At 68.0% G+C, this 54,950-nt stretch carries 56 protein-coding genes (2 of these 56 running past the window's edge); 28 read left to right on the plus strand and 28 right to left on the minus strand.

What is annotated here, in order from left to right:
• Both HHL10_RS00295 and HHL10_RS00300 read left to right on the plus strand, forming a co-directional pair.
• Positions 1 to 379 carry the end of a DUF262 domain-containing protein gene (locus HHL10_RS00295; RefSeq protein WP_169158352.1) on the plus strand. 1,256 nt of this gene lie to the left of the window's left edge, so 379 of the gene's 1,635 nt are visible here — the last part of the coding sequence; its start codon lies off the left edge, out of view; the stop codon is at positions 377 to 379.
• Between the two features lie 2 nt (positions 380 to 381).
• Positions 382 to 1,593 (plus strand): type II toxin-antitoxin system HipA family toxin, encoded by a 1,212-nt coding sequence (locus tag HHL10_RS00300; protein ID WP_169158353.1) that lies wholly within the window; start codon positions 382 to 384, stop codon positions 1,591 to 1,593.
• A gap of 56 nt (positions 1,594 to 1,649) precedes the next feature.
• Here HHL10_RS00300 and HHL10_RS00305 read toward each other — a convergent pair whose 3' ends face one another.
• From HHL10_RS00305 to HHL10_RS00315, 3 genes are read right to left on the minus strand one after another with little or no spacing between them, the layout of a single operon-like run.
• Positions 1,650 to 2,219: a Uma2 family endonuclease gene (locus tag HHL10_RS00305; RefSeq protein WP_205832850.1), complete on the minus strand. Its 570-nt coding sequence runs from the start codon at positions 2,217 to 2,219 to the stop codon at positions 1,650 to 1,652.
• Between the two features lie 37 nt (positions 2,220 to 2,256).
• The gene (locus tag HHL10_RS00310; protein ID WP_169158354.1) at positions 2,257 to 3,318 is read right to left on the minus strand and encodes an aminopeptidase; all 1,062 of its coding nucleotides are present in this window, start codon (positions 3,316 to 3,318) and stop codon (positions 2,257 to 2,259) included.
• Positions 3,315 to 5,399, minus strand: a complete 2,085-nt coding sequence (locus HHL10_RS00315) for a molybdopterin-containing oxidoreductase family protein (RefSeq protein ID WP_169158355.1) — start codon at positions 5,397 to 5,399, stop codon at positions 3,315 to 3,317. Before HHL10_RS00315 ends, HHL10_RS00310 begins: the two co-directional genes overlap by 4 nt.
• 92 nt (positions 5,400 to 5,491) lie before the next feature.
• On the opposite strand from HHL10_RS00315, the gene HHL10_RS00320 reads away from it, so the two are divergent.
• The 11 genes from HHL10_RS00320 (at position 5,492) to HHL10_RS00370 (ending at position 13,555) form a co-directional block, all read left to right on the plus strand.
• Positions 5,492 to 6,685, plus strand: a complete 1,194-nt coding sequence (locus tag HHL10_RS00320; protein ID WP_169158356.1) for a M20 aminoacylase family protein — start codon at positions 5,492 to 5,494, stop codon at positions 6,683 to 6,685.
• A gap of 31 nt (positions 6,686 to 6,716) precedes the next feature.
• Positions 6,717 to 7,808 carry a M14 family metallopeptidase gene (locus HHL10_RS00325; RefSeq protein ID WP_205832851.1) on the plus strand — a complete coding sequence of 364 codons (1,092 nt, stop codon included), beginning with the start codon at positions 6,717 to 6,719 and terminating at the stop codon, positions 7,806 to 7,808.
• A 20-nt stretch (positions 7,809 to 7,828) separates the two neighbouring features.
• Positions 7,829 to 8,095 carry a hypothetical protein gene (locus tag HHL10_RS00330; RefSeq protein WP_169158357.1) on the plus strand — a complete coding sequence of 89 codons (267 nt, stop codon included), beginning with the start codon at positions 7,829 to 7,831 and terminating at the stop codon, positions 8,093 to 8,095.
• Positions 8,096 to 8,103: 8 nt separating this feature from the next.
• Positions 8,104 to 8,481 carry a type II toxin-antitoxin system VapC family toxin gene (locus HHL10_RS00335; protein ID WP_169158358.1) on the plus strand — a complete coding sequence of 126 codons (378 nt, stop codon included), beginning with the start codon at positions 8,104 to 8,106 and terminating at the stop codon, positions 8,479 to 8,481.
• Between the two features lie 25 nt (positions 8,482 to 8,506).
• Positions 8,507 to 9,355 carry a hypothetical protein gene (locus HHL10_RS00340; RefSeq protein ID WP_169158359.1) on the plus strand — a complete coding sequence of 283 codons (849 nt, stop codon included), beginning with the start codon at positions 8,507 to 8,509 and terminating at the stop codon, positions 9,353 to 9,355.
• Positions 9,356 to 9,924: 569 nt separating this feature from the next.
• A complete protein-coding gene (locus HHL10_RS00345) occupies positions 9,925 to 10,941 on the plus strand; it encodes an IS701 family transposase (RefSeq protein ID WP_169158360.1) in 1,017 nt (338 codons plus the stop codon).
• Between the two features lie 69 nt (positions 10,942 to 11,010).
• Complete coding sequence (locus HHL10_RS00350; RefSeq protein WP_169158361.1) at positions 11,011 to 11,523, plus strand: hypothetical protein; 513 nt, start codon at positions 11,011 to 11,013, stop codon at positions 11,521 to 11,523.
• 90 nt (positions 11,524 to 11,613) lie between these two features.
• On the plus strand, positions 11,614 to 12,036 hold the full coding sequence (locus HHL10_RS00355; RefSeq protein ID WP_510528605.1) for a DUF2778 domain-containing protein: 423 nt from the start codon (positions 11,614 to 11,616) through the stop codon (positions 12,034 to 12,036).
• Positions 12,033 to 12,299 carry a hypothetical protein gene (locus HHL10_RS00360; protein WP_169158363.1) on the plus strand — a complete coding sequence of 89 codons (267 nt, stop codon included), beginning with the start codon at positions 12,033 to 12,035 and terminating at the stop codon, positions 12,297 to 12,299. The genes HHL10_RS00355 and HHL10_RS00360 overlap by 4 nt, the downstream gene beginning before the upstream one ends.
• An 83-nt stretch (positions 12,300 to 12,382) precedes the next feature.
• A complete protein-coding gene (locus HHL10_RS00365) occupies positions 12,383 to 12,775 on the plus strand; it encodes a hypothetical protein (RefSeq protein WP_169158364.1) in 393 nt (130 codons plus the stop codon).
• A 510-nt stretch (positions 12,776 to 13,285) separates the two neighbouring features.
• A complete protein-coding gene (locus HHL10_RS00370; RefSeq protein WP_169158365.1) occupies positions 13,286 to 13,555 on the plus strand; it encodes a hypothetical protein in 270 nt (89 codons plus the stop codon).
• Between the two features lie 24 nt (positions 13,556 to 13,579).
• Here the strand turns inward: HHL10_RS00370 and HHL10_RS00375 are convergent, their stop codons facing one another.
• From HHL10_RS00375 to tal, 3 genes are read right to left on the minus strand one after another with little or no spacing between them, the layout of a single operon-like run.
• Positions 13,580 to 14,194, minus strand: coding sequence for an HAD family hydrolase (locus tag HHL10_RS00375; RefSeq protein WP_169158366.1), 615 nt, complete (start codon positions 14,192 to 14,194; stop codon positions 13,580 to 13,582).
• A complete protein-coding gene (pgi, locus tag HHL10_RS00380; RefSeq protein WP_310734494.1) occupies positions 14,191 to 15,807 on the minus strand; it encodes a glucose-6-phosphate isomerase in 1,617 nt (538 codons plus the stop codon). The genes HHL10_RS00375 and pgi overlap by 4 nt, the downstream gene beginning before the upstream one ends.
• Positions 15,804 to 16,757: a transaldolase gene (gene tal, locus HHL10_RS00385; protein WP_169158367.1), complete on the minus strand. Its 954-nt coding sequence runs from the start codon at positions 16,755 to 16,757 to the stop codon at positions 15,804 to 15,806. Before tal ends, pgi begins: the two co-directional genes overlap by 4 nt.
• 169 nt (positions 16,758 to 16,926) lie before the next feature.
• On the opposite strand from tal, the gene zwf reads away from it, so the two are divergent.
• The 3 genes from zwf to HHL10_RS00400 all read left to right on the plus strand — a co-directional run bounded on the left by zwf (position 16,927) and on the right by HHL10_RS00400 (position 20,581).
• Entirely contained in the window at positions 16,927 to 18,399 is a 1,473-nt protein-coding gene (zwf, locus tag HHL10_RS00390; protein ID WP_169158368.1) for a glucose-6-phosphate dehydrogenase, read from the plus strand.
• Between the two features lie 14 nt (positions 18,400 to 18,413).
• The gene (locus tag HHL10_RS00395; protein ID WP_169158369.1) at positions 18,414 to 19,637 is read left to right on the plus strand and encodes a right-handed parallel beta-helix repeat-containing protein; all 1,224 of its coding nucleotides are present in this window, start codon (positions 18,414 to 18,416) and stop codon (positions 19,635 to 19,637) included.
• Positions 19,638 to 19,711: 74 nt separating this feature from the next.
• Complete coding sequence (locus HHL10_RS00400; RefSeq protein WP_169158849.1) at positions 19,712 to 20,581, plus strand: MurR/RpiR family transcriptional regulator; 870 nt, start codon at positions 19,712 to 19,714, stop codon at positions 20,579 to 20,581.
• Here HHL10_RS00400 and HHL10_RS00405 read toward each other — a convergent pair.
• Positions 20,563 to 20,787 (minus strand): hypothetical protein, encoded by a 225-nt coding sequence (locus tag HHL10_RS00405; RefSeq protein ID WP_169158370.1) that lies wholly within the window; start codon positions 20,785 to 20,787, stop codon positions 20,563 to 20,565. The two genes, HHL10_RS00400 and HHL10_RS00405, sit on opposite strands and share 19 nt — an antisense overlap.
• Before the next feature lie 110 nt (positions 20,788 to 20,897).
• Here HHL10_RS00405 and HHL10_RS00410 point away from each other — a divergent pair, with 110 nt between their 5' ends.
• Positions 20,898 to 22,085, plus strand: a complete 1,188-nt coding sequence (locus HHL10_RS00410; RefSeq protein WP_169158371.1) for a right-handed parallel beta-helix repeat-containing protein — start codon at positions 20,898 to 20,900, stop codon at positions 22,083 to 22,085.
• Between the two features lie 118 nt (positions 22,086 to 22,203).
• On the opposite strand, the gene HHL10_RS00415 is transcribed toward HHL10_RS00410, so the two are convergent.
• The 17 genes from HHL10_RS00415 to pilM form a co-directional block, all read right to left on the minus strand.
• Entirely contained in the window at positions 22,204 to 22,503 is a 300-nt protein-coding gene (locus HHL10_RS00415; protein ID WP_310734495.1) for an STAS domain-containing protein, read from the minus strand.
• 2 nt (positions 22,504 to 22,505) lie between these two features.
• A complete protein-coding gene (locus tag HHL10_RS00420) occupies positions 22,506 to 23,123 on the minus strand; it encodes an MlaC/ttg2D family ABC transporter substrate-binding protein (protein WP_375138924.1) in 618 nt (205 codons plus the stop codon).
• 93 nt (positions 23,124 to 23,216) lie between these two features.
• Positions 23,217 to 24,014 carry an MlaA family lipoprotein gene (locus tag HHL10_RS00425; RefSeq protein WP_169158372.1) on the minus strand — a complete coding sequence of 266 codons (798 nt, stop codon included), beginning with the start codon at positions 24,012 to 24,014 and terminating at the stop codon, positions 23,217 to 23,219.
• Positions 24,015 to 24,046: 32 nt separating this feature from the next.
• Positions 24,047 to 24,562, minus strand: a complete 516-nt coding sequence (mlaD, locus tag HHL10_RS00430; protein ID WP_169158373.1) for an outer membrane lipid asymmetry maintenance protein MlaD — start codon at positions 24,560 to 24,562, stop codon at positions 24,047 to 24,049.
• A 32-nt stretch (positions 24,563 to 24,594) separates the two neighbouring features.
• Positions 24,595 to 25,386 carry a lipid asymmetry maintenance ABC transporter permease subunit MlaE gene (gene mlaE, locus HHL10_RS00435; protein ID WP_169158374.1) on the minus strand — a complete coding sequence of 264 codons (792 nt, stop codon included), beginning with the start codon at positions 25,384 to 25,386 and terminating at the stop codon, positions 24,595 to 24,597.
• The gene (locus HHL10_RS00440) at positions 25,383 to 26,216 is read right to left on the minus strand and encodes an ABC transporter ATP-binding protein (protein WP_375138929.1); all 834 of its coding nucleotides are present in this window, start codon (positions 26,214 to 26,216) and stop codon (positions 25,383 to 25,385) included. The genes mlaE and HHL10_RS00440 overlap by 4 nt, the downstream gene beginning before the upstream one ends.
• A 179-nt stretch (positions 26,217 to 26,395) precedes the next feature.
• Positions 26,396 to 27,862, minus strand: coding sequence for a glutamate synthase subunit beta (locus HHL10_RS00445; RefSeq protein WP_169158377.1), 1,467 nt, complete (start codon positions 27,860 to 27,862; stop codon positions 26,396 to 26,398).
• A 119-nt stretch (positions 27,863 to 27,981) separates the two neighbouring features.
• Positions 27,982 to 32,742 carry a glutamate synthase-related protein gene (locus HHL10_RS00450; RefSeq protein WP_169158378.1) on the minus strand — a complete coding sequence of 1,587 codons (4,761 nt, stop codon included), beginning with the start codon at positions 32,740 to 32,742 and terminating at the stop codon, positions 27,982 to 27,984.
• A 133-nt stretch (positions 32,743 to 32,875) separates the two neighbouring features.
• Positions 32,876 to 33,682 (minus strand): transposase, encoded by an 807-nt coding sequence (locus HHL10_RS00455; protein WP_235970958.1) that lies wholly within the window; start codon positions 33,680 to 33,682, stop codon positions 32,876 to 32,878.
• A 43-nt stretch (positions 33,683 to 33,725) separates the two neighbouring features.
• Positions 33,726 to 34,865 (minus strand): deoxyguanosinetriphosphate triphosphohydrolase, encoded by a 1,140-nt coding sequence (locus HHL10_RS00460; RefSeq protein ID WP_169158379.1) that lies wholly within the window; start codon positions 34,863 to 34,865, stop codon positions 33,726 to 33,728.
• A 245-nt stretch (positions 34,866 to 35,110) separates the two neighbouring features.
• Positions 35,111 to 36,205 carry a 3-dehydroquinate synthase gene (aroB, locus tag HHL10_RS00465; protein ID WP_169158380.1) on the minus strand — a complete coding sequence of 365 codons (1,095 nt, stop codon included), beginning with the start codon at positions 36,203 to 36,205 and terminating at the stop codon, positions 35,111 to 35,113.
• Between the two features lie 9 nt (positions 36,206 to 36,214).
• Positions 36,215 to 36,793, minus strand: a complete 579-nt coding sequence (locus HHL10_RS00470) for a shikimate kinase (RefSeq protein WP_310734496.1) — start codon at positions 36,791 to 36,793, stop codon at positions 36,215 to 36,217.
• 94 nt (positions 36,794 to 36,887) lie between these two features.
• Positions 36,888 to 38,408: a type IV pilus secretin PilQ gene (locus HHL10_RS00475; RefSeq protein ID WP_169158381.1), complete on the minus strand. Its 1,521-nt coding sequence runs from the start codon at positions 38,406 to 38,408 to the stop codon at positions 36,888 to 36,890.
• Positions 38,405 to 38,926, minus strand: coding sequence for a pilus assembly protein PilP (locus tag HHL10_RS00480; RefSeq protein WP_169158382.1), 522 nt, complete (start codon positions 38,924 to 38,926; stop codon positions 38,405 to 38,407). The genes HHL10_RS00475 and HHL10_RS00480 overlap by 4 nt, the downstream gene beginning before the upstream one ends.
• Positions 38,923 to 39,600: a type IV pilus inner membrane component PilO gene (locus HHL10_RS00485; RefSeq protein ID WP_169158383.1), complete on the minus strand. Its 678-nt coding sequence runs from the start codon at positions 39,598 to 39,600 to the stop codon at positions 38,923 to 38,925. Before HHL10_RS00485 ends, HHL10_RS00480 begins: the two co-directional genes overlap by 4 nt.
• Before the next feature lie 11 nt (positions 39,601 to 39,611).
• A complete protein-coding gene (locus HHL10_RS00490; protein ID WP_169158384.1) occupies positions 39,612 to 40,235 on the minus strand; it encodes a PilN domain-containing protein in 624 nt (207 codons plus the stop codon).
• Entirely contained in the window at positions 40,235 to 41,380 is a 1,146-nt protein-coding gene (gene pilM, locus HHL10_RS00495) for a type IV pilus assembly protein PilM (protein ID WP_310734497.1), read from the minus strand. The genes HHL10_RS00490 and pilM overlap by 1 nt, the downstream gene beginning before the upstream one ends.
• A 186-nt stretch (positions 41,381 to 41,566) precedes the next feature.
• Between pilM and HHL10_RS00500 the strand changes: the two genes are divergently transcribed.
• Positions 41,567 to 43,954 (plus strand): penicillin-binding protein 1A, encoded by a 2,388-nt coding sequence (locus HHL10_RS00500; protein WP_169158385.1) that lies wholly within the window; start codon positions 41,567 to 41,569, stop codon positions 43,952 to 43,954.
• 68 nt (positions 43,955 to 44,022) lie between these two features.
• Here HHL10_RS00500 and cyaY read toward each other — a convergent pair whose 3' ends face one another.
• A complete protein-coding gene (cyaY, locus tag HHL10_RS00505) occupies positions 44,023 to 44,373 on the minus strand; it encodes an iron donor protein CyaY (protein ID WP_169158386.1) in 351 nt (116 codons plus the stop codon).
• A gap of 21 nt (positions 44,374 to 44,394) precedes the next feature.
• On the opposite strand from cyaY, the gene lptM reads away from it, so the two are divergent.
• A complete protein-coding gene (gene lptM / locus HHL10_RS00510) occupies positions 44,395 to 44,598 on the plus strand; it encodes an LPS translocon maturation chaperone LptM (protein WP_169158387.1) in 204 nt (67 codons plus the stop codon).
• The gene (lysA, locus tag HHL10_RS00515; RefSeq protein WP_169158388.1) at positions 44,595 to 45,878 is read left to right on the plus strand and encodes a diaminopimelate decarboxylase; all 1,284 of its coding nucleotides are present in this window, start codon (positions 44,595 to 44,597) and stop codon (positions 45,876 to 45,878) included. Before lptM ends, lysA begins: the two co-directional genes overlap by 4 nt.
• Positions 45,879 to 46,040: 162 nt before the next feature.
• Here the strand turns inward: lysA and HHL10_RS00520 are convergent, their stop codons facing one another.
• Positions 46,041 to 47,132, minus strand: a complete 1,092-nt coding sequence (locus HHL10_RS00520) for a porin (RefSeq protein ID WP_169158389.1) — start codon at positions 47,130 to 47,132, stop codon at positions 46,041 to 46,043.
• Positions 47,133 to 47,370: 238 nt separating this feature from the next.
• On the opposite strand from HHL10_RS00520, the gene coq7 reads away from it, so the two are divergent.
• Positions 47,371 to 48,021 (plus strand): 2-polyprenyl-3-methyl-6-methoxy-1,4-benzoquinone monooxygenase, encoded by a 651-nt coding sequence (gene coq7 / locus HHL10_RS00525; RefSeq protein WP_169158390.1) that lies wholly within the window; start codon positions 47,371 to 47,373, stop codon positions 48,019 to 48,021.
• 121 nt (positions 48,022 to 48,142) lie between these two features.
• Here the strand turns inward: coq7 and HHL10_RS00530 are convergent, their stop codons facing one another.
• Positions 48,143 to 48,565, minus strand: a complete 423-nt coding sequence (locus HHL10_RS00530; RefSeq protein WP_169158854.1) for an OsmC family protein — start codon at positions 48,563 to 48,565, stop codon at positions 48,143 to 48,145.
• A 404-nt stretch (positions 48,566 to 48,969) separates the two neighbouring features.
• Between HHL10_RS00530 and ilvA the strand changes: the two genes are divergently transcribed.
• On the plus strand, positions 48,970 to 50,538 hold the full coding sequence (ilvA, locus tag HHL10_RS00535; RefSeq protein WP_169158391.1) for a threonine ammonia-lyase, biosynthetic: 1,569 nt from the start codon (positions 48,970 to 48,972) through the stop codon (positions 50,536 to 50,538).
• Between the two features lie 73 nt (positions 50,539 to 50,611).
• Here ilvA and HHL10_RS00540 read toward each other — a convergent pair whose 3' ends face one another.
• Complete coding sequence (locus tag HHL10_RS00540; protein WP_169158392.1) at positions 50,612 to 51,295, minus strand: type II secretion system protein N; 684 nt, start codon at positions 51,293 to 51,295, stop codon at positions 50,612 to 50,614.
• Positions 51,296 to 51,335: 40 nt separating this feature from the next.
• Between HHL10_RS00540 and gspG the strand changes: the two genes are divergently transcribed.
• The 6 genes from gspG to gspL form a co-directional block, all read left to right on the plus strand.
• Entirely contained in the window at positions 51,336 to 51,770 is a 435-nt protein-coding gene (gene gspG / locus HHL10_RS00545) for a type II secretion system major pseudopilin GspG (RefSeq protein WP_169158393.1), read from the plus strand.
• A gap of 50 nt (positions 51,771 to 51,820) precedes the next feature.
• Positions 51,821 to 52,267 carry a prepilin-type N-terminal cleavage/methylation domain-containing protein gene (locus tag HHL10_RS00550; RefSeq protein ID WP_169158394.1) on the plus strand — a complete coding sequence of 149 codons (447 nt, stop codon included), beginning with the start codon at positions 51,821 to 51,823 and terminating at the stop codon, positions 52,265 to 52,267.
• Positions 52,264 to 52,626, plus strand: coding sequence for a type II secretion system minor pseudopilin GspI (gene gspI / locus HHL10_RS00555; RefSeq protein ID WP_169158395.1), 363 nt, complete (start codon positions 52,264 to 52,266; stop codon positions 52,624 to 52,626). Before HHL10_RS00550 ends, gspI begins: the two co-directional genes overlap by 4 nt.
• Positions 52,627 to 52,629: 3 nt before the next feature.
• The gene (locus HHL10_RS00560; protein ID WP_169158396.1) at positions 52,630 to 53,265 is read left to right on the plus strand and encodes a type II secretion system protein GspJ; all 636 of its coding nucleotides are present in this window, start codon (positions 52,630 to 52,632) and stop codon (positions 53,263 to 53,265) included.
• Positions 53,262 to 54,290 carry a type II secretion system minor pseudopilin GspK gene (gspK, locus tag HHL10_RS00565; protein WP_169158397.1) on the plus strand — a complete coding sequence of 343 codons (1,029 nt, stop codon included), beginning with the start codon at positions 53,262 to 53,264 and terminating at the stop codon, positions 54,288 to 54,290. The genes HHL10_RS00560 and gspK overlap by 4 nt, the downstream gene beginning before the upstream one ends.
• A gap of 98 nt (positions 54,291 to 54,388) precedes the next feature.
• Positions 54,389 to 54,950, plus strand: the 5' portion of a protein-coding gene (gspL, locus tag HHL10_RS00570) for a type II secretion system protein GspL (RefSeq protein ID WP_169158398.1). 671 nt of this gene lie beyond the right edge of the window; the window shows 562 of its 1,233 coding nt (coding positions 1-562); its start codon is at positions 54,389 to 54,391; its stop codon lies off the right edge, out of view.

Below are 54,950 nucleotides of genomic sequence, written 5' to 3' on the forward strand. Positions count from 1 at the left end.
GGATTTGGAAAATGGCACACCGCTAGCTATTCCCAAGCTCTTTGAGCGCACAGAAAGAGAGGAAGAAGCACCAGTCCCCGAAATCACGTTCAGTGCTTCCGAGGGATTAGAGCGATCAACTGCAAATCGTCTCTTGCACCCGAGAAAAATCGGGATGCGTCAATTGCTTTCCAACTGCTCCGATGAATCTACGCTGAAGTCTCATGCTGTAACACCTGAAGCTCACGAAGCGCTCAGGAAAGGAGACGTCCAAGCTTTTCTACAGTTGCGTGCCTCGACGCTGGACAAGCATTTCAATAATTTCTTTGCCCAGCGTGCGCGCTGGGAGGATACCGATCGACCCTCTGTCAGCTCCTTAGCTATTACGGAGGAGGACTGACCGTGCCAACTAATGTCCTCCATGTTTTCCTCAACGATGTTCAGGTTGGCATCCTGAGTCGAAACACTGACGACAGTTGCGAATTCAAGCTACTGGACTCTTATAAAACTCTTTATCCACGGCCTGTACTGGGCCAACGCTTTCTTGACGACTTGGACCGCGTATGGAGGGTTCGCAGCCGCGTTCCAGACTGGTTTTCCAATCTACTACCTGAAGGAGCCCTTAGGGCATTGGTTGCCCGACAGGCCGAAGTTCGGCCTGAGCGAGAGTTCTTCCTGCTGTGCCATCTGGGCCAGGACCTTCCGGGGGCAGTACGCCTTTTCCCTGAGCAGGCCGAGTTGCAGTTGGCAGACGAGGGAGCGACAGACGAATCCACAATGACTGAGGGCGACACCGATTGGCACTTTTCCCTGGCAGGCGTTCAGCTGAAATTTTCCGCCCAACAGGGCGGGCGTGGGCTGACCATCCCGGTGACTGGCCAAGGTGGCGACTGGATTATCAAATTGCCCGACAGTCGTTATGCCGGCGTTCCGGAAAATGAATTTGCCACGATGCAATGGGCACATGAAAGCGGCATCGAAGTACCGGAAACCAAGCTCCTGAGCATCGACGACATCAGCGGCCTGCCGCCACAAGCCTTGGCTTTGCGTGAGCGCCAGGTCTACGCCATTCGACGCTTCGACCGGCAGGACGATGGCCGGCGCGTGCACATGGAAGATTTTGCGCAGATCCTAGGTCTGTACCCGGAAGCTAAGTACAAGCAATTCAATTACGAGACCATTGCCAACGTCGTCAAGGTGCTCACGGGCGAAGACGGCTTGCGGGACTTCATCAGGCGCCTCGTCTTCGTGATTGCCAGCGGCAACGGCGACGCGCATCACAAGAACTGGAGCCTCATTTATCCCGACGGCGTTTCAACCCGACTGTCACCGGCCTATGACCTCGTTTCGACCATCCAGTACATGGAAGGCGACCAGCTGGCTTTGAACCTGGGCGGTTCCAAGCGCTGGCAGGATGTTTCCATGGCCACTTTCACCAGGATGGCGCGCAAGCTGAAACTGCCTGAAAACCTGATCGAACCCTGGGTCGAAGAAGCCGTGGAGGCCATCCTGAGCACTTGGTCCTGCTCAAAGGTCGAATATGGCTATCCGTCCGCTGCCGTGGAGCGGATCGAGCGGCATATCGCTCAGGTACCGCTTTTCAAACGGCCTTGAATCTGACTACGCGCAAGGCGGCTTCACGCAGCAGAACCTGCGCGCCTCGACCAGCTTCAGGCGCTTGAGCCTTGGGGAGCACCCGGCGTCACGTCCTCCCACAGCACCTGCGCCTCCAGCGCCAGCCCCACGCTGTCCAGCCGCACTGCCTCGCCGGTGCCAAATGGGTGCAGCACCCAAAGCCCATCGTTTCCCTGGCGGTAGAGGTCGCCGCGGCGCTTGTCCGGATCGAGCAGCAGGTACTCGCGCAGCGAGGGCAGCAGCCGGTAGTCGGCGAACTTGTCGCCGCGGTCGAAGGCCGCCGTCAAGGGCGACAGCACCTCCACCACCAGCACCGCTTCGCGCTTGACCAGCGGGTCGGTGTCGGCCGCGCTGCAGGTGACCAGCACGTCGGGGTAGTAGAAGCAGTCGGCCGCCTCGACGCGCAGCTTCATGTCCAGCATGAGGACGCGGCACGGCGTACCGCGCAGCTGGGCACGCAGCGCCATCACGACATTGCCGACCACTGTGTTGTGCCGCTCGTCGGCACCGGCCATCGGGAACACCTCGCCGCGCACGAACTCGCGCTTCACGGTCTCGTGCGCATCCCAGGCCAGGAACTCCTGAGCAGTCATGCGTTGCGTCATCGCGGTTCGCTCCTTCCAAGACGCCTTTGGGTGCGCCTCAGGACCCCGCTCCCTCCAGCGCCCTCCTCCGCTCCGCCTTCGACATCTCCGCCAGCCGCTTGGCCTCAGCGTGGAACCGCTCCCAATCCCCGCCCACGCGCTCGAACAGCCGGATGAAGGCCGGCACCAGGTCGCCGTAGGCGCCCTGCACTGCCAGCGCGGCGTTGTTGGCGCGGGCCACCCAGCGGTCGTAGCCGTCGTAGCCGCCCCACTCCTGCCGCTTGACGCGCTCGTACTCGTCGCGGAACTGCGCCATCAGCGCCGCCTTGCGTGAGCGCTTCTCCTCATCGGGTGCGTCGCCGCGGTACAGCGCGTCCAGCCGCTCGCGCAGGCCACGCGTGAGCGCCCGGAATTGCGCGCGCCGCGCCTCGATGGCCTCGTGCTCCTCGCGCAGCCGCGGGTTGCCGCGCTGCTGCATCCAGCGCTCCAGGCCGAGCCGTTCCACGGCCGTGGCGTAGGACTCGTTGAACGCGGTGTCGTCGTCGGCGTAAGCCTTCTGGTGCGCCAGTTCATGGAACAGCAAGCGCGCCAGCTCCGTCTCCGGGCCGAGGGCGAAGGTGTTGAGCAGCGGGTCGCCGCCGAGCCAGTTGCTCCAGCCCAGCGTCGAGTAGGCCGGCACGCCGTAGACCAGCACCTCCCAGCCCGCCCCTTTCAGCTCGTCGCCCAGCGCCTGCGCCTGAGTGCGCTCGAAGTAGCCGCGGTAGCCCACGCAGCCCAGCACCGGGAAGCACCAGGTCTTCAATTGCAGCGACAGCTCCGGCGCCGCCACCACGTTCCACACCGCGGCGTCGCGCTGCAGGTCGGCATAGCGGCGGTAGCTGGCGTTGTCGGGCAGCTTCAGCTCGGTGACGGCGAACTCGCGCATCTCCTGGCTCAGGCGCAGGCGCTCGCGCAGCGCGACGGGCGTGTGCTCGTCCCGCACCCAGTCCTTCACCGGCCGCGCCCGCGCCAGCAGGTCGAAATGGCCGTGCAGCGACTGGGCGTAGTAGCCGACGCTGGAGCAGCCGCCCAGCACCGGCAGCAGTGAGGCAAGGAGCAGGGATCGCAGCCCCGCCCTCACGCCGCCTGCACCTCCACCAGGCAGTCGTAGAAGCTCGGCCCCTGCCCCAGGTCGGTCAGCCGCTGGTGCGTCAGCTCGTTGACGTTGCGCCCGTCCAGCCCCAGCTTGCGCCACCAGATGCCCAGGCCGTTGACCACGCCCGGCCGCGCCCGGGTGCTCACCCGCGCGCGCAGCCGGATCTCGCCGCGATCGTTGAACACCCGCACCAGGCCGCCATCGACCACGCCGCGCGCCATCGCGTCGTCCGGCGCGATCTCCAGCACCGGCTCCCCTTCGATGTCGCGCAGGCTCTTCACGTTCACGAAGGTGGAATTGAGGAAGTGCCTCGCCGGCGGGGAAATCATGGCCAGCGGGTAGCGCCGCGCCAGCTCGGGCGTCGTTTCGGTGCTCTCGTAATTCGGCACGAAGTCCGGCACGCCCAGCCCCGGCGCATCCACGATCACCTTGCCGTCCGGCGTCGGGAAGCCGCCCTCGGCGAAAGGCGCGTCCGGAATGGGCAGCCGCACCCAGCCGCGCGCACGCAGATCGTCGAAATCGACACCCTTGAGCGCATGGCGCGCCAGCGTCTCGTCGTCGTCCTGGAAACACGGCTCGTCGAAGCCCATGCGCGCCGCCAGCAATCTGAAGATTTCCGTGTTCGGCTTGGCCTCGCCCAGCGGCGCAATGGCGGGCTCGTTGAGGAGCACGTCGGTGTGGCCGTAGGAGGTGTGGACGTCCAGGTGCTCCAGCTGCGTGGTGGCGGGCAGCACGATGTCGGCGTGGTCGGCGGTGTCGGTCTGGAACTGCTCCAGCACCACGGTGAACAGGTCTTCCCGTGCGAAGCCGGCCGCCACCTGCGCCGATTGCGGCGCCACCGCCACCGGGTTGCTGTTGTAGACCAGCACCGCCTCGACGCGCGGGCCGAAGCCGGGCGCGGCCTCGCGCAGCAGGTCCTGCCCGATGGTGCTCATGTTGATGACGCGCGGCCGGCGCTCGCCCAGCAGGTCCGGGCGCTGCAGGCCGGCGTCGTTGCGCACGTTGGCGAACCAGCCCGAGGCCGACAGCAGCAGCCCGCCGGCGCGATGGCGCCAGGCGCCGGTCAGGCAAGGCAGCAGCGCAATCAAGCGCACCGCATTGCCGCCGCCGCGCACGCGCTGCATGCCGTAGTTCAGGCGGATGGCGGCCGGTTTCACGGTCGCGTAGTCCTGCGCCAGCTCGCGGATCAGCCCGGCCTCAACGCCGCAGACCTCAGCCGCGCGCTCGGGCGTCCAGGCCAGGGCGCGTTCCTTGAGCTGGTTGAAGCCATTGACGTGGCGGGCGATGTAGTCGTGGTCCAGCGCCTCCAGGCGGATCAGCTCGTGCATCAGCGCCAGCGCCAGCGCGCCGTCGGTGCCCGGGCGCAGCGCCAGGTGGCGGTGGCACTTGTCGGCGCTGTCAGTGCGGCGCGGGTCGATGCACCACAGCTTGGCGCCGGCGCGCTTGGCCTGCTGCGCCAGGGTCCAGAAGTGCACGCTGGAGGTGATCGGGTTGCTGCCCCAGATCAGGATCAGCCTGCTCTCGGCGAAGAACTGCACCTTCATGCCGACCTTGCCGCCGTAGGTCGCCCCCAGCGCCGCGCCGCCGGCGGAGGCGCAGATGGTGCGGTCCAGGCGCGAGGCGCCGAGGCGGTGGAAGAAGCGCCCGGCCATGGCCTCGCCCTGCAGCAGGCCCATGGTGCCGGCGTAGCTGTAGGGCAGGATCGCCTCGGGGTCGCGCGCGGCGATCTCCTTGAGGCGCGCCGCGATGGTGTCCAGCGCCTCGCCCCAGGAGATGCGCTGGAACTGCCCGCTGCCCTTGGGGCCGACGCGCTTCATCGGGTACAGCAGCCGCTCGGGGTGGTACGTGCGCTCGGTGTAGCGGCTGACCTTGGTGCACAGCGCGCCCAGCGTGCGCTCGTGCTCCGGGTCAGCCTGCACGCGCAGGGCCCGCCCGTCCTGCACCGTGACGCGCAGCGCGCAGGTGTCGGGGCAGTCGTGCGGGCAGGCACCATGCACGTGCTTCACGGGGGACGGCGCGGCGTCGGCGGGGTCGGAAGAAGGGGGATTCGGGGCCTGGACATCCATCGCCGCACTATTGCACAGCGCCTTCAGGGGTGCCCCGAAGGGGGGATGACGGCGGCTAAGATTCCTGGCAACCGCCTGAGCAGGAGCCCTTGATGCAGTTGATCGAATCCATCCTGGCCGAAGCGGCTGGCCTTGCCGAGCTGCGCCGGGACATCCATGCCCACCCCGAGCTGTGTTTCGAGGAAGTGCGCACCGCCGACCTGGTGGCGCAGAAGCTGGAGAGCTGGGGCATTGAAGTGCACCGCGGCCTGGGCCGCACCGGGCTGGTGGGCGTGATCCGCAACGGCTCCTCGCCGCGCGGCATCGGCCTGCGCGCCGACATGGACGCGCTGCCCGTCACCGAGCACAACCACTTCCCGCACGCCAGCCGCCACCCCGGGAAGATGCACGCCTGCGGCCACGACGGCCACACCGCCATGCTGCTGGCCGCGGCCCAGCACCTGGCCAAGACGCGCAACTTCGACGGCTCGGTGTACCTCGTGTTCCAGCCGGCCGAGGAAGGCGGCGGCGGGGCGCGCGAGATGATGCGCGACGGCCTGTTCGAGCGCTTCCCGATGGAAGCGATCTTCGGCGCCCACAACTGGCCGGGGCTGCCGGTGGGCAGCATCGCCGTCAAGACCGGCCCCTGCTTCGCCTCCAGCAACGAGTTCAAGATCGTGCTCAACGGCAAGGGCTGCCACGGCGCCATGCCGCACATGGGCACCGACCCGGTGCCCGCAGCCTGCCAGATGGTGCAGGCCTTCCAGACCATCCTGACGCGCAACATGCGCCCCATCGACACCGGCGTGATCTCGGTGACGATGATCCACACCGGCGAGGCCACCAACGTCATCCCGGAGAGCGTGGTGATGGAAGGCACGGTGCGCACCTTCTCCACGGCGGTGCTGGACCTGATCGAGCGCCGCATGCGCCAGATCGCGCAGGCCACGGCCGAGGCCTTCGAGCTGGAGTGCGAGTTCAGCTTCGACCGCAACTACCCGCCCACCGTGAATCACGACGCCGAGACCGCCTTCCTGCGCCAGGTCGCGGCCGAGGTGCTGGGGCCGCAGGGCGTGCGCGAGTTCGACGCCACCATGGGCGCGGAAGACTTCAGCTACTTCCTGCAGGAGAAGCCGGGCTGCTACTTCGTGATCGGCAACGGCGACGGCGCGCACCGCCATGGCGGCCACGGCTTGGGGCCCTGCACGCTGCACAACCCGAGCTACGACTTCAACGACGAGCTGATCCCCATCGGCGCCTCGCTGTGGGTGCGGGTGGCCGAACGCTGGTTGCAAATGCCGCGCTGAACTGCTGCTGACAAACCTCGTGGAGGCTGTGATGAGCGAATCGGACTTCTTCTCCCGCAGCTATCCCGAGGCCCGGACGAAATTCCTGGCCGCGGCCGAGGCCGCGGAGCTGGACGTGCATTCCGAAATCCACCCGCTGCTGGGCCGCGACGGCGAGACGCTGGCGCTGGACGTGACGCGCAGCGGGCCGATGGAGGCCGAAAAGCTGCTGATTGTCAGCAGCGGCTGCCACGGCGTGGAGGGCTACGCCGGCGCCGGGGTGCAGATCGCCCTGCTGCGCGACCCCGACTTCCTGGCCGAGGCGCGGCGCGCGGGCGTGGCGGTGCTCTTCTTGCACGCGCTGAACCCGTGGGGCATGTCGTGGTGGCGCCGCGTCACGCACGAGAACATCGACCTGAACCGCAACTTCATCGACTTCCACCAGCCGCTGCCCCAGAACCCCGGCTACGACGCGCTGCACCCGCTGCTGGTGCCCGCCACCTGGCCGCCCCCGGCGGAGAACGAGGCGAAATTGCAGGCCGAGCTGGCGCGCCAGGGTATGGCGGCGCTTCAGCAGGCGATCAGCGGCGGGCAGTACTCGGAGCCGGAAGGTTTGTTTTTCGGCGGCCATGCCCCGAGCTGGAGCCAGCAGGCGCTGCGCCACGTGCTGCGCGACCACGCCACGCGCTGCGCGAAACTGGCCTGGATCGACCTGCACAGCGGCCTGGGCCCTACCGGCGTGGCCGAACCCATCCTGGCTGGCGACGGCCGCGACGCGGCGTTGCTGCAGCGGGCGCAGGCCTGGTGGCCGGCGCTCAAATCCACGCACGACCACAGTTCCAGCTCGGCTGCCATTTCCGGCTCGATGTGGAACGTGGTGGCGCAGGAATGCCCGCAGGCGGAATACACGGGGATCGTCCTGGAATTCGGCACCGTGCCGTTGTTGCACGTGCTGCAGGCGTTGAGGGCGGATCAGTGGCTGGAGAATCATCCGGAAAAGCCGCTGCGGACGCCGCAGGCGGAGGGGATTCGGGAGGGTTTGTTCGGGGCATTCTTTATTAATGTGCCCAGCTGGAAAGAGGCTTTATTGCGACAGGGTCGCGAGGCAACACAGGCGGCGGTCCAAGGCTTGCTGGCGCATTGAGCCGATCCAGGAGAACGTCAATGAATGCCATCGTGATCGAGCATGTTTCCGTCTCGGAATTGCCAGAGGCTTGGCGGGAGAAGCTGGGCCAAGCGGCCGATGCCACGGTGACGGTGTGTATTGAGCCTGAAGCTCCTGCGCAACCGGAAGGGGATGTGGCTCAATTTGCCGACGATCCGCTGTTTGGGATGTGGCGGGATCGGGAGGATATGGCAGATGTGGACGGCTATATCCGGCACATCCGTGCGCCGCGTTTCAACGATGAAGGCATGAGCGGTAAATCCTGAGAGCCGCCATGCTGATCGACTCGGACGTACTGATCTGGTTAACACGAGGCCACGTTGGTGCGGCACAGCGATTGAGCACTCTGTTGCCTTGGCGCATCTCGGTGGTGACCTATATCGAACTGATGCAAGGTTGCCGCGACAAAGTTGAACTGACAAGACTGAAAAAGGGACTGGCTGCGCGAAATACAGAGGTATTGCAAATCACACCGGCCATTTCCCAACGCGCGGCAGAATTGGTCGAAGATCTGGCGCTGTCGCATGGCATGCGGCTGGCTGATGCGCTCATTGGCGCCACGGCGGGCGAGCACGGCATTTCGCTACTGACAGCCAATGCCAAACACTTTGGCGTCATCACTGGTTCACAAATAGATGTATTCGCTCCTTGACCATTAACTTAGCGTTCAAGCTCGCATGACATCTTCCCGAGACAATTTCACAAAAGAGGTTGCTCGGGCACTGCAAGAACGAGCCGGCAACCACTGCTCCAACCCGCAATGCCGTTGCCTCACCTCTGGCCCAAACGAATTCCCAACGAAATCCTCACGAATTGGAATCGCGGCTCACATTACGGCTGCCGCGCCAGGAGGGCCACGCTATGACTCTTCAATAACGGCAGAGGAAAGGAGTTCAATCAAAAATGGCATCTGGCTTTGCCAGTCATGCTCGCGCCTTATAGACACAGATCCCAGCCATTATCCAATCGAACTACTCTCGCAATGGCGCACCAATGCTGAACAGTGGGCGCGGGAACACATAGAAAGCGGAACCCGGTTTTCTGTTTTGAACAACAGCACAGACACTGACCCATCCAAAAACAGAGAAGCAAAAGAACCAATTTACATCGAATATTCCATCGATGAGAACTCCATCAAACGCCTACCCAAAAAAGAGGTATACAAGTATGCACTGATATTTTATGCATCATTTCCTCCCCCTATCCTGGTAATTCTTGCACATTACTACAACATCCTTTCATCCTTAGGCACAGGGACAGGAATGGCTTTAACCATCGCCGCGACCATTACCATAGCCAGCGCAGTACTTACCAACACACACCGAAAAATCGCAACTACAACGTTTAGATCAAACACAGCATCGTTCATTGATGGATACTGGTTCGAACAAGAACCAGATGGCAACTATATTCGATACATAAAACAGCGCAGTGCATTTACCCAAAATGCACAGGAACCGTATTCATACGCTTCGCCCCCGTTCGAGAGCAAGCAAATCACACGCTTATCGGAATGTGCAACATAGGCGGCCAGCGGCACACCTATACAGTTGACTTCAATGGCATTGGACTTCGCCAACAATTCGACTGGAGAGATCCAGAAAAGCAGGCGCCGTATAAATACAATATTCATCAGACAACCTTACCCCCCAAATTCCCTCGACTCCCTGCCAGAGCCTACTTCAGCGACACAAAAATCGAGCGCTCAACCGTTCAACTGCACAGCGGCGACCCGCAGCACAAGGCACTTTCGTCACTTGCAGGGCAACAATGGTGGCATCAGTATTTTCAGCAACCTCAACCTGAGGACAGTTTTCGATCCGATTTCTCGTGCATGCATGGCATACCGCAGCATTGGTGCGCGTAAGCCATACTCTGGCGCTGAAGCATGTATCTTGGAAGGAGATGTTCTTGGACTACGATCTGCTCCTCAAGATTGGCACACTGATGGTCGGGGCCATCGGCACCTGGAAACTCATCATTGACAGGACTTACGCAAAAGATTGGCATAAAATCATGGAAGCCGCCTGAATTAATTTCGACTTGAACTTTTTGAAAGCGTCGATCATAGTTTCGTCTTTCACCAGGTGGCGACATGAATCCATCCCGCGTGGACTACTGCCAGTTCCTGCTATCGAGCCAAGTCAACTTCACGTTGACGCACTATGCCGAGCATCATGCCCACTTCAGTCATGACGCCCTCAATCGGTATTTGAACGGTGAACGCATCACATCGCGCATCATCTGGGAAAACATCCGACCTCATGTGATTCCCAGCGCTCATGGCTATTTGATTTTTGACGACACCGTACTCGACAAGTCTTATTCCCATCGTATCGAATTGGTAAGAAGCCAGTACAGCGGCAATGCGCATCGTGTGATCAAAGGCATTGGCGTAGTGACATGCGTGTACGTCAATCCAGAATTGCAGCAGTATTGGATTATCGACTATCGCATTTTTGCGCCGGATCAGGATGGCAAGAGCAAGCTCGACCATGTACAGGACATGCTCGACAGCTTGTTGCTGCACAAGGGCTTACCCGTACGCACGGTGCTCATGGACAGCTGGTACGCCACCAGTGCCCTCATGGCCTACATCGCTTCCAAGAAGCTCATCTATTACTGCCCTCTCAAGGACAATCGTTATGTGGACGACTCCAAAGAGGGGCGTCCTTATCAACGTGTGGACAGTCTGCAGTGGAATGATCTTGAACTGCACCAAGGCAAGCTCGTCAAGGTCAAAGGTTTTCCGCCCGAGCATCGGGTGAAGCTATTTCGTGTGCCGGTGTCCACCCACCGCATCGATTGGATCGTGACCAACGATCTATCTCAGGATTCCACGGATGCAACACAAGAGGCGTGCGGCATGCGCTGGAAGATCGAGCAGTTTCACCGCGAATTCAAGCAGCTCACTGGAGCGGAAAAATGCCAGTGCCGGCGCGGCCGGATGCAGCGGAACCATATTGCTTGTGCCGTGCTAGTTTGGGATTGCTTAGCAGCTCAGGCGCGACAGCTCGGGAAAACACTCTATCAGCTCAAACGCGAGATGCTGTCCAACTATCTAAGAGCCGAGCTGCGCAGCCCGTTGGTGCGGATGGTGCTCGCTGCGTAAGTCCTAATTGATTTCATGCGTGGCCGCCACGGACACTTACGGGATGAATACAAGTTCGCTCGTGAGTTCATGACAGATCTGCATGCAAACCCAAGAATGCATCCATTCTTAAAGCAAAAGGGTTACCAAGCCATTGCAGGGGACACACGACTTTCAGCAACTGAAATAGAGTACCTCCTCACACTCCAGAACTCATCTCAGGCGTTGAAAGACTTTGTGCTGGGTCGCCAGTATGTAGACCACTTGGCCACCGCAGCGGGATCGCAGTTGGTTTTCAAAAGCAAGTATCGACCCGTATGGCGACGCAGGTTGCTCAAGACTTGGTACCTTTTTCTCTATTGTGTCTTCTACACACTCGGATTCTCGCCGCTATTGTTTCCCATATTTGGCATATCCACCCCATCAAAGATGCCTCTCACCTTTATTTTTACTGCCGCCCTCTTTTTTCCAGCCGGTTTCTTTATGCTCAAGGCGGGCGTGCGCATCGCCCGAGCAGAGGCCTTGGTGAAAAACCAGCACCACCATACCCAAGCCGTCGTGCTCGCCCACTCGCCGCTCCAGCGAGGGACAACCACGAGTTGATGGTTGGCATCCCCAGCGTATCCTGGCTTTTCTTTCAGATCGGAGGGAAGCGAAATGCATCGATGCACCTTCGTCCTCAACGACAAGCCGATGAGCAGTTTCACCATTGGCGCCACCTCGTTCCCTGCATTCTCTGGTCTAGGCGATTTCGTTAATCAGCGCAGCCGCGCATGCACAGCCGGCAAGGGTGCGATACCACCCGGCAGCTACTATATTTTTGACCGGCAATCCGGCGGCCTGCTCGGTCCGCTACGCGACCTGTTTTCCGACCATAGCAACTGGTTTGCGCTGCATGCCATTGACGAAAAAATCGACGATGAAACTTGGTGCAATCAGGTCAAGCGCGGTGCTTTCCGGCTCCACCCCAAAGGCACGTTCGGCATCAGCCAAGGTTGTATCGTTATTGACCAGTCCGCTGATTATCAATTGCTGAGGGCCATGCTCAGGAGCAGTTCGCCCACGGCGGTGCCAGGAAGCAGCTTGAAAGCCTACGGCACGGTGGTGGTCCGATGAAAAAAGGCCTTCGTCTTGGCCTTGCCATTCTTTGGGTATTGTCTGCCACCATTCTTCTCACCCGCCTCTGGCTCGCAAACCCCGGCGCATTTCCTCAGGTTCCCCAGCCCTTCGCCCTCTGGCTGGTCGAGCTCTACGGCTCCCAGAACGGTGAAGAGCTGGCCGATCTGGAAATGTGGTTCAGCCTGGCTGTTTCATTCAGCATCGTCACGCTGGCGACCTTGCTGGGAGGGTTCATATGGCACCGCATCCGGCGCGGATAATTTCCCTGCCTGATCCAGGCCTTCCACCAATGGGCACGATCTCTTGAGCAGCACGGGTTCTCATTTATCTTAAAACTGCGACGATGAATTCATTATTTCTGTTCACCGACAGCGAAATTGCGGCAGCCGTGCCAACGCCCGAAGGCGTCCATATCCGGCTGTCTGCCGCCCATGTCGTGCAAAGCAACCCTGCGATTTCAGAGAAATCGATTGAGGGCTTCTCCCAAGGTGTGGAGCTCGTTCTTCCAGGCGTTCAGCTTGATAAACCAGCAACCGACCTCATCGGCCGCCTCTCCCAAGGCCGAATAAGAATCAACGGCCAATGGTCCCCCTCCATTCCCCTGCCTCACACCCACAGCGGCCCCACCAAGCTGGAATTGAGCTTCGCCAACCAGTCGTTTCTGGCGCTGGAGGCGGAGGGGATGGAATGCCGGTTCGAAGGGGAGCCGAATTTTCATGAGTCAATGGTTTGCTGATTTCTTCAGCAGGCGCATGGAGCGACTTCGGCCGGATTGGGGGCCGCCTGGATTCCCGCCTTCGCGCACTGCTGTCCGGGGAAACTTGGAAACCGGTTTGCAGCGCTGGCTGCGACGCAGGCCGCCAGCCCACCCAGTCGTCATCCCGGCGAAAGTCGGGATCCACGCCTGCCGTGGTGTTGGCATGGCCCACGTTGGCACACTCCAATGCATGCCAAGGCAGCGTTTGCAGCGTTCGTGGATCCCGGCTTTCGCCGGGATGACGACGCTTTTTCTGCGGCCTGCGCTTCGACAAGCCTTGGAAACCGCGCAACAACTTTCCCCGGACAGCAGTGCGCCTTCGCGGGCATGACGGAGTAGTAAGTGCGGCACATCAGCTCACGGCAAACAAAAAACCAGAAACTCCATTTGAAAATCAGCTTTTCTGCCGAATGGGTGATTTTCAGCAAGCGATGACTTGAGCTGTCTGCCACCTTAAATTCGCCCACGAAACCACCGCACGGAGCAGCCATGGCCACCATAGAAATCACCTTGCCCGACGACCTGGCCCAGCAGGCCGCCGACGCCGGGCTGTTGGCGCCCGAGGCCATCGAGCACCTGCTGCGCGAAGCGCTGCGCCGCCACGGCAGCGGTGAGCCGCAGTCGCAGCGACAACCGTGGCGCCGGCATCCGGCGGAACTGATCACGCCGCCAGCGGGCGACGGCAGTTCGACAGCGGCGCGCACGGTGCAGGAGGAACTGGACCGGCGCGCTGCCGGTGGCGGGCCGGCCGCGGACTGACACCGCGGCCCGCCCCGCGCGGGCTCAAGCCGGCAAGCCCAGCGCCTTCAGCTCCCCCGCCACCTGCGGGGCATCGCGGAACAGCACCGCCTCCCACCCGAAGGCCCGCGCCGCCTGCACGTTCTCCGGGTGGTCGTCGATGAACACCACCGACTGGCCCTCCAGGCCGAAGCGTTCGTGCGCCAGCTCGTAGAAGCCGCGCTCGGGCTTCATGCGCTTCACGCGCCCGGAGAACAGGCCGCCATCGAAGTGCTGAAGGAAAGCGTGATGCCGCTCGATGTGGTCGGCGTAGGACGCCGGCATGTTGGAGAAGTAGTGCTGGCGCAGCCCCTGCTTCTGGAAGCGCTGCAGCAGCGCCACGCTCTCGGGCAGCGGCTGCAGCTCCTCGTACACCGCCACGATCACGGCCTGCACCTCGGCCTCGCTCAGCCCCGTGCGGCGCGCGATGCGGTGCGCCAGCGCCGGCTCGTCCAGGTCGCCGCGGTCGAAGGCGCCCCACTCGCCGCCCTCCACGAAGAAGCGCCGGCGCCAGGCCGTGGCGCTGGCTTCGTCCGTGACGTGGCGCGGCAGCACCTGGCGCAGCAGCAGCGCCGGGCGCCAGCGCAGCAGCACGGCGCCCAGGTCCCAGATCAGCCTCATGCGCGCAACCTCTTCAGCAAGCCGGCCGTGGAGCCGTCCAGCCCGGCCACGTCGCCGGACTCGAAGCGCGGCAGCAGCGCGTTGCACAGCGCCTTGCCCAGCTCCACGCCCCACTGGTCGTAGCTGTTGATGCCCCACACCACGCCGCTGGTGAAGACGCGGTGCTCGTACAGCGCCACCAGCGCGCCCAGGCTGCGCGGCGTCAGCCGCTCCAGCAGCAGCGTCGTGCTCGGCCGGTTGCCGGGGAAGCTGCGGTGCCGCGCCAGCACGGCCGGGTCGATGTCGGACGCGGCGGTCGGCGCCTTCTCGCTGCTCGCCTCGTCGGCCGTCTTGCCCAGCATCAGCGCCTGCGACTGCGCCAGGCAGTTGGCCAGCAGTTTCACCTGCAGGTCCGCATGCGGATGCGCCGGCTCGCGCACGGCGATGAACTCCACCGGGATCACGTCCGTGCCCTGGTGCAGCATCTGGAAGAAGGCGTGCTGGCCGTTGGTGCCGGGCTCGCCCCACACCAGCGGGCTGGTCTCGAAAGGCACCGGGTCGCCATTGAAATCCACGCGCTTGCCGTTGGACTCCATCTCCAGCTGCTGCAGGTAGGCCGGCAGCCGCGCCAGGCCCTGGTGATACGGCGCCACGCAGCGGCTGGTGTAGTGGTGGAAGTCGCGGTTCCACACCTCCAGCAGGCCCATCAGCGCCGGCAGGTTGCGCTCCAGCGGCGCTTCGGCGAAATGCCGGTCCATGGCATGCGCGCCGGCCAGCAGCTCGCGGAAATTGTCGGCGCCGATGGCGATGGCGATGGGCAGCCCGATCGCGCTCCACAGCGAGTAGCGCCCGCCCACCCAGTCCCAGAAGCCGAAAGTCTTGTCGATGCCGAAGGCCGCCGCCGCCGGCACGTTGGTCGTGGTCGCAGCGAAGTGGCGGGCGATGTCGGTGCCGCCCTTCTCCAGGAACCAGGCCCGCGCCACCTGCGCGTTGGCCATGGTCTCCTGCGTGGTGAACGTCTTGCTGGCGACGATGAACAGCGTGGTGGCCGGGTCGAGCTGCGCCAGCAGCGGGGCGATGTCGTGGCCGTCCACGTTCGACACGAAATGGCTGCGCAGCCCCGGCCGGGTGTAGGGCTGCAGCGCCTTGACCACCATCAGCGGGCCCAGGTCCGAGCCGCCGATGCCGATGTTGACCACGTCCGTGTAGCCACCGGCACGCACTTCCTCGGCATAGGCCAGCATGCGCTCCAGCACCGCGTGCACCTCGTCGCTGAAGGGGCCCTGGCCCTTGGGCGCGCGCAGCGCGGTGTGCAGCACGGCGCGGCCCTCGGTGGTGTTGACGGTGGCGCCGGAGAGCAGCGCGTCGCGCCGGGCTTCCAGCCCCACTTCGCGCGCCAGCTCCAGCAGCAGGCGCCGCGTCGCCTCGTCCCAGCGCTGCTTGGACAGGTCGGCGAAGACTTCGGGCGCCTGCAGGCCGAAGCGCTCGAAGCGCTGGGGGTCGTTGTTGAAGGCCTGGCGCAGGTCCAGGTCGCGGCCGTGGGCCTGCCAGTGGCCGCGCAGGCCGCTCCAGGCCACGGTCCAGTCGCCGCGCACGAAGCCGGCGACGGAGACTTCGGGCGCGGCGCGGCTCACTTGCGCAGCTCCTCGATCATCCGATCGAGCTTGGCGGCGTCGGCCGCGAAGGCCCGGATGCCCTCGGCGAGCTTGTCGCTCGCCATCGCGTCCTCGTTGAGCGCGTAGCGGAACTGCGGCTCGTTGTAGGTGTGGGCGTGGATGGGCAGGGCCTTGGCGGCCTGCGCGTCCAGGCGCTTGCTCACCGGGGCGTCGCTGCCCTGCAGCGCGGCCAGCAGGTCGGGGCTGATGGTGAGCAGGTCGCAGCCGGCCAGGGCCAGGATCTGCCCGGCGTTGCGGAAGCTCGCGCCCATCACCTCGGTGTCGATGTCGAAGTGCTTGTAGTAGTTGTAGATGGCGCTGACGCTCTTGACGCCGGGGTCGTTCTCGCCGGCGTTGGCGGCCTCGTCCCAGGCCGCGCCGGCCTGCTTCTTGTACCAGTCGTAGATGCGGCCCACGAAGGGCGAAATGAGCGTCACGCCGGCGTCGCCGCAGGCCACGGCCTGGCAGAAGGAGAACAGCAGCGTCAGGTTGCAGTGGATGCCCTCGTGCTCCAGCGCCTTGGCGGCCTGGATGCCCTCCCAGGTGGCGGCGACCTTGATCAGCACCCGCTCGCGCGAGATGCCCGCGCGCTCGTACAGGCCGATGAGGTGGTGCGCGCGCGCGATGGTGCAGGCGGTGTCGAAGCTCAGCCGCGCATCGACCTCGGTGCTCACGCGCCCGGGCACGACCTTCAGGATCTCCAGGCCGAAGCGCACCAGCACCTCGTCCACCACGCGCTCCAGCGGCGCCCGGCCCTGGGCCTTCACCACCTCCTGCAGCAGCGGCGCGTACTCGCTCTGCTGCACGGCCTTCAGGATCAGCGATGGGTTGGTGGTGGCGTCGCGCGGCGCGAACTGCGCCAACTGTTTGAAGTTGCCCGTGTCGGCGACAACGATGGTGTGCTGCTTGAGCTGATCGAGTTGGTTCACGGCGGGTGGTCCTGCAGGCGGCGCCTGCGCTGCGTTCAGAAACAGTCTCGGCGCGCCGGCACCGTCCAATCGGCCCCGCGCGCGTTGACCCTCCTAAGAAACTCTAGCATCATGAATCATGTAACTCAGTTACATCCCGGGCACCGCCCTTGCAGCAAAGTCTTTCACGATGTCTTTTGATCTAGTGTTCTTCGGCGGTACCGGCGACCTGACGTGGCGCAAGTTGATGCCGGCCCTGTTCCAGGCCTTCCGCCACGGCAAGCTGCCGGCGGGCGGGCGCATCCTGGCGGTGGCGCGCGATGCGCGCACCGACGACGAATACCGCGCCTTCATCCGCGAGCGCTTCGACAACGTCGAGGCCGCCAAGCGGCCCAAGGACGAGGAGTTCGCGCAGTTCGCCCAGCTGCTGCACTACCGGCAGATGGACCTGTCGCAGCCCGAGCACTACGCGCGCCTGAAGCGCTGGCTCGATGAGCCGCGCTCCGAGGAAGGCCGCTCCAGCCCGGCCGACACCGTGGTGCTGTACCTGGCCACCAGCCCGCACCTGTTCACCGTGATCTGCGAGCAGCTCGGCGCCGTGGGCCTCAACCACGAGCGCGTGCGCGTGGTGCTGGAAAAGCCCCTGGGCCACGACCTGCAGAGCGCGCGCCAGATCAATGCCGTGGTGCGCTCGGTGTTCAAGGAAAGCCAGGCCTTCCGCATCGACCACTACCTGGGCAAGCCCTCGGTGCAGAACCTCTCGGCGATGCGCTTTGGTAACGCCCTGTTCGAGCCGCTGTGGCGGCGCGAGAGCATCGCCAACATCCAGATCACGATCGCCGAGTCGCTGGGCGTGGGCACGCGCGGCGACTTCTACGACCGCACGGGCGCGCTGCGGGACATGATCCAGAACCACGCGCTGCAGCTGCTGACCATGATCGCCATGGAGCCGCCGCCCACCGCCGATGCCTACGCCATCCGCGACGAGAAGCTCAAGGTGCTCAAGAGCCTCAAGCCCTTCACGCGCGAGAGCGTGCAGCGCGACGTGGTGCGCGGCCAGTACCGGGCCGGCAGCGTGGACGGCAAGAGCGTGCCGGGCTACCTCGACGAGGCCAAGGTGCCGCCGGGCAGCCGCTGCGAGACCTTCGTGGCGCTGCGCACCGAGGTGCAGAACTGGCGCTGGGCCGGCGTGCCCTTCTACCTGCGCACCGGCAAGCGGCTGGGCGCGCGCGATGCGCACATCGTCGTCAACTTCCGCCCGGTGCCGCACCCGATCTTCGCGGGCGTCACCCAGCCCAACAAGCTGGTCATCAAGCTGCAGCCCGAGGACGGGCTGGAGCTGCACCTGATGGCGGCCAAGGGCGACTACCGCGCCGGCGACACGCTCTCGCCGGTGTCGCTGGACCTGGACTTCGACAAGGCCTTCCCCAGCGAGCGCGTGGGCGCCTACGAGCGGCTGCTGCTGGACGCCATCGCCGGGCGGCTGAACCTGTTCGTGCGCAGCGACGAGCAGGAGCAGGCCTGGGCCTGGGTCGAGCCGATCCTGCAGTGCTGGGCCGAGGACCATGTCGGCCCGCGTCCCTACGCCGCCGGCAGCTGGGGGCCGCCAGCCGCCAGCGCGCTGGTGGCGCGCGACGGCTTCATGTGGGACGAAGAGCAGTAAGGCACGACACGATGATGAAGAGGCGAGATCTGTTGCAGGCGCTGGCGCTGGTCGGCGCGGTGCCCGCGAGCCGCGCGCAGGCGCCGACGCAGCTGCAGGTGCAGGTGGAACGGGAAGCGGAGCGGGCCCCGGCGCAGGCCGAGGGCACGGTGCACCGGCTCCAGCCGGGCGACAGCCTGGCGGCGCTGCTGGCCGCGGCGCGCGACGGCGACACCATCGAGGTGATGCCCGGCACGCATCGCGCGCAGGCCGGCGTGATCCTGCAGCGCCGGCTCACCCTGCGCGGCGTGGGGCCCGTGCGCCCGGTGCTGCAGGCCGAGGGCGCGGCGGCCGAAGGCAAGGGGCTGCTGGTGGTGCGCAATGCCGAGGAGGTGCGCATCCAGAACCTGGAGTTCCGCGGCGCGCGCGTGCCCGACCGCAACGGCGCGGGCATCCGCCACGAGCGCGGGCGGCTGCTGGTGCAGCGCTGCGGCTTCTTCGACAACGAGATGGGCATCCAGACCGCCAGCGACCCCGACACGGCGCTGGAAGTGCAGGGCAGCGAGTTCGGCCGGGCCGCGCGCGACACCGCGCAGGAATACAACCCGCCGCACCTGCTCTACGCCGGCCGCATCCGGCGGCTGCGGGTGGCGGGCTGCCACTTCCACGACGGCTACATCGGCCATCTGCTCAAGTCGCGCGCCCGCGAAAATATCGTCAAGTACAACCTGCTGGTGGACGGGGCGGCCGGGGAGGCCTCGTACGAGCTGGAGTTTCCCGAGGGCGGCCTGGCCTGGGTGGTGGGCAACGTCATCGGCCAGGGCGCGCGCACGCAGAACCCGGACCTGGTGTCCTTCGGCGCCGAAAGCTCCACCGCCTCCGTCCACGGTCTCTACATGGCCCACAACACCTTCATCAACGAGCGCAGCGCCGGCGGCACCTTCGTGCGCGTGGGCGCGGCCCGGCTGGCGGCCGGCCTGGACATGCGCTTCGTCAACAACCTGCTGCTGGGCACGGGCAGCGTGCAGACCGGCGCGCAGCCCTGGTCCGACAGCAACCGCAGTGGCACGCTGGCCGCGCTGCAGCAGCCCGCGGGGCTGAACTTCCGCCTGGTGGCGGGCTCGCCGCTGCGTGGCACCGGCGTGGCACCGGGCAGCGGCGGCGGACGCTCGCTGGCGCCCGCGGCGGAGTTCCAGGTGCCGCTGGGCACGCGCGCGATCTCGGCGCCGGCGGTGTGGACGCCCGGCGCGTTCCAGTGAGCAGCACCGCGGCGCTGCCGCACCCGGGCCTGGACGACGCCGCGCCGCCGCGCTCCGCCGCCGAGGCCAGCCCGATGCTGGAGCGCGTCCGCGCCTGCCTGCCCGCGCTGTCCCCGGCCGAGCAGCGCGTGGCGCGGCTGCTGCTGGAGGACGCGCGCGCCTTTGCCGAGACGCCGGTGGCGGAGCTGGCCGAGCGCGCCCGGGTCAGCAAGCCCACCGTGGTGCGCTTCTGCCGTAGCGTGGGCTACGGCGGCTTGGCGGACTTCAAGCGCAAGCTCGTCGGCAGCGTCAACGAGGGCGTGCCCTTCGTGCACCGTGCCGTGGGGGCCGACGACAAGCCCGGAGAGCTCATCGTCAAGGTGGTGGACAACGCCATCGGCGCGATGCTGGCCTACCGCAACCAGGCCGCGCCGCAGGCCTTCGAGCGCGCGCTCGACGCGCTGGAGCAGGCCTGCCGCGGCCACCGGCGCATCGACTTCTACGGCGTGGGCAACTCCGGCATCGTGGCGCAGGACGCGCAGCAGAAGTTCTTCCGGCTGGGCGTGACGGCCGCGGCGGTGATCGACAGCCACATGCAGGTGATGAGCGCCACCATGCTGCAGCCCGGCGACTGCGCGGTGGTCATCAGCAATTCCGGCCGCAGCCGCGACCTGCTGGACGTGGCCGACATCGCGCGCCGGCGCGGCGCCACGCTGATCCTGATCACCGCCAGCGCCACGCCGCTGGCGCAGTCGGGCAACGGCGTGCACCAGATCCTGCTGGCGGTGGACCACCCCGAGGACGCCGACCGCTACAGCCCCATGGTGTCGCGGCTGCTGCACCTGCTGGTGATCGACGTGCTCACCACCGGCCTGGCGCTGCGCCTGGGCAGCGATGCGCTGCAGCCCATGCTCCAGGAAATCAAGAAGAACCTGCGCACGCGCCGCTACGTCAACGGCGCCTGACGCTCCCAGGCGCTGCCCCAGGCCGCCGCGGTCGTTACCGCAGCGCCCGGCATCTTTCTCCCGCCCTCGATCTCGGACAGCCGGTACGGCGTTCCCGTTACCGGCGTCGTTGCTTCAGTTACTGTTTGCGACAAACCCGAATCAAGTTTTCCGAGGGAAGTGACGAACCCAAACAGGTCGGGACCTGAAGCGAGCGGCTGTTCCATGCATGAGCCAGGCCCCGGGTGGCCCGCGACGCCCTGTCGCGGGCTCTGTGGGACCACCGGTGCCCCGGCGCCCTGGTGGGAAGAAACGGCCTCATGCGGGAGGACGGCCAATGAGAAGAAGAGAACTGATCCAGACGCTGGCACTGGCGGGCGTGGCGCCGATGGTGGGCGGCTTGGCCCAGGCACAGACCACGGGCACGGTGCGCCAGCTCTATCCGGGCATGTCGCTCGCGGCCCTGCTGGCCGCCTCGGCCGATGGCGACACCATCGAGGTGATGCCCGGCACCTACCGTGCGCAGGTCGGCGTCATCACGCAGCGCGTGCTCACCATCCGCGGCGTGGGCAGCACGCGCCCGGTGTTCCAGGCCGACGGCGTCTCGGCCGAGGGCAAGGGCATCCTGGTGGTGCGCCAGGCCGACAACGTGCGCATCGAGAACCTGGAGTTCCGCGGCGCGCGCGTGCCCGACCTCAACGGCGCGGGCATCCGCTTCGAGCGCGGCCGCCTCACGGTGGGCAACTGCGCCTTCGTCGACAACGAGATGGGCATCCTGACCGGCAACGACGCCACGTCCGAGCTGGAGGTGATCAACAGCGATTTCGGCTACACCGGCCGCAGTCCCGCCGCCACCTCGCCCTACCCGCCGCACCAGCTGTACGCGGGCCGCATCAAGCGGCTGACCATGACGGGCTGCTACTTCCACGACGGCTACATCGGCCACCTGCTCAAGTCGCGCGCCCGCGAGAACGTCATCCTCTACAACCAGCTGGTGGACAGCGTTGACGGCAAGGCCTCGTACGAGATGGACTTCCCCGAGGGCGGGCTGGTCTGGGCCATCGGCAACGTCATCGGCCAGAGCCCGTTGAGCCCGAACTCGACCATGCTGTCCTACGGCGCCGAGACCTCCAGCGCCACGGTGCACGGGCTCTACCTGTCGCACAACACCTTCGTCAACGACCGCAGCGCCGGCTGCACCTTCGTGCGCGTGGGCGCGGCGCGGCTGGCGGCCGGGCTGGACATGCGCTTCGTCAACAACCTGCTGCTGGGCACGGGCGACGTGGCCACCGGCAGCTCGGCCTGGGTCGGCACCAGCGGCAACTTCAAGACCGCGATCAGCGTGCTGCAGGCGCCCTGGTCGCGCAACTATCGCCTGGTGACGGGCTCGCCGCTGCGCGGCAAGGGCGTGGTGCAGGGCAGCGCGGGCGGACGCTCGCTGGTGCCCACGGCCGAGTTCAAGCTGCCCCTGGGCACGGTTGCGCTCGCATCCCGCACCACCTGGTCGCCCGGCGCGTACCAGTAAGCACCGCGCCAGGTCCGTAGACCGCAGCGGCTGCCCTCAATGGAAAAACCCCGGCATGTCCGCTGGAGCGGGCATGACGGGGTTGGTGCTTGAGCGCTCAGGCGCGGACGAACCGGCTTCAGGCGGCGTTGGCCGCGACCGGCAGCGCCTCTTCCAGCCCCGGCAGCGCCTCGTCCACGCCGTAGAGCTGGGCCAGCTCGACCAGCGGCCGGGGCGCGCCGGTGATGCGCAGGTCGCCGCCGGCGGCCTGGGCGCTGCGGCGCAGCTGCAGCATCACCGCCAGCGCGGCGGAATCGAAGTCACGCAGCGCGGAAGCATCGAGCTCCATGCGCGCGCTGCCCGTGAGCGTCGGCTCCAGGGTGCGCAGCGTCTGCACGGCCGTGGCCAGCGTCAGGGTGTAGGGCAGCGTCAGGGCCACGTTCAGCCCTTGCCGCCGCTCTTGTTGCGCTCGGCCAGCTTGGAGATCAGGCCATCGAGGCCGCCGCTGGCGATCTCCTGGGCGAAGCTGTTCTTGTACTGATCCACCATCCACACGCCGGCGACGTTGACGTCGTAGATCTTCCAGGCATCGCCAGCCTTCTCCAGCCGGTAGTCGAGCTGGATGGGCTCGCTGCCGCCGCGCACCTCGCTGCGCACCACGACCTCCTGGTCGGCGGCGTTGCCGCGGAAGGGCTTGAGCGCCACGGACTGGTTCTTCACCTGCGTGAGCGCGCCGGCGTAGGTGCGCACCAGCAGGGTCTTGAACTCCTCCTGCAGGCGCTGCTTCTGCTCGGGCGTGGCGGTGCGCCAGGAGCGGCCCACCACGGCGGCGGTCATGCGCTGGAAGTTCACGTGCGGCAGCACCTTGGCGTCCACCAGCGTGCGGATGCGGGCCACGTCGCCGCCCTGCACGGCCTTGTCGTTCTTGAGGGCGTCGAGCACCTCGTCCGAGAGCTGGCGCACGAAGGCGTCGGGTGCCGCCGCGCTCTGCGCGTGCAGCGGGCCGGCCAGCATCAGGGTGCCGAGAAAAGCAAAGAGGGCCAGAAGTTTTCTGATCACGGAAGTGGTTCCTTCAGGTTGCGGTCACCGTCGCGGCGGTGCCGGTTCTCCAACGCGCCAGGGCGCCGGCCGGTTCACCGCCAGGGTGCGAATTCACCGCGCCGGAATCGGAGCAGGCGTGGGCGCCTCGGGCGCGGCGGGGGCGGATGACTCCACAGGGGCATCCGGCGTGCCGGCATCGTCCTCCGGCTCTTCCGGCTCCTCGGGCGGATTGCCGTCCCACACCTGGCTGTTGCGGCGCGCCAGGTAGGCGTCGCGCAGGAACTGGTACTTGTCCAGCGCCACGTCCTCCAGCAGCTGGCCGGCCTGCAGCAGCTCGGAGCGGCGATGCACGACCTGCACCGCGGTGGCGGCGGCCACGTCGCGCGTGGGGCCGAACAGCACGGCGCTGGGCGTGGTCTGCAGGTCCAGCGTCAGGCCGGCCGTGTCGCGCACCGAGGACGGGCCCAGGAACGGCAGCACCAAATACGGGCCGGCGCCCAGGCCCCAGCGGCCCAGCGTCTGGCCGAAGTCCTCGCTCTGGCGCTCCAGGCCCATCTCGGTGCCCCAGTCCAGCACGCCGCCCAGGCCGAAGAAGGTGTTGACGATCACGCGCATGCTCATGTGCACGCCCTCATGCGCCTTGCCCTGCAGGAACTGGTTCACCGCGGACCAGGCGTCGGCGAAGTTGCCGATGAAGTTGCCCACCCCGGTGCGCACCGGCGAGGGCACGACGTCGCGGTAGGCCGTGGCCACGGGCACGAGCACCGTGCGGTCCACCGCCTCGTTGAAGCTGAAGATGGGGCGGTTGATGCGCTCCAGCGGGTCCCTGGACGTCTGGGACTGGGACTGGGCCTGCGCGCCGCCGCTCGACAGCAACGCGGCGGCCAGCAACAGGGGGGCATGCTTCATGGCGGAGCTCCTGGGAGAACGGGCGGGCGGCTTCACGGCTTGGCGGGGGCCGGCGCGCTGGCGGCGTCGCCGTCCCCACCGGTGCCGCCGCCGGCGTCGGCGGCCTTGCTGAAGAGGAACTGGCCGATGAGGTTTTCCAGCACCACGGCCGACTGCGTCTGCGTGATGGTGGCGCCGGGCGCGAGCATCTGGTCCTCGGCGCCGGGCTCGATGCCGATGTACTGGTCGCCCAGCAGGCCCGAGGTCAGGATCTTGGCCGAGGAGTCGCGCGGGAAGCTCACGCCCTTGGCGACCTGCAGCGTCACCACGCCCATGTAGGTCTGCGGGTCCAGCGTGATGGACTCGACGCGGCCCACCGTGACGCCGGCGCTGCGCACCGCCGCGCGCTGCTTGAGGCCGCCGATGTTGTCAAAGCGGGCCTTGAGCATGTAGGTCTCGCCGTTGCCGAAGCTCGTCAGGTTGGCGGCCTTGAGCGCCAGGAACAGCAGCGCCGCCAGCCCCAGCAGCACGAAGCCGCCCACGAGGATCTCGATACTTTTCTTTGCCATGGGTTGAGTGTGAGGAATTCGGGGCGTGGGCTTCAGGGCGTGGAGAACATCAGCGCGGTGAGCACGAAGTCCATCGCCAGCACGCCCAGCGAGGAGATCACCACCGTGCGCGTGGTGGCGTAGGCCACGCCCTCGGGCGTGGCCTGGGTCTCGTAGCCCTGGTAGAGCGCGACGAAGGTGCAGATGACGCCGAACACCGCGCTCTTGACGATGCCGTTGCCCACGTCGCGCCAGACGTCCACGCGGTCCTGCATGATCGACCAGAAATTGCCCGAGTCCACGCCGATGAGCAGCACCGCCACGACGTAGGCGCCCAGGATGCCGATGGCCGAGAACATCGCCGCCAGCAGCGGCATGGCCACGATGCCGCCGACGAAGCGCGGCGCCAGCACGCGCGCGCGCGGGTCGATGGCCATCATCTCCATGGCCGAGAGCTGCTCGCCGGCCTTCATCAGGCCGATCTCGGCGGTGAGCGAGGTGCCCGCGCGGCCGGCGAACAGCAGCGCCGCCACCACGGGGCCGAGCTCGCGCACCAGCGCCAGGTTGACGATCAGGCCCAGCGACTCCGTGGCGCCGTAGGTCGTGAGCGCGTAGTACATCTGCAGCGCCAGCACGAAGCCGACCGCCATGCCCGAGGCCAGGATGATCAGCAGCGACAGGTTGCCGATGGCATGCAGTTGCGCCACCACCAGCGAGAAGCGCGCCAGCGCCGCCGGCGTGGCGCGCAGCAGGTCCAGGAAGAAGAAGGTCGCGTGCCCCAGCGAGCCCAGCATCTGGATGACGCCCGCGCCCAGGCGCGCCAGCGCGTCGAGCGGGGTCTTCATGCCGCCCTCCCTGGCTTGGCGACACCGAAGTCCTGCGCCAGCGGCGGCGCGGCGTAGTGGAACTTCACCGGGCCGTCGGGCTCGCCGCGCACGAACTGGCGCACCTCGGGGTCGGTGGAGGCCATCAGCTCGGCCGGCGTGCCCTGCGCCACGATGCGCCCGCCCGGCGCGGCCATCAGGATCACGTGGTCGCTGATGGCCATGCATTCGGGAATGTCGTGCGACACCACCAGCGAGGTCGCGCCCGTGGCGTCGCCCAGCTTGCGGATGAGGTTGGCCGCCACGCCCATGGAGATGAGGTCCAGGCCCGCGAAGGGCTCGTCGTACATGATCAGTTCCGGGTCCAGCGCGATGGCGCGCGCCAGCGCGATGCGCCGCGCCATGCCGCCCGACACCTCCGAGATGCGCAGCGGCGCCGCGCCGCGCAGGCCCACGGCGTTGAGCTTCATCAGCACGATGTCGCGCACCAGCGCCGGCGGCAGGTCGGTGTGCTCGCGCAGCGGAAAGGCCACGTTGTCGAACACGTTCAGGTCGGTGAACAGCGCGCCGAACTGGAACAGCATGCCCATGCGCCGGCGCAGCCGCAGCAGCTGGGCGCGGTCGCGAGCGTTGACGACCTCGCCGTCGAAGCGTACCTGGCCCGAGTTCGGCGCCGCGATGCCGCCGATGAGGCGCAGCAGCGTAGTCTTGCCGCAGCCCGAGCCGCCCAGGATGGCCGTGACCTTGCCGCGCGGGAAGCGCAGCGTCACGTCGTTGAGGATCAGCCGGCGGGCGTCATAGCCGAAGCTGACATGGTCGATCTCGATCAGGGAATCGGGGTCGGGCATCAGAAGAGGCGAGGGGCGCGAGGAATCGCGCAAAAAAGAAGGCCCGCCGGCATCAATGCGGGCGGGCCTTCATTGTCTCATGCACGCTGCTGTGGTATCGGCAGCGTTGTTGCTTCGCAGCAAGCGGCTTGCCAACCCGGGCCGCTTGTGAACAAAACGGCGCCGAGGCAAGCGCAGGAGCGTCAGCGCGGCAGGTCGCTGGCACCCGTCAGGAACTCGTCGATCGCGCGCGCGGCCTGGCGGCCTTCGCGGATCGCCCACACCACCAGGCTCTGGCCGCGGCGCACGTCGCCGGCGGCAAAGACCTTGGGCACGTTCGTGACATAGCCGCCGGTGAAGTCGGTCGTGGCCTTGGCGTTGCCGCGCGGGTCGCGCTCCACGCCGAAGCCTTCGAGCAGCGTGTTCACCGGGTTGGTGAAGCCCATGGCCAGCAGCACCAGGTCGGCCTTGAGCACCTGCTCGGTGTTCGGCACCTCGACCATCTTGCCGCCCTCCCACTGCACGCGCACCGTCTTGACGCCGGTGACCTTGCCCTTCTCGCCGATGAACTCCTTGGTGGCGATGGCGAACTCGCGCTGGCAGCCTTCCTCGTGGCTGGAGGAGGTGCGCAGCTTGTACGGCCAGTACGGCCAGGTGAGGTCCTTGTTCTCCTGCTCCGGCGGCATGGGCAGCAGCTCGAACTGCGTCACGCTCACGGCGCCATGGCGGTTGCTGGTGCCCACGCAGTCGCTGCCGGTGTCGCCGCCGCCGATCACGACGACGTGCTTGCCGTCGGCGCGGATCTGGCCCTTGAGCTTGTCGCCGGCGTTGAGCTTGTTCTGCTGCGGCAGGAACTCCATGGCGAAGTGCACGCCGTCGAGCTCGCGGCCCGGCACGGGCAGGTCGCGCGAGACCTCGGAGCCCGCAGCCAGCAGCACGGCGTCGAACTCGGCTTGCAGCTGCTCGGTCGTGACGCGCTCCTTGGCCCAGTTGGTCACCTTGGAGCCCTTGGGCAGCTCGCCCACGATGACGCCGCAACGGAACACCACGCCCTCGGCCTTCATCTGCTCGACGCGACGGTCGATGTGCGACTTCTCCATCTTGAAGTCGGGGATGCCGTAGCGCAGCAGGCCGCCGACGCGGTCGTTCTTCTCGAACACCACCACGTCATGGCCGGCGCGCGCGAGCTGCTGCGCCGCGGCCAGGCCGGCGGGGCCGGAGCCGATGACGGCGACCTTCTTGCCCGTCTTGGCCTTGGGCGGCTGCGGCACCACCCAGCCTTCGGCCCAGGCGCGGTCGATGATGGCGTGCTCGATGGACTTGATGCCCACCGGGTCGTCGTTCACGTTGAGCGTGCACGCCGCCTCGCAGGGCGCGGGGCAGATGCGGCCGGTGAACTCGGGGAAGTTGTTGGTCGTGTGCAGGACCGTGATCGCGTTGCGCCAGTCGTTGCGGTAAACGAGATCGTTGAAGTCCGGGATGATGTTGTTGACCGGGCAGCCGTTGTTGCAGAACGGCGTGCCGCAGTCCATGCAGCGCGCGCCCTGCACCTGCGCCTGCTCGGCGCTCAGGCCGATCACGAACTCCTTGTAGTTCTTCAGCCGCGTCTCGACGCCCTCGTAGCCTTCCTCGATGCGCTCGTACTCGAGGAAGCCGGTGACCTTACCCATGATGTTTCTCTACCTTCACTGATCGTTGGCCGCCGCGGCCGCGCGCGCTGCCCAAGGGCGAGCGCGCGTGGCGGCGGCTGGACCGGCCGCGGCATCGCCGCCGCGGACCGGCTCCCTCTTTACTTCGCCGGGACGCTGCCCACGGCCTTGGCATCCGGTGCCTTGGCCTTGGCGATGGTCTGGCCCGCCTCGCGGCGCGCGGCCATCTCGCCCAGGGCGCGCTTGTACTCGTGCGGGAACACCTTCACGAACTTGGCGCGCGAGGCCGCCCAGTGGTCCAGGATCTCGCGCGCACGCAGCGAGCCGGTCCACTTGTGGTGGTCTTCCACCAGCTTGCGCAGCAGCACCTCGTCGGGCTGGCCCTTGTGGAAGGTCACCTCGTCCTGCGCGGCACGCTGCTCCTCGGCGGGCAGCACCTTCTCCAGCGCCACCATCGCGGTGTTGCAGCGGCTGGCGAACTGGCCGTCCTCGTCGTAGACGTAGGCGATACCGCCGCTCATGCCCGCGGCGAAGTTGCGCCCGGTCTTGCCCAGCACGGCCACGGTGCCGCCGGTCATGTACTCGCAGCCGTGGTCGCCCGTGCCCTCCACCACCGCGGTGGCGCCCGACAGGCGCACCGCGAAGCGCTCGCCCGCGACGCCGCGGAAGAAGGCCTCGCCGGCGGTGGCGCCGTACAGCACCGTGTTGCCCACGATGATGTTCTGCGTGGCGTCGCCGCGGAACTCGATGCTCGGACGCACCGCGATACGGCCGCCGGACAGGCCCTTGCCGGTGTAGTCGTTGGCCTCGCCGATCAGGTAGAAGGTGATGCCCTGGGCCAGGAAGGCGCCGAAGCTCTGGCCGCCGGTGCCTTCCATCTGCACGAAGATGGTCTGGTCAGGCAGGCCTTCGGGACGGTGGCGCACCAGCTCGCCCGAGAGCATCGCGCCCACGGAGCGGTTGACGTTGCGCACCTGCTCCATGAACTGCACCTTCTCGCCGCGCTCGATGGCGGGGCGGGCCTTGTCGATCAGGCGCTGGTCCAGCGCCTTCTCCAGGCCATGCTCCTGCAGCTCGACGTGCAGGCGCGGCACCTCGGCCGGCACGGCCGGCTGGTGGAAGATGCGGCTGAAGTCCAGGCCCTGCGCCTTCCAGTGCTCGATGCCCTTCTTCATGTCGAGCAGGTCGGAGCGGCCGACGAGCTCGTCGAACTTGCGGATGCCCAGCTGCGCCATGATCTGGCGCGCCTCCTCGGCGACGAAGAAGAAGTAGTTGACCACGTGCTCGGGCTTGCCCGAGAACTTGGCGCGCAGCACCGGGTCCTGCGTGGCCACGCCCACCGGGCAGGTGTTGAGATGGCACTTGCGCATCATGATGCAGCCCTCGACCACCAGCGGCGCGGTGGCGAAGCCGAACTCGTCGGCGCCCAGCAGCGCGCCGATGACCACGTCGCGGCCGGTCTTCATCTGGCCGTCGGCCTGCACGCGCACGCGGCCGCGCAGGCGGTTGAGCACCAGCGTCTGCTGCGTCTCGGCCAGGCCCAGCTCCCACGGGGTGCCGGCATGCTTGATCGACGACCAGGGCGAAGCGCCCGTGCCGCCGTCATGGCCGGCGATCACCACGTGGTCGGCCTTGCACTTGGCCACGCCCGCGGCGATGGTGCCCACGCCCACTTCCGACACCAGCTTCACCGACACGTCGGCGCGCGGGTTGGCGTTCTTGAGGTCGTGGATGAGCTGCGCCAGGTCCTCGATCGAGTAGATGTCGTGGTGCGGCGGCGGCGAGATCAGGCCCACGCCCGGCACCGAGTAGCGCAGGAAGCCGATGTACTCGGACACCTTGCCGCCGGGCAGCTGGCCGCCCTCGCCGGGCTTGGCGCCCTGGGCCATCTTGATCTGGATCTGGTCGGCGCTGACCAGGTACTCGGTGGTGACGCCGAAGCGGCCCGAGGCGACCTGCTTGATCTTGGAACGCAGGCTGTCGCCGGCCTTCATGGCGTAGTCGGTCACGACCACTTCGCGGCCCACCACGTCGGACACCTTGGTGCCGTCGGCGATGGCGATGCCCTTGAGCTCGTTGCGGTAGCGCGCCGGGTCCTCGCCGCCCTCGCCGGTGTTGCTCTTGCCGCCGATGCGGTTCATGGCGATGGCCAGCGTCGAGTGGGCCTCGGTGCTGATCGAGCCCAGCGACATGGCGCCGGTGGCGAAGCGCTTGACGATCTCGGCTGCGGACTCAACCTCTTCCAGCGGAATGGCCTTGCTCGGGTCGAACTTGAACTCGAACAGGCCGCGCAGCGTCAGGTGGCGGCGCGACTGGTCGTTGATGAGCTGCGCGTACTCCTTGTACGTCTCGTACTTGCCCGAGCGCGTGGAGTGCTGGAGCTTGGCGATGGCGTCGGGCGTCCACATGTGCTCCTCGCCGCGCACGCGCCAGGCGTATTCGCCGCCGGCGTCGAGCATGGACTGCAGCAGCGGGTCGTCGCCGAAGGCGGCGCGGTGCATGCGGATGGCTTCCTCGGCGATGTCGAAGACGCCGATGCCGCCCACCTGCGAGGCGGTGCCGCGGAAGTACTTGTCCACCACCGACTTGTCCAGGCCGATGGCTTCGAAGATCTGGGCGCCGCAGTACGACATGTACGTGCTGATGCCCATCTTCGACATGATCTTCGAGAGACCCTTGCCGATGGCCTTGATGTAGTTGTGGATGGCCTTCTCGGCGCTGAGGTTCCCGGGCAGCGACTGGTGCATCTGCACCAGCGTCTCCAGCGCCAGGTACGGGTGCACGGCCTCGGCGCCGAAGCCCGCCAGCACGGCGAAGTGGTGCACCTCGCGGGCGGAGCCGGTCTCCACCACCAGGCCGGCGGTGGTGCGCAGGCCCTCGCGCACCAGGTGCTGGTGGATCGCGGACAGCGCCAGCACCGCGGGGATCGCCACCTGCGTGCGGTCCATGCGGCGGTCGGTGATGACGAGGATGTTGTGGCCGCCCTTGATGGCGTCCACGGCCTCGGCGCACAGCGAGGCGAGCTTGGCCTCGACACCCTCGTGGCCCCAGGCCAGCGGGTAGACGATGTTCAGCTCATAGGTCTTGAACTTGCCGTGCGTGCTCTGCTCGATGGAGCGCAGGCGCGCCATGTCGTCGAAGTCCAGCACCGGCTGGGACACTTCGAGGCGCATCGGCGGGTTGACCGCGTTGATGTCCAGCAGGTTCGGCTTCGGGCCGATGAAGCTGTTGAGCGACATCACGATGGCTTCGCGGATCGGGTCGATCGGCGGGTTCGTGACCTGGGCGAACAGCTGCTTGAAGTAGTTGTAGAGTGGCTTGTTCTTGTCGGACAGCACGGCCAGCGGGCTGTCGTTGCCCATGGAACCGGTGCCCTCCTCGCCGGCGGTGGCCATCGGGGCCATCAGGAACTTGATGTCTTCCTGCGTGTAGCCGAAGGCCTGCTGGCGGTCCAGCAGCGTCTCGCCGAACTGCGGCATCTCGCCCTTGGCGGGGATCGAGTCGAGCTTGATGCGCACGTTCTCGATCCACTGGCGATAGGGGCGCGCGCTGGCGAACTGGTTCTTCAGCTCCTCGTCATCGACGATGCGGCCCTGCTCGAAGTCGATCAGGAACATCTTGCCCGGCTGCAGGCGCCACTTCTTGACGATGCGGTTCTCGGGAATGGGCAGCACGCCGGACTCGGAGGCCATGATGACCAGGTCGTCGTCCGTGACGATGTAGCGCGCCGGGCGCAGGCCGTTGCGGTCCAGCGTGGCACCGATCTGGCGGCCGTCGGTGAACACCATCGAGGCCGGGCCGTCCCAGGGCTCGATCATGGCGGCGTGGTACTCGTAGAAGGCGCGGCGGCGCTCGTCCATGAGCGTGTGCTGCTCCCAGGCCTCCGGGATCATCATCATCGCCGCATGCGCCAGCGGGTAGCCGGCCATGGTCAGCAGCTCCAGCGCGTTGTCGAAGGTCGCGGTGTCGGACTGGCCCTCGAAGCTGATCGGGTAGAGCTTGCTCAGGTCGTCGCCCAGCACCGGCGACTTCATCACGCCTTCACGGGCGCGCATCCAGTTGAAGTTGCCCTTGACGGTGTTGATCTCGCCGTTGTGGGCCACCAGCCGGTACGGGTGCGCCAGCGGCCACTCGGGGAAGGTGTTGGTGGAGAAGCGCTGGTGCACCAGGGCCAGGGCTGAAGTCGTGCGCTGGTCCTGCAGGTCCAGGTAATAGGTGCCCACCTGGTCGGCCAGCAGCAGGCCCTTGTAGATGATCGTGCGGCAGCTCATGCTGGGCACGTAGTACTCGTGGCTGTGCGTCAGCTTGAGCTTCTGGATCGCGGCCGAGGCGGTCTTGCGGATCACGTACAGCTTGCGCTCCAGCGCATCCGGCACGATCAGGTCGGGGCCGCGGCCGATGAAGACCTGGCGGATCACCGGCTCCTTGGCGCGCACCGTGGGGCTCATCGGCATCTCACGGTTGACCGGCACGTCGCGCCAGCCCAGCAGCACCTGGCCCTCGGCCTTGATGGCGCGCTCCATCTCCTGCTCGCAGGCCAGGCGGGAAGCGTGTTCCTTGGGCAGAAAGATCATGCCCACGCCGTACTCGCCCGGCGGGGGCAGCTCGACGCCCTGGCGCGCCAGGTCGGCGCGGTAGAGCTCGTCGGGGATCTGGATCAGGATGCCCGCGCCGTCGCCCATGAGCTTGTCGGCACCGACCGCGCCGCGGTGGTCCAGGTTCTCCAGGATCTTCAGGCCCTGCTCGACGATGCTGTGCGCCTTCTGGCCCTTGATGTGAGCCACGAAGCCGACGCCGCAGGCGTCCTTTTCGTTGGTGGTCTGGTACAGACCACCGTCAGCCAGCGCCGCGATCTCGGCAGCCTGGGCGGTGTTGTTGGCGGGTCCGGCGGCCGTGCTCATGGCGCTCTCCATCGGGAAATCAGGGAAGTCCCGGAGACTAGTGCAGGACGCCCCCCGATTCAAGCGCTATAAAAAAGGGTCAGACCACATTTATCAGTGGCACCGTTGAAGTGCAGAAATAAATGGGGACAGTTCACTTTGGTGCTTGTTTTCCCAACTGTTTCAATGAGTTAGCGGCACCGGGCGCCGCGGCGGTGGGCCGTGGTCGGGTGGCCGAGGCCGGTGTCGCATCCGCCTGCGGCGTGTCGGGAATCGGCGTCTTTCTCGGCCGGCCGCGCGGGCGCGGCTGCAAGGGACGCTCGGTGTGCGCGGCCAGAGCGGCCAGGAAGGCGGCATCGCCCAGCGCCCAACCTTTGAGCGTGGCGTCCATCAGCGTCAGCGCCTGCGGCTCGGGCAGCCCGGCCTCCAGCCGGGCGCGGTGCGCCAGCTCGCGCTCGAAGGGCGTGTTGCCGGTGGCCCAGAACAGCGGGTGGTCCGTCACCAGCGGATCGCGCCGGCGCCCCAGGTGGTGCGCGGCGCTGGACCAGGGCCACTCCAGCGCGCTCGCGCACAGCCCGCGGCGCTGCGGCTGCCACTCCACCAGCGTGAGCAGCGCAATGAAATGGCGCTGCGGCTGCGCCACCGTGGCGCGGTAGCGCCCTTCCCACAGCGTGCCGCTGCGGCCGTGGCGGCGGTTGAAGGCGGCCACATAGCGCCGCCCCAGCGCCTGCATGGCGGCGCTGAGCCCGGCGTCGCTGTCCGGCGTGAGCAGCAGCTGCAGGCTGTCCTCCAGCAGCACGTAGCCGTGCAGCGCCACGCCGTGCAGCCGCAGCGCCTCGCGCAGCATCTCCAGGCAGCGCTGGCGGTCCTCGTCATCGACGAACAGGGCTTGGCCGGCGTTGCCGCGCAGCACGAGGTGGTGCAGATGCCCGGCCAGCGCCAGGCGGGGGAGACGGGCCATCAGGCGGCCGCGCCCGACGGCGCGTTCAGGAAGGAAAGGAGCATCACGACAGCGCCTCGAAGGCAGGCGTGCCGGTGAGCCGCGCATGCTCGCGCAGCGCGAAGCGGTCGGTCATGCCGGCGATGTAGTCGGCCACGGCGCGGTGCAGGTCCGGGCGCTGCGCGAAGTCGGGCGGCATCTCGGACGGCGCGGCCAGGTAGGCGTCCACCAGCGTACGCACCACGTCCTGGGCACGGCCGGTGGTGGCCATGACCTGCGGATGGCGGTAGAGGTGCCGCATCAGGAAACTCTTCAGCTGCCGGCTTTCCTCGCGCATGGCGTCGCTGAAGCACACCAGCGGCGGCGCCTGGCGCGCCGCGTCGGCGCTGTGCGGCGCGTACTTCTGCAATCGCGCCTGCGTGGCGCCGATCACGTCGTAGATCTGCTGCGACAGCATGCGGCGGATGGCCTCGAACAGCAGCCGCCGCCCCGTGAGCTGCGGATGCTCGGCCAGCGCCGCGGCATGGAAGCGCGCGAACAGCGGCACGGTGAGCAGCTGCTCGGTGCTGAGCAGCCCGGAGCGCACGCCGTCGTCGATGTCGTGCGCGTTGTAGGCGATCTCGTCGGCGAGGTTGGTGAGCTGCGCCTCCAGCGAGGGCTGCGTGCCGTCGATGAAGCGCCGCGCCACCCCGCCGGGCTCCTGCGCCTCCAGCTTGCGCGCGTTGCTCGGGCTGCAGTGCTTGAGCACGCCCTCGCGCGTCTCGAAGGTGAGATTGAGGCCGTCGTGCTCGGGATAGCGCTGCTCCAGCTGGTCCACCACGCGCAGGCTCTGCAGGTTGTGCTCGAAGCCGCCGTGCTCGCGCAGGGCCTCGTTGAGCGCGTCCTGCCCGGCATGGCCGAAGGGCGTGTGGCCCAGGTCGTGCGCCAGGGCAATGGCCTCGACCAGGTCCTCGTCCAGGCCCAGCGTGCGGGCGATGGAGCGCCCCAGCTGCGCCACCTCCAGCGAGTGCGTCAGCCGCGTGCGGTAGAGGTCCCCCTCGTGGTTGAGGAAGACCTGGGTCTTGTAGACCAGGCGCCGGAACGCCGTGCTGTGCACGATGCGGTCGCGGTCGCGCTGGTACTCGCTGCGCGTGGGCGCGGCCGGCTGCGGATGGCGCCGCCCGCGGGAGCGGGCCGGGTCGCTGGCGTAAGGGGCCAAGGGCATGGGGCAGCTCCTCTGTATCAATCCCAGAAACCAAAACCCGTTCGGGCCAAGCTCTTCCGCAGGCTCAGGGTGAGCGGCCGTGGTGATTCAGCGCATTTCTCACTCGCTAGCGAAGTGTTTCCGTTCGCCCTGAGGTATCGAAGGGTGAACGGCCCTCACCGTGGCGCGGCCATCCCAGCCTGTCGGATTCGTGCTTCGATACCTCAGCACGAACGGGCTTCTTCACGAGCCAAACGCAATCGGAATCAGGCGCTGCAGGCCTGGATCACCTCGCGCACCAGCGCTTCCGGCGCGGTGCGCTGCACCGCCTGGCCCAGGCCGTCGATGAGCACGAAGCGGATCTCGCCGGCCAGCGCCTTCTTGTCCAGCCGCATCAGCGCCAGCCACTGCTCGATGGGCAGCGACGGCGCCACCACCGGCAGCCCGGCGCGCTCCACCAGCGCGCGCAGCCGCCGCGGGAAGTCGGCCTCCACCATGCCCAGCCGCGCCGACAGCTCCGCCGCCATCACCATGCCGCAGCCCACGGCCTCGCCGTGCAGCCACTCGCCATAGCCCAGGCCGGCCTCGATGGCATGGCCGAAGGTGTGGCCGAAATTGAGGATGGCCCGCAGGTCGGCCTCGCGCTCGTCGGCGGCCACCACCTGGGCCTTGATCTCGCAGCTGCGCCGCACCGCGTGCGACAGCGCCGCCTTGTCCAGGGCGCGCAGCGCGTCCAGGTTCTGCTCGATCCAGTCCAGGAAGGCCGGGTCGGCGATGGGGCCGTACTTGATGACCTCGGCCAGGCCGGCGGAGAGCTCGCGCGGGGGCAGCGTGTCCAGCACGTCCAGGTCGCAGATCACGCGCCGCGGCTGGTAGAAGGCGCCGATCATGTTCTTGCCGCGCGGGTGGTTGATGGCGGTCTTGCCGCCCACCGAGGAGTCCACCTGCGCCAGCAGCGTGGTGGGCACCTGCACGAAGGGCACGCCGCGCATGTAGCAGGCGGCGGCAAAGCCGGTGATGTCGCCCACCACCCCGCCGCCCAGCGCGTACAGCACGGTGCGGCGGTCGCACTCCTGCTCCAGCAGCGCGTCGAAGATCAGGTTGAGCGTGGGCCAGTCCTTGTGGGCCTCGCCATCGGGCAGCACCACCTGCAGCACGCGCTCGTGGTGGGGGCTGAGCGCCTCCTGCAGCCGCTGCGCGTACAGCGGCGCCACGGTGGTGTTGCTGACGATGAGCGCCTGCGCCGCGCGCGGCAGGCCGCTCCAGGAGTCGGGGTCGGACAGCAGGCCGCAGCCGATGCGGATGTCGTAGCCGCGCTCGTCGAGGTCGATGCGCAGGCGGCTCATGGGGACGGAATTCATGGGGAAATTCTAGGCAGGGCCCGGTTCCGGGCCATGTTGGGGGTCGATGGGCGAAGGCACGCACGAGGCATCCACCACGCCGGCAAGCTCCAGCTGCATCAGGATCATCTGCAGCAGCGCCGGCACCGAGGGGCGGCCGGTCTCGATGACGAAATGCGCCGTGCGCAGGTAGACGGGGTCGCGCTCGCGGAAGAGGTCGCGCAGCCGCTTGAGCGGGTCCTTCACCTGCAGCAGCGGGCGCGAGGTGTCGTGGCGCAGACGGCGAAACAGCTCCTCGGGCGTGGAGCGCAGGTAGATCACGTGCGAGCGTTCGCGCAGCAGCTGGCGGTTCTGCTCGCGCAGCGGCGCGCCGCCGCCGGTGGCCAGCACGCAGTCGCCGCCCTGCGTGAGCCGGTCGATCTGCTGGGTTTCCAGGTCGCGGAAGGCCGGCTCGCCGTGCAGCTCGAAGAAGGAGCGGATCGACATGCCGATCTGCGCCTCGATCTCGTGGTCGGAGTCGTGGAAGGGCAGGCTCAGCTGCCTGGCGAGCTGGCGCCCGACGGTGGACTTGCCACCGCCGGGCATGCCGACGAGGGAGATCAGGGGCACGGCGCGGGAGGCGGCTGGAAAGCGCGGCGGGCTGCGAAAAGGCGCGAGTATGACGCGCCGCCACCTCCACGCCGCTGACGCCCCGCTCGCGGCCTCACCGGGCCGGCGCCCGCTCGGCCACCACCTGCGGCGTGATGAACACCAGCAGCTCGGTCTTGCTGCGGGCGCGCACGGTGTCGCGGAACAGCGCGCCCAGCCCCGGCAGGTCGCCCAGCACCGGCACCTTGTTGGCCTCGTGCCGCTCCTCCTCGGCGAGGATGCCGCCCAGCGCCACGGTGCCGCCGTTCTCCACCAGCACCTGCGTGCGCACGCGCTTGGTGTTGATGGCCGGCCCGGTGGGCGTGAGCGCGCCGCGGCTGTCCTTGCTCACCAGCACGTCCAGGATCACGTTGCCTTCGGGCGTGATCTGCGGCGTGACCTCCAGGCGCAGGCTGGCCTTCTTGAACTCGACCTGCGTGGCGCCGCTGGAGGTGCCGGACTGGTACGGGATCTCCTCGCCCTGCTCGATCTCGGCCTTGACCTGGTCGGCCGTGACCACGCGCGGGCTGGAGAGCACGCGCCCGCGGCCGTCGGCCTCCAGCGCCGACAGCTCCAGGTTGAGGAAGCGGTTGGACGCGGCGCGGAACAGCGTCAGGGCGAAGGTGGCGGCCGGCGCGGCCGTGCCCAGCGCGGCGCTGTTGGCCGGCAGGTTGACGAAGCGGGTGTCGTTGTAGGTGGCGGCCGCCCCCTGCCCCGTGGCGGCGCCCACGGCGTTGTAGTTGCCGCCGGGCACGAGGAAGGTGCCGCCGCCCAGGCCGAAGCCGGGGCGGTCGCCCGCGGCGCCGCGCAGGTCCGACAGCCCCAGCCGCGCGCCCAGGGCGCGGCCGAAGCGCTCGTCGGCCTCCACGATGCGGGCCTCGATCAGCACCTGCCGCACCGGGATGTCGATGCGCTCGATCAGCGCGCGCACCGCCTCCAGCCGCGCCGGCACGTCGGTGACGAAGAGCTGATTGGTGCGCGGCTCGAACAGCACGCTGCCGCGCTCGGACAGCATCCGGGTGGCCGGCGGCAGCGGCGCGCCGCCCAGCAGCGGCGCCAGCGCCGCGGCCGTGGCCCCGCCGGGCGCGGGCGCCGGTGCCAGGGCCTGCCCGCCCAGGGCGCGCGCCACCGCCTCGGACTTGGCGTAATTGAGCTGGAAGGCGCGTGTCTGCAGCGGCTCCAGCTCGGCCAGCTTCTTCTGCGTCTCCAGCTCCGCCGCCTCGCGCGCCAGCAGTTCCTCGCGCGTCGCCACCCACACCACGTCGCCGCTGCGGCGCATGGCCAGGCCCTTGGCCTGAAGGATGGTGTCCAGCGCCTGGTCCCAGGGCACGTCCTTCAACCGCAGCGTGACGCTGCCCGTGACACTGTCGCTGGTGACGATGTTGAGCTTGGTGAAATCGGCGATGACCTGCAGCACCGCGCGCACGTCGATGTTCTGGAAATTGAGCGAGAGCTTTTCCCCGCTGTAGCGCGCCTGGGCGGCGGGGCCGGATCGAGGCGCGGGAGCCGTCATGGCCGCCATATCCTGCGCCGCCACTGGCAGGCCCGCGCCCAGCGTCAGCGCCAGGACGCACCGGGAAAGCACCCGTCGGGTCATCGTGCCGTCTCCTGCAGTTCCAGCGTGGCAATGCGCTCGCTCCAGGCGCCCGCGGCGTCGCGCACCAGCTCGCGCAGCGTCAGGGCGCTCTCGGCGATGCGGACGACGCGGCCGGCATGCGGGCCGACATGGTCGCCCAGCTGCACGCGGTACAGCGCGTCCGGCGCCTGCACCAGCGCGTGAAGATGCCCGTCGCGCGCCAGGCTGCCGACCATGCGCAGCGACTCCAGCGTGAAGGCCTCCAGCGGCTCGCGCGGGCGCTGCAGCTCCGCCGCCAGCGCGTCGGACGGCGCGGCCGTGGCCGTGAGACGGCCTGGATCGAACGGGTCCGGCGCCGAGTCGCCCTGGTAGCGCAACGGCTCGAAGACGGGCGGCGGCGCCAGCGGCGGCACGGCGGGCAGCGGAGCGGCCTGCTGCTGCTCGGCGATCCAGTCGCGCAGATCCCGCGGCTCGGCACCACAGCCGGCCAGCCCTGCCACGCCGGCCGCAAGGACCGCGATGCGGGCGCGCCGGATCATGGATGGGCTCCCGAGGAGGCGGCCGGGGCCGGCGGGCTCGACGCGGCGCCGGCTCCGGGCTCGGCGCGGCGATGCGTGCGCGCCGTGGCGTCGAGGACCAGCGCGGCGCCGCCGGCACGGCCCGTGAGCCGCAGCTCGTGCAGGGTCACGGCCGGCTCCAGCGCGGCCACGTCGGCGGCGAAGGCGCCCAGGTCGTGGTAGCGGCCCGACAGGCGCAGCCCGATGCTGCGCTCCAGGCCTTGCGCGCGCGCCTGCGCCGGCTCGGGGCGGATCAGCTCCACCTGCAGCCCCCGCTGCCGGGCCGCCCGGTGCAGCGCCGGTAGCAGCTCCTCGGGCGCTCCGGCCAGCAGCAGCTGCTCTTCCAGCGCCACCACACGCGTTTCCAGCTCCTGCCGCCGGCGCTGCAGCGGCGCAAGCGCCTGAGCCTGGGCCAGCTTGTGCAGGATTTGCTGGCGCAACACGGGCTCACGCCCACGCGCGGCCTCCAGGTCGGCTTCGGCGCTCGCGTTCAGCCCCAGCCACGCCGGCCATCCCACGCCCAAGGCCACCAAGGCGCACAAGCTCCAACGGGGCAGCGGCGGCCAGAGGCCGGGCTCCCTGAGATCGAGGCCGCGGAAGGGCGCCCGGGCCCAGGCCAGGGCGACGGGCATGCCGGACAGGGACTGGCGTGTCATGGCGGACGGGGTCAGGAGACGGGTACGGCAGGCGGATGCGAGGCCGGCGCGGACGCGGCCGGGCCGGCCGGCGCATCCGCCTGCGCGCGCTGCAGCCGCAGCTCCAGCGTGAAGTCGAAGCGCCCGCCCGGCTCACGGCCGGGCATGGGAGCCGTGGCTTGCAGCTCCACCAGCGCCGGTTGCTGCAGCACCGGGGCTGCCTGCGCCAGCCGCTGCAGCAGGGTCGCCACCTCGGCGCTGCCCAGCGCCACGCCTTGCAGCGCCACCACGTCGCCCGCCTGGCGCAGCGCCGTCAGCTGCACGCCGGCCGGCAGGTGTTGCGCCAAGGCCTCGAACAGCTGCGCGGGGCGACGGCGTTCGAGTTGCAGGGCCTGCAGCGCCTGCTCGCGCCGCTGCAGCGCGGCCATGCCGGCCTGCACCTGTCTCACTTCGCGCAGCTGGGCATCGAGCCGGGCCACCTCGGCCGACAGCAGCTCGTTGCGCCGCTGCTGCCCCGCCAAACGCTGCTGCTGCAGGGCGTAGCCCAGAGCCGCCATGAACAGTCCCAGCCCCGCTGCCGCGGCGATGGCGCGCCGGAACGCCTGACGCTGCCGGCGGCGCCGGAGCTCGCGGTGGGGCAGCAGGTTGAGCAGCATCACGGCAGGAAGCGGCGCAGCGCCAAGCCGCAAGCCTTGAGACAGCCCGGCGCCTCGCGCAACGCACGGGCTGCAGGCACCGCCGGCCCGAAGCTCATGGCCTCGAAGGGATTGGCCAGGCGCGTTTCGAAACCGGTGAGCTGCCCCACGCGCACCTGCAGCCCGGGCAAGGCCGCGGTGGCGCCAGCCAGCACCACGCCGCGCACGTGGTGGCACGGGCTGCTGGTGAAGCCGATCTGCAGTGCGCGCGCCAGCTCCTGCGCCAGGCCGTCCACGAAGCCGGCTTGCAGTTCCGGCGTGATGGCCTCGGGCAAGGTGCCGGCCCGCTTCAGCCGCTCGGCCTCCTCGAAACCCAGCCCACACTGCCGGGCGATGAGCCGCGTGAGCTGCGCGCCGCCCACGGGCAGGTCGCGCTCGTGGAGCAGTTCCTCGCCGCGCAGCAGCTTGAGCGTGGTGGAGAAGGCGCCGATCTCGAACAGGGCCAGCGGCATCGCGCCACCCGGCCCGTCCTGCCCGGAGCTGCCCGGTGCCGCCTGGAGCACCGCGGCTTGGTCCTCAGCCGCCCAGACGGCCGCGATGCGCGCCAGGGCACGGTGCGCGGCATGAGAGGCCATGTCCAGCACCACGGCTTCAAGCCCGGCGGCCTCGGCCAGGCCCTGGCGGTCCTGCACCCGGTCCTGGCGTGCGGCAGCCACCAGCACCTCGACTTCGCCGGCAGCCGCCGCGGGGCCGAGCACGCAGAAGTCCAGGCAAGCCTCGTCCGCGGCGAATGGCAGGTGCTGTTGCGCCTCGGCGGCCACCTGCAGCTCCAGCGCCCGCTCCGGCAGCCCGGCCGGCAACCGCAAGCGCTGCGTGACGACGCTGGAAGCCGGCAACGCCAGCGCCACCCGGCGCGTGCGCGTGCCGCTGTGCTGCACCGCGCGCCGCACGGCTTCGGCCACGGCGTCGAAGGCCTCGATCTGGCCATCGTTCATCCAGCCCTTGTCCAGCGTCTCGTGCGCCAGATGCTCCAACACCGGCTGCTGCGGGGTGCCGCCCAGCTCGACAAGGCGCACGCTGGTGTCGCCTAGATCCAGGCCAAGCAGGGGCGGACACGCGGCTTTGCCGCGCCACCGATGCAGCCAGGCCTGGACTTCGGACTTCACGGCAGTTGCAATGTATCCATAAGTAACTTCATGCTAAGCCGGTTTGTGCGCTGCAGCACTAAGGGAAAGACCGGCTGACAGCCGCAAGCCGCGCACACCCAGCGGGCCGGGGATTGCAGCGCGCCGCCAAGTGCCCAAAGGGCCGCTTTCTATAATTGACGTCCCTTGCCTGGCCGAGCCCGCCTCATGAACGAACCCGGGCGTCCGCCCTCCTCCGATTCCTCCCCCGCCCACCGCAGTCCCTTGTCGCGCTGGTTGCTGCGTCCGCTGATGCTGGTGCTGGGCGCGTGCACGGCGCTGGCGTTGTCGCTGGCGGTGCTGGCGGTCATCGCGCTGGCGGTGGCCTACCCGCAGCTGCCCAATCTCGACGGGCTCACCGACTACCGCCCCAAGCTGCCCATGCGCGTGTACTCGGCCGACGGCGTGCTGCTGGGCGAGTTCGGCGAGGAGCGGCGGCGCTTCATGCCCATCGCGCAGACGCCGAAGGTGATGCAGGACGCGGTGCTGGCCATCGAGGATGCGCGCTTCTACCAGCATGGCGGCGTGGACTACCTGGGCGTGCTCCGCGCCGGCCTGGCCAACTTCGGCGAGGCCAAGAGCCAGGGCGCCTCCACCATCACCATGCAGGTGGCGCGCAACTTCTATCTCTCCAGCGAGAAGACCTTCACGCGCAAGCTCTACGAGATCCTGCTCGCGCTCAAGATCGAGCGGCAGCTCAGCAAGGAACGCATCCTGGAGCTGTACATGAACCAGATCTACCTCGGACAGCGCGCCTACGGCTTCGCCGCCGCGTCCGAGACCTACTTCGGCAAGACGCTGGACAAGGTCAGCGTGGCCGAGGCGGCGATGCTGGCCGGCCTGCCCAAGGCGCCCTCGGCCTACAACCCCATCGCCAACCCGCGCCGCGCCACCATCCGGCAGCAGTACATCATCGAGCGCATGCTCGACGGCGGCTTCATCACGCAGGCGCAGTACGAGGAGGCCAAGCGTGAGCAGCTGCACTACCGCACGCCGCAGGACGTGGCCGTGCACGCCGAGTACGTGGCCGAGACCGCGCGCCAGCTCATGTTCAGCCGCTACGGCGAGGAGGCCTACACGCGCGGCTTCAACGTGCAGCTCACGCTGCATGCCGATGACCAGCGCGCGGCCTACCAGGCGCTGCGCCGCGGCCTGCTGGACTATGAGCGCCGCCAGGTCTACCGCGGCCCCGAGGCCTACGTGAACCTGCCCGCGGACCCCAAGGAGCTGGACCTGCGCATTGCCGAGGCCCTCAACGAGCACCCGGACAACGACGACCTGCGCGCCGCGGTGGTGCTGGAAGCCTCGCCGCGCAAGGTGGTGGCGGTGCTGCAGTCGGGTGAGTCCATCACCGTCACCGGCGACGGGCTCAAGCCCGTGGCCTCGGGGCTGTCGGACAAGGCCGCGGCGCAGAAGCAGATCCGCCGCGGCGCGGTGGTGCGCGCCATCAAGGGGGCCAGGGACAACTGGACGCTGACGCAGCTGCCCGAGGTCGAAGGCGCCTTCGTGGCGCTGGACCCGCGCGACGGCTCCGTGCGCGCCCTGGTCGGCGGCTTCGACTGGCGCAAGAACAAGTTCAATCACGTCACCCAGGCCTGGCGCCAGCCGGGCTCCAGCTTCAAGCCCTTCATCTACTCCGCGGCGCTGGAAAAGGGCTTCACGCCCGCCACCGTGGTCAATGACGCGCCACTGTTCTTTGACGCCGGCACGACCGGCTCGCAGCCCTGGGAGCCCAAGAACTACGACGGCACCTTCGACGGTCCGATGACGCTGCGCCGCGCGCTGGCCAAGTCCAAGAACATGGTGTCCATCCGCGTGCTGCAGCATGTGGGCACGCACACGGCGCAGCAGTGGGTCACGCGCTTCGGCTTCGAGGCCGAGCGCCATCCGGCCTACCTGACGATGGCACTGGGCGCGGGCTCGGTGACGCCCATGGAAATGGCCAGCGCCTACGGCGTGTTCGCCAACGGCGGCCATCTGCTCAATCCGGTGCTGATCCGCCGCATCACCGACGCCGACGGCCGCGTGCTGCACGACAGCCCGCCCCAGGCGCTCGCGGAGGACAACCGCGTCATCAGTGCGCGCAACGCCTTCGTGATGGACAGCCTGCTGCAGGAGATCACGCGCTCGGGTACCGCCGCCAAGGCGCAGGCCACGCTCAAGCGCCCGGACCTCTACGGCAAGACCGGCACCACCAACGACGCGATGGACGCCTGGTTCGCCGGCTTCCAGCCCTCGCTGGTGGCGGTGGTGTGGATTGGTTACGACCAGCCGCGCAAGTTGGGCGACCGTGAAACCGGCGGCGGGCTGGCGCTGCCGGTGTGGATTGAGTTCATGGGCCGGGCGCTGCGCAGCGTGCCGGTGCAGGAGATGGAGCCGCCGCCGGGCGTGGTCAATCTGGGCGGCGAGTGGTACTACGAGGAATACGCCCACGGCGAAGGCGTGCGCGGCGTGGGCCTGGGCGATGGGGCGCCAAGCCAGGGCCAGAGCCCGGGCGCGGCACCCACGCCTGCGGAGGAGGAGCGCAACAGCATCCTGGACCTGTTCAGGCGCTGAGCCGGCCCGCTCGGCTCCACGCACACGACGCCGGCGCGCTTGCCGGCGTCGCCGTTTTCAGCGCGGGCTCAGGGCTGGAAGCGCAGCGGCTTGCCGCCCTGGCTGCTGGCGGAGTCGGACAGCACGTCGAAGAAGTCGCGGCCCTCGCGCTCGATCCAGCGGCCGTTCACATGCTTGAAGTGGTAGCCGCCGCTGCGCGCGGCCAGCCACAGCTCCTGCAGCGGCGGCTGGGTGTTGAGCACGATCTTGCTGCCATTGGGAAACGACAGCTCCAGCAGGCCGCCGGTGCGCGCGGTGTCGACGTCAATCACGTCGTCCTGCAGCCAGCGGTCGATCTGCGCCTCCACGCTGGCCAGTACGGCATGGCTGAGGCGGTGGTAGTCGGCGTCGGAAAGCCGGTCCGCGGGGGTATCGCTCATGGGGGTCGGTAAAATTTCGAGATGAATACGAAGTCCCGAACGAGTGTAGCGGCGCGCCGTAGCCGCTCTGCGGCCAAGCTGCTGCTGGCCATGGGTGCATTGGCCAGCTTCGCGGCCTGCGGCCAGAAGGGGCCGCTGCGGCTGCCCGAGAACAAGCCTGCGGCAGCACCGGCCGCCACGCCGGCGGCTTCCGCCCCCGCCACCCCTTCGGGAGCCGCCCAATGAGCACCCTGCCCGGATCACCCTTCCTGCAGCGCCGCGCCGACGGACGGCTGTATTTCGAGGACTGTGCGCTGGACGAGCTGGCGCGCGAGCATGGCACGCCGCTGTACGTCTACTCGCGCAGCGCCATGCGCGCCGCGCTGTCGGCCTATGAGAGCGCCCTGGCCGGCCGTGCGCACCTGCTGTGCTACGCCATGAAGGCCAATTCGAGCCTGGCGGTGCTGCAGCTCTTCGCGCAGGCCGGCTGCGGCTTCGACATCGTCTCCGGCGGCGAGCTCCAGCGCGTGCTGGCCGCCGGCGGCGACCCTGCCAAGGTCGTGTTCTCCGGCGTGGGCAAGACGCCGGCCGAGATGGGCCAGGCCCTGCAGGCGGGCGTGCGCTGCTTCAACGTCGAGAGCGAGGCGGAACTCGACAAGCTCTCGCAGGTGGCCCGTGCCCTGGACCGGCGCGCGCCGGTGAGCCTGCGCGTCAACCCGGACGTGGATGCCAAGACGCACCCCTACATCTCCACCGGGCTCAAGGGCAACAAGTTCGGCATCAGCCACCAGCGCGCGCTGGACGTGTACCGGCACGCGGCGTCGCTGCCGGGCATCGAGGTGGTGGGCATCGATTGCCACATCGGCTCGCAGATCACGGAGATCGATCCCTACCTGGACGCGCTGGAGCGCGTGCTGGACCTGGTCGAAGCGGTGGAGGCGCAAGGCATCCGGCTGCATCACCTGGACCTGGGCGGCGGTCTGGGCATCACCTACACCGACGAAGCCCCGCCCGCGCCCGATGCGCTGGTCGCGGCGCTGCTGGAACGCATCGACGCGCGGGGCCATGGCCATCGCGAGATCCTGCTGGAGCCCGGGCGTTCGCTGGTGGGCAACGCCGGCGTGCTGCTGACCGAGGTGCAGTACCTCAAGCCCTCGGAAGTCGAAGGCAAGCATTTCTGCATCGTCGATGCCGCCATGAACGACCTCATGCGCCCGGCGATGTACGAGGCCTACATGGCCATCGTCCCCTGCGCCGAGCGGGCTGACGTGCCGGTGGAGACCTGGGACGTGGTAGGCCCGGTGTGCGAGTCCGGCGACTGGCTGGGGCGTGAGCGCGTGCTGGCGGTGCGCGAGGGCGACGTGCTGGCCATCCTGTCAGCCGGCGCCTACGGCATGAGCATGGCGAGCAACTACAACACCCGGCCGCGCGCAGCGGAGGTGATGGTCGAGGGCCGCAGCGCCTGGTGCATCCGCGAGCGCGAGAAGATCGAGGACCTGTTCGCGGGCGAGCGGCTCATCGGCTGAGCCCACGATCTTCGGACGCAAAGCAGCCGCCGCGCCTGCAGAGGCCCGGCGGCTTTCTTGCGCCCGTGTTGCACGGACAACCATGCAACAAAAAAGGCGCCCCAGAGGGCGCCTTGAAAGCAAAGGCCGGACGGGCCAACCCGCAATTTCTGATTCTGAAGATCAGAAGGCCTTGCGCAGGCCGACTTGGAAGACGCGCTTCTCGTTGACGTCGTTCTTGGCGTCGCCGGTGGCTTGGGCGTAGCCCGCGTACACCGTCGTCAGCTTGGACAGCGAGTACTGGCCAACCACGCCGAACTTGCCGATCGTCTCGTCGCCGCCGCCGATGATGTCGTACTTGGCACGAGAGTAGTTGGCGCCGACGGTGACGGCACCGAAGGGCACCGAGGCGCCCACCGTGTAGGAGGTCAGCTTGTCGATATCGGTCGCGCCGCCAATGCTGCCCAGACCCAGCGTGTTGCCGGCCGAGAAGCTCGGATCCTTGAGCCGCTGGGCACCGGCAAACACCTTGACCACGCCAAAGTCGTAGTTCGCGCTGAGGGTCAGCAGCTTGTTGACGTTTTCGTCGTCAGTGAAGCGCTTGCCAAATTCGTACGACAGCGCCACGTTCAGCGGGCCGTTGGCGTAGACGCCCTTCAGGCCTTGATAGCGGTCAGCCGTGCCTTCGCCAGCAGCCACCATGCCCTGCACGCGGAAGCCCGCGAAGCTCGGCGAGATGTACTGGACGGCGTTGTCGACGCGCACGTTGTCGATGAACAGCGGCACGGAAGCGGCGCCGGTCGGGTTCGCCAGCGAGGCGCCGCCGATGTTGAAGTACGTGCCCGGGTTCAGCACCGTGGTGTTGCCGAACGGGTTGCCGACGGACAGCGTCTCGTCGTGCAGGGTGTACTGACGGCCCAGGCGCACTTCACCCAGCGTGGTGGAAGCCAGCGACACGAAGGCCTGACGGCCGAACAGGCGGCTGCTTTGCTGCGAACGGCCGTCATCAGCACCGAAGCCCGACTCCAGCACCACGTTGGCCTTCAGGCCGGAACCCAGGTCTTCCGACACGCGCAGGCCCCAACGCGAACCCGGGCCGTAAGCGGTGCCGTCGCTCAGACGGGTGGTCTTCGCGCCTGCGAAGGGAGAGTCTTCGCCCGACTTGACATGCTGGACGCTCAGGTCCACCAGACCGTACAGCGTGACCGACGACTGGGCCGAAGCAGCACCGGCGAACGCACCCAGCGTGGCCAGGGCGATCAGAGATTTCTTCATTTGCAGTATCTCCAGGGTTGTTGACAAGAGGTCCCGATACGGCGCTCCAAAAGACGAAGCGCTTGAGTGCTGATCAGGCCCACCTCCTCAGCGGAAGCTGACGCTATTGCACCAGAGGGACTTTCGGGTTGCCAAGGAAAGCGGCCAAAAAGCGGCCAATCCTGTTGTCTGGACACAACGCGACTGTCCCGGTCGCAGCGGTGCCATACTTCCAGGCCCACCGCCCGTCACATGCCTCATGTCCCGCTCGCTCAGTCCTCTCGATCTCTGGCTGACCTCGCTTGACCGTGCTCTTCGTACCGTTACCAGTAGCGTGCACGCGGCGCAGTCCGCCCCGGTCACAGACGGTGCAGCCGCCGCGCAAGCTCAGCCCTTGAGTGACGAGGAGCGGCGCCAGGCCGGAGCGCTCATGCGTGTGAATCATGTAGGTGAGGTATGCGCGCAGGCGCTGTACCAGGCACAGGCACTCACGGCGCGCTCGCCAGCTCTGCGTGAACAGATGGCCCAGGCGGCACGCGAGGAAATCGACCACTTGGCATGGACCCAACAGCGGCTGGACGAGTTGAGTTCGCGGCCCAGCCTTCTCAATCCACTGTGGTACGCAGGGGCCTTCGGCATCGGGTTGCTGGCGGGTCGGCTGGGCGACCGGGTCAGCCTAGGCTTCGTAGTGGAAACCGAGCGTCAGGTGGAGCAGCACCTGGCCAGCCACCTGCAGCGGCTGCCTGACGGCGATGTTGCCTCGCGCGCCATCGTTAAGCAGATGAAGGAAGACGAGGCGCGCCATGCCGACACCGCGCTGGCGGCCGGCGGCATGGAACTGCCTGCCCCGGTACGCGGGCTCATGCGTGTTGCGGCCAAAGTCATGACGACCACGGCGCACTACATCTAAGCCTGAATAAATTGCCTGAGGCAAAACGTCTCACTTCAGCGAGGCACTTTGGCTCAGCTTGCATGGAGTCCAAGCGCCCTCTTCGGTGGCCCACCAGGCTCGCTCCGGTAACTCTTGAGTTTCAGAGTTCGACGATTTCGTAGCCCGTTGTCACGTCGGCCGTGCGGCCCAGCATGATGGTCGCCGAACAGTATTTTTCGTGCGACAGCGCGATGGCGCGCTCCACCGCCGCTACAGGCAACTTGCGGCCACTGACAATGAAGTGCAGGTGGATCTTGGTGAAGACTTTGGGATCGGTGGCTGCGCGCTCGGACGTCACCTTCAGCTGACAACCACTGACTTCGTGGCGCCCGCGCTTCAGGATTAGTACCACGTCGTACGCAGTGCAAGCGCCGGCCCCCGCCAACAGGGTCTCCATCGGACGCGGCGCCAAGTTGCGGCCGCCGCCCTCGGGGGCACCATCCATGGTCAGCAGGTGACCGCTACCCGTTTCGGCCACGAAAGCCATGCCGCTGGCGGGTACCCAGTTGATCGTGCATTCCATCATCACAAGCCCCGCAGCGGGGGCATCCAGGCTGAAAGCGTGCATTCTGCAATGCAGCGTGCCCAGCGCTTGCGTGTGAGACGAGGGTTTTTGCGGATGGAGATATTGCAGCGCACCAGAAATCCAGATACACTGAAGGCGTTGTCTGCATCGGGAGATACCCGAAGTTGGCAGACGCAGGTTGTCTCCTCCACCTCCTCCATTGGTGGATTCAAGCCCAGGGCAAACACCCTGGGCTTTTTTTTGGCCGTCCTGCAGCCCAGTCTGGCTGGGTACGCAAGGTTGGCGCGCCATGGAAAGGGCTGTGCTTCAGTCGAGCTCCGCAGGCACCTGCTCAGGACCGCCAAGTGGCGGCGCTTATGATCCGGCGCCCTGTTGTCGTTACATCCTGAGGAGTTTCGCCCATGGTCGGCCGCCGACCCCCTGTACAGCGCCACAAGGCCGCGGCCCCCGCGCCGGATTACCTGAAGAAGATCCTGACCGCCAAGGTCTACGACGTGGCGGTGGAGTCCCCGCTCGATTCCGCACGCAGCCTCTCGCGGCGCCTGGGTAACCAGGTTTTGCTCAAGCGTGAGGATCAGCAACCGGTGTTCAGCTTCAAGCTGCGCGGCGCCTACAACAAGATGGCGCACCTTTCGCCCGAGCAACTGGCGCGCGGCGTCATCTGTGCCTCTGCAGGCAACCACGCGCAGGGCGTGGCGCTGGGGGCAAAGCGGCTGGGCTGCAAGGCAGTGATCGTGATGCCCGTGACCACTCCGCGCGTCAAGGTGGAAGCCGTTCAGCAGTTGGGCGGCGAGGTGGTCCTGCATGGCGACAGCTACTCCGATGCCGCATTGCACGCCAGCGTGCTGGAAAAGGAACGAGGTCTGACCTTCGTCCACCCCTTCGACGACCCGGATGTGATCGCCGGCCAGGGCACCATCGCCATGGAGCTCCTGCGTCAGCACCAGGGGCCGCTGGACGCCGTGTTCGTGGCCATCGGCGGCGGCGGTCTCATCAGCGGCGTGGCGGCCTACATCAAGGCGGTGCGCCCGGAGATCAAGGTCATTGGTGTCCAGACCACCGATTCCGACGCCATGGTGCGCTCGGTGCGGGCGAAGAAGCGCGTGCAGCTCAGCGACGTGGGGCTCTTTGCCGATGGCACCGCCGTCAAGCTCGTGGGCGAGGAAACCTTTCGCCTGACACGGGAGCTGGTCGACGACTTCGTGGTGGTGGACAACGACGAGGTCTGCGCCGCCATCAAGGACGTGTTCCAGGACACGCGCAGCATCGTCGAGCCTTCCGGCGCCATGGGCGTGGCGGCCATCAAGAAATACGTCGAGCAGCACAAGCTCAAGGGCTGCACCTTCGCCGCCATCACATGCGGCGCCAACATGAACTTCGACCGCCTGCGCTTTGTGGCCGAGCGCGCGGAGGTGGGGGAGCATCGCGAGGCACTGTTCGCCGTGACGATTCCCGAGGAGCGGGGCTCGTTCCGGCGCTTCTGCGAACTCATCGGCACGCCGGCGCATCCGCGCCAGGTTACCGAGTTCAACTACCGCATCTCCGACCAGCAGCTGGCGCATGTGTTCGTGGGCATCGCCATCAACAAGCGCGAGGAGGCGGAGAAGCTCGCACGCAGCTTCGAGCGCCATGGCTTCGCCACCGTGGACCTCACCGACGACGAGCTGGCCAAGCAGCATGTGCGCCACATGGTGGGCGGGCGCTCCGAACTCGCGCGCGACGAACGGCTGTTCCGCTTCACCTTTCCCGAACGGCCCGGGGCATTGATGCGGTTCCTGGAGGCCATGCAACCGGACTGGAACATCAGCCTCTTCCATTACCGCAACCAGGGCGCCGACTACGGCCGCATCCTGGTCGGCATCCAGGTGCCCCGCGGTGATCGCCCGGCGCTGCGGCGCTTCCTCGATGCGCTGGACTATCCCTACGTGGACGAAACCGACAACCCGGTGTACCGGCTGTTCCTGCGCTGAGGGCCGCCTCCTCTGTGCGCTAGCGCGGAGCCGGCGCCACCCGAGCCTAAACGGTCCGGATGCGCCGCGAGCCTCAGCCGTTGGGCTCCTGCGCGGGCTCGGCCATGGGCGGCGGCTCCACCTCTTGCTGCGGCATCGGCATGTCCTGCGGCGGGATAGGCTGCCGCGGTACGCCTTGAGGCGGCATGCCTTGAGGCATGGGCTGCGCCGCCTGTCCGGGCGGCAGATTGCGCGGCGTTGCCGTACCGCCCATGGGCATTGGCGTGCGGGCCGCCGGCGCAGTGGCGGCCTCCTCACTGCCTGCCGGCGGCAGCACGCCGGTGCTGGCCGCAGGGGGTGGGGGCAAGTCCAATTGAATCTGGGCGTCACCGCCGCGTGGCCCCAGCGCCGCACCGCGCGTACGCACCGACTGCAGCACGTAACGGTCATCCACGGCCGCGCCGACGCGGTAGGTACGCGCAGGCTTGCCGTCCACGGCGATCAGCGCCAAGCCCTGGGTGTCGCCACCGCTGCGCGGCGCCACCACACCCACGAGCTGGAAGCGGCCCGCGTCCGGTGACACCGCCGGCGCCTCTTCAGTCGCCGGCGCACGCTGGCCCAACAGCCGGCCCAGATCACCGCGCGCGCCCGCGGCGGTAGACACCGCCACCGCCTGCGCCGGCACGGCCGGAGCGCGCGCTCCCAGCCGCAGGGCCCAGAACACGACGGTGGCGGCCACTGCGGCCCAGAGAACGAAGGCGACCAGGCGGGCTTGCATGCGCCGATTATCATGGCCGCTTTTGACTCGTGTGCCCGCCATGCCCGTTTCTTCGTCCGTTCCGCGCCGCCAGCGCGGCTTCACGCTCATCGAGCTGATGGTGGTGCTGGTCATCATCGGCGTGCTCGCTGCGCTGATCGTGCCCAATGTCCTCAACCGCGCCGACGACGCCCGCGTCACCGCCGCGCGCACCGACGTCAACAACCTGATGCAGGCGCTCAAGCTCTACAAGCTGGACAACCTGCGCTACCCCGAAGCCTCCCAGGGCCTGGAAGCCCTGGTGACCAAGCCCACCACCGGCACCGTGCCGCCCAACTGGCGCTCCTACCTGGAGAAGCTGCCCAATGACCCCTGGGGACGCCCCTACCAGTACGTCAATCCGGGCGTGAAGGGCGAGGTCGATGTCTTCAGCTTCGGCGCCGACGGCCAGCCCGGCGGCGAGGGCAACAACGCCGACATCGGCTCCTGGCAGTAAGCCGCCCCGGCGGCACACACCGCCCCTCCACCGTTTCCCCGCCCGCCCTCATGAACCGGCAGCGCGGCTTCACGATCATCGAGCTGATGGTGGTGATTGCGATCATCGCCATCGCCGCCGGCGTCAGCAGCCTGGCGCTGCGCGACGCCGACGCCAAGACGCTGGACCAGGAAGCCTCGCGGCTGTCCGCGCTGCTGGAATCGGCCCGCGCCCAGGCCCGCGCCGCCGGGTTGCCGGTGCGCTTCGAGCTGGCCTCGCAGGGCAGCACCGATGGCGACGCCTTTCGCTTCGTGGGCCTGCCGCCGGCGGTGAAGATGCCCACGCGCTGGCTGGATGAGCGCACCAGCGCCGAGATCGTGGGTGCGCGTGCGCTGCGCCTGGGCCCTGAGCCGCTCATCGGCGCGCAGCGCATCGTGCTGCGGCTGCAGCAGCGCAGCCTGGTGCTGGCCACCGACGGGCTGGGACCGTTCGCCATGGTGGAGAGCGGCAAGCCATGAAGCGCGCCGCGGCGGGCTTCACGCTCATCGAGGTGCTGGTGGCGCTGGCCATCGTGGCCATCGCGCTGGGCGCGGGCATGAAGGCGGCCGGCGCACTGGGCAGCAACGCACAGCGCCTGGCCGACGTCAGCGCCGCGCAGTGGTGCGCCGAGAACCAGCTCACCGAACTGCGGCTGGCGCGCCAGTTTCCCGGCGTGGGCGACACGGACTTTGCCTGCGAGCAGCTGGGCCGCCGCTACGGCGGGATGATGAAGGTGCGGCCGACGCCCAATCCGAATTTCCGGCGCGTGGACGCGCTGGTGAGCGACGAGGCCGGACAGACGCTGCTGGTGCTCTCCACCATCCTCCCGAGGTACTGAACGATGCGACGCGCGCGCGCGGGCGGCTTCACGTTGGTGGAAGTGCTGGTCGCCCTGGTGGTGATGTCGGTGATGGCCGGCCTGGCCTGGCGCGGCATCGACGGCCTGGCCCGCGCGCGCGAGGCCACCCAGTTCAACTTCGAAGCCACCGAGCGGCTCAACACCGTGCTGGCGCAGTGGCAGGCCGACCTGGAAGCGCTGTACGAGACGCCGGGCGTGCCCGCCTTGAGCTTTGACGGCGCCACGCTGCGCCTGACGCGTGCCACCGAGGACGGCGTGCAGCTCGTGGCCTGGCAGTTGCGCGGCCAGCGCTGGCTGCGCTGGGCCAGCCCCGTGGTGCAGCGCTTCGGCGATCTGCAGGAGCACTGGATGCGCAGCCAGCAGCTGCTGGGCAACGAACCCAACCAGCTGCTGCTGCTGGAGGGCGTCAATGGCATCCAGGTCTATTTCTATCGCCGCAACGGCTGGAGCAACGCCCAGTCCAGCGCCGACGTGGTGAACCTCGACCCCAACAGCGCAGCGGGCGGCCAGCAGCGCGTCGAGCTGCCCACGGGCGTGCGGCTGGTGCTCACGGTGACGCGGCCGCGCCCGGGCACGATCACGCGCTCCATTGCGCTGGGACCGCAGGCCACCTCATGACGCCATCAGCCCTCCCTGCTGCCGCCACGGCAAGCCCGGTATCCCGTCGCCTGGCGCCGAACCGCGCCCGGGCCCGGCGGCAGTCGGGCGCGGCGCTGCTGGTGGCGATGGTGCTGGTGACGGTGGTCAGCACGCTGGCGGCCGGCATGGTGTGGCAGCAGTGGCGCGCGGTGGAGATCGAGGCGGCCGAGCGCGCGCGCGCCCAGTCGGCCTGGATCCTCAATGGCGCGCTGGACTGGGCGCGGCTGATCCTGCGCGAGGATGGGCGCACCAGCCAGGTGGACCATCTGGGTGAGCCCTGGTCCGTGCCGCTGGCCGAGGCGCGGCTGTCCACCTTCCTGGCCGCCGAGCGCAGCGGCAACGCCGATGACGGCCCGGAGGCTTTCCTCTCCGGCGAGATTGCCGATGCCCAGTCGCGCTACAACCTGCGCAACCTGGTGAAAGCGGACGGCGAGATCGACAAGGACCAGGTCGTCGTGCTGCAGCGCTTGCTGACCAACGCGTCGCTGTCGCCGGGACTGGCGCCGCAACTGGCCGAACAGCTGCGCCAGGCCCTGGCCGAAGTGCCGGAGGCGCAGGCGCCGCTGGCGCCGCGCAGCATCGACCAGCTGGGCTGGCTGGGGGTGGACGAAGCCACCCGCGCCAAGCTGGCTCCCTGGATCGTGCTGCTGCCCGTCACCGGCACCAAGGTCAACCTCAACACCGCGCCACGCGAGGTACTGGCCGCCGTCGTCGTCGGGCTGGACCTGGGCAGCGCCCAGCGCTTGGTCCAGGCCCGCGAGCGCTCGCCGTTCGGCGACGTCAACGATGCCAAGGCGCTGTTTTCCTCCAGCAACCCGCAACCCAAGTTCGACTACACCAGCGTCAGCACCAACTACTTCGAGGTGCGCGGCCGGTTGCGGCTGGGCGAGCAGGTGCTGGAGGAGCGCTCGCTGGTGCGGCGCGACCGGGACGTGGTGACCATCCGGCGCGAGCGCGTCAACACCACGTCGGCCCCGGCAGGGTCCGCCACGGCAACGCGTTAACGTGGCTGTTACGCAACTGCGGTAGCCTGCCGCCCCGTGCGCCGGCACGGCCGCCGTCAAATTGCCGCAACGCAGCAAACTCGTTAGCCTCGACTCACATGTCCATCCTCGTGGTTCAGATCCCGCCCCGCGAACGCCTGGGCGCCGACGGCGGCGCAGCGGCGGCCCGCGGCGGCGACTTCGCTTATGTCCTGAGTCCTGATGGACTGGCCGTGGGCAGCAGCGGCCGCTGTGCCGCGGCGCTGTTGCCGCGCGCCGACACGGTGCTGGCGCTGCTGGCCGACACCGACTGCAGCTGGCTGCGCGCCACGCTGCCCAAGGCCCCGGCCGGCAAGCTGCGCGCGGCGCTGCTGGGGCTGTTGGAGGAATCGCTGCTGGACGACCCGGAGCTGGTGCACCTGGCGCTGGCGCCCAAGGCCACGCCCGGCGAACCGACCTGGATCGCCGCGACGCACCGCCCCTGGCTGGTGGCGCAGCTGGCGCAGCTCGAAGGCGCGGGCCATCCCGTGGAACGCGTGCTGCCCGCGGCCTGGCCCGATGCGACGCAGCCCCATGGCCACTTCAGCACCGTGCCGGGCGACGATCCGCAGGCGCCACTGCGGCTGACCTGGTGCGACGGCGACGGTGTCACGGCGCTGCGCCTGCAGGGCAGCATGGCGC

Origin of the sequence: Azohydromonas caseinilytica (assembly GCF_012927045.1) — a bacterium.
In the GTDB taxonomy this organism is placed as follows: domain Bacteria; phylum Pseudomonadota; class Gammaproteobacteria; order Burkholderiales; family Burkholderiaceae_C; genus Azohydromonas; species Azohydromonas caseinilytica.

Excerpts from the sequence above, each read along its gene's own strand:
- HHL10_RS00305 (WP_205832850.1), bottom strand. The coding sequence starts at position 2,219 with ATGACGCAACGCATGACTGCTCAGGAGTTCCTGGCCTGGGATGCGCAC.
- HHL10_RS00315 (WP_169158355.1), bottom strand. The coding sequence starts at position 5,399 with ATGGATGTCCAGGCCCCGAATCCCCCTTCTTCCGACCCCGCCGACGCC.
- HHL10_RS00320 (WP_169158356.1), top strand. The coding sequence starts at position 5,492 with ATGCAGTTGATCGAATCCATCCTGGCCGAAGCGGCTGGCCTTGCCGAG.
- HHL10_RS00325 (WP_205832851.1), top strand. The coding sequence starts at position 6,717 with ATGAGCGAATCGGACTTCTTCTCCCGCAGCTATCCCGAGGCCCGGACG.
- HHL10_RS00330 (WP_169158357.1), top strand. The coding sequence starts at position 7,829 with ATGAATGCCATCGTGATCGAGCATGTTTCCGTCTCGGAATTGCCAGAG.
- HHL10_RS00335 (WP_169158358.1), top strand. The coding sequence starts at position 8,104 with ATGCTGATCGACTCGGACGTACTGATCTGGTTAACACGAGGCCACGTT.
- HHL10_RS00340 (WP_169158359.1), top strand. The coding sequence starts at position 8,507 with ATGACATCTTCCCGAGACAATTTCACAAAAGAGGTTGCTCGGGCACTG.
- HHL10_RS00345 (WP_169158360.1), top strand. The coding sequence starts at position 9,925 with ATGAATCCATCCCGCGTGGACTACTGCCAGTTCCTGCTATCGAGCCAA.
- HHL10_RS00350 (WP_169158361.1), top strand. The coding sequence starts at position 11,011 with ATGACAGATCTGCATGCAAACCCAAGAATGCATCCATTCTTAAAGCAA.
- HHL10_RS00355 (WP_510528605.1), top strand. The coding sequence starts at position 11,614 with ATGAGCAGTTTCACCATTGGCGCCACCTCGTTCCCTGCATTCTCTGGT.
- HHL10_RS00360 (WP_169158363.1), top strand. The coding sequence starts at position 12,033 with ATGAAAAAAGGCCTTCGTCTTGGCCTTGCCATTCTTTGGGTATTGTCT.
- HHL10_RS00365 (WP_169158364.1), top strand. The coding sequence starts at position 12,383 with ATGAATTCATTATTTCTGTTCACCGACAGCGAAATTGCGGCAGCCGTG.
- HHL10_RS00370 (WP_169158365.1), top strand. The coding sequence starts at position 13,286 with ATGGCCACCATAGAAATCACCTTGCCCGACGACCTGGCCCAGCAGGCC.
- HHL10_RS00375 (WP_169158366.1), bottom strand. The coding sequence starts at position 14,194 with ATGAGGCTGATCTGGGACCTGGGCGCCGTGCTGCTGCGCTGGCGCCCG.
- zwf (WP_169158368.1), top strand. The coding sequence starts at position 16,927 with ATGTCTTTTGATCTAGTGTTCTTCGGCGGTACCGGCGACCTGACGTGG.
- HHL10_RS00395 (WP_169158369.1), top strand. The coding sequence starts at position 18,414 with ATGAAGAGGCGAGATCTGTTGCAGGCGCTGGCGCTGGTCGGCGCGGTG.
- HHL10_RS00400 (WP_169158849.1), top strand. The coding sequence starts at position 19,712 with ATGCTGGAGCGCGTCCGCGCCTGCCTGCCCGCGCTGTCCCCGGCCGAG.
- HHL10_RS00405 (WP_169158370.1), bottom strand. The coding sequence starts at position 20,787 with ATGGAACAGCCGCTCGCTTCAGGTCCCGACCTGTTTGGGTTCGTCACT.
- HHL10_RS00410 (WP_169158371.1), top strand. The coding sequence starts at position 20,898 with ATGAGAAGAAGAGAACTGATCCAGACGCTGGCACTGGCGGGCGTGGCG.
- HHL10_RS00425 (WP_169158372.1), bottom strand. The coding sequence starts at position 24,014 with ATGAAGCATGCCCCCCTGTTGCTGGCCGCCGCGTTGCTGTCGAGCGGC.
- mlaD (WP_169158373.1), bottom strand. The coding sequence starts at position 24,562 with ATGGCAAAGAAAAGTATCGAGATCCTCGTGGGCGGCTTCGTGCTGCTG.
- mlaE (WP_169158374.1), bottom strand. The coding sequence starts at position 25,386 with ATGAAGACCCCGCTCGACGCGCTGGCGCGCCTGGGCGCGGGCGTCATC.
- HHL10_RS00445 (WP_169158377.1), bottom strand. The coding sequence starts at position 27,862 with ATGGGTAAGGTCACCGGCTTCCTCGAGTACGAGCGCATCGAGGAAGGC.
- HHL10_RS00450 (WP_169158378.1), bottom strand. The coding sequence starts at position 32,742 with ATGAGCACGGCCGCCGGACCCGCCAACAACACCGCCCAGGCTGCCGAG.
- HHL10_RS00455 (WP_235970958.1), bottom strand. The coding sequence starts at position 33,682 with ATGGCCCGTCTCCCCCGCCTGGCGCTGGCCGGGCATCTGCACCACCTC.
- HHL10_RS00460 (WP_169158379.1), bottom strand. The coding sequence starts at position 34,865 with ATGCCCTTGGCCCCTTACGCCAGCGACCCGGCCCGCTCCCGCGGGCGG.
- aroB (WP_169158380.1), bottom strand. The coding sequence starts at position 36,205 with ATGAATTCCGTCCCCATGAGCCGCCTGCGCATCGACCTCGACGAGCGC.
- HHL10_RS00475 (WP_169158381.1), bottom strand. The coding sequence starts at position 38,408 with ATGACCCGACGGGTGCTTTCCCGGTGCGTCCTGGCGCTGACGCTGGGC.
- HHL10_RS00480 (WP_169158382.1), bottom strand. The coding sequence starts at position 38,926 with ATGATCCGGCGCGCCCGCATCGCGGTCCTTGCGGCCGGCGTGGCAGGG.
- HHL10_RS00485 (WP_169158383.1), bottom strand. The coding sequence starts at position 39,600 with ATGACACGCCAGTCCCTGTCCGGCATGCCCGTCGCCCTGGCCTGGGCC.
- HHL10_RS00490 (WP_169158384.1), bottom strand. The coding sequence starts at position 40,235 with ATGCTGCTCAACCTGCTGCCCCACCGCGAGCTCCGGCGCCGCCGGCAG.
- HHL10_RS00500 (WP_169158385.1), top strand. The coding sequence starts at position 41,567 with ATGAACGAACCCGGGCGTCCGCCCTCCTCCGATTCCTCCCCCGCCCAC.
- cyaY (WP_169158386.1), bottom strand. The coding sequence starts at position 44,373 with ATGAGCGATACCCCCGCGGACCGGCTTTCCGACGCCGACTACCACCGC.
- lptM (WP_169158387.1), top strand. The coding sequence starts at position 44,395 with ATGAATACGAAGTCCCGAACGAGTGTAGCGGCGCGCCGTAGCCGCTCT.
- lysA (WP_169158388.1), top strand. The coding sequence starts at position 44,595 with ATGAGCACCCTGCCCGGATCACCCTTCCTGCAGCGCCGCGCCGACGGA.
- HHL10_RS00520 (WP_169158389.1), bottom strand. The coding sequence starts at position 47,132 with ATGAAGAAATCTCTGATCGCCCTGGCCACGCTGGGTGCGTTCGCCGGT.
- coq7 (WP_169158390.1), top strand. The coding sequence starts at position 47,371 with ATGTCCCGCTCGCTCAGTCCTCTCGATCTCTGGCTGACCTCGCTTGAC.
- HHL10_RS00530 (WP_169158854.1), bottom strand. The coding sequence starts at position 48,565 with ATGGAATGCACGATCAACTGGGTACCCGCCAGCGGCATGGCTTTCGTG.
- ilvA (WP_169158391.1), top strand. The coding sequence starts at position 48,970 with ATGGTCGGCCGCCGACCCCCTGTACAGCGCCACAAGGCCGCGGCCCCC.
- HHL10_RS00540 (WP_169158392.1), bottom strand. The coding sequence starts at position 51,295 with ATGCAAGCCCGCCTGGTCGCCTTCGTTCTCTGGGCCGCAGTGGCCGCC.
- gspG (WP_169158393.1), top strand. The coding sequence starts at position 51,336 with ATGCCCGTTTCTTCGTCCGTTCCGCGCCGCCAGCGCGGCTTCACGCTC.
- HHL10_RS00550 (WP_169158394.1), top strand. The coding sequence starts at position 51,821 with ATGAACCGGCAGCGCGGCTTCACGATCATCGAGCTGATGGTGGTGATT.
- gspI (WP_169158395.1), top strand. The coding sequence starts at position 52,264 with ATGAAGCGCGCCGCGGCGGGCTTCACGCTCATCGAGGTGCTGGTGGCG.
- HHL10_RS00560 (WP_169158396.1), top strand. The coding sequence starts at position 52,630 with ATGCGACGCGCGCGCGCGGGCGGCTTCACGTTGGTGGAAGTGCTGGTC.
- gspK (WP_169158397.1), top strand. The coding sequence starts at position 53,262 with ATGACGCCATCAGCCCTCCCTGCTGCCGCCACGGCAAGCCCGGTATCC.